General features: G+C 60.7%; 54 protein-coding genes and 1 pseudogene (1 of these 55 running past the window's edge). 26 read left to right on the forward strand and 29 right to left on the reverse strand.

The window, feature by feature from the left end; translation table 11 throughout:
- The 7 genes from ACA073_RS24875 to ACA073_RS24905 all read left to right on the forward strand — a co-directional run.
- A protein-coding gene (locus tag ACA073_RS24875) for a M16 family metallopeptidase (RefSeq protein ID WP_497400228.1) crosses the window boundary here: on the forward strand, positions 1-108 show its end. It extends 1,248 nt beyond the left edge of the window; only the last 108 of its 1,356 coding nucleotides appear in the window; the start codon falls outside the window, past its left edge; the stop codon is at positions 106-108.
- Positions 101-1,591, forward strand: a complete 1,491-nt coding sequence (locus tag ACA073_RS24880; RefSeq protein ID WP_497400230.1) for a M16 family metallopeptidase — start codon at positions 101-103, stop codon at positions 1,589-1,591. The genes ACA073_RS24875 and ACA073_RS24880 overlap by 8 nt, the downstream gene beginning before the upstream one ends.
- Positions 1,591-2,193, forward strand: a complete 603-nt coding sequence (gene rsmD, locus ACA073_RS24885) for a 16S rRNA (guanine(966)-N(2))-methyltransferase RsmD (protein WP_497400232.1) — start codon at positions 1,591-1,593, stop codon at positions 2,191-2,193. The genes ACA073_RS24880 and rsmD overlap by 1 nt, the downstream gene beginning before the upstream one ends.
- Before the next feature lie 126 nt (positions 2,194-2,319).
- Entirely contained in the window at positions 2,320-3,663 is a 1,344-nt protein-coding gene (locus ACA073_RS24890; RefSeq protein WP_497400234.1) for a M16 family metallopeptidase, read from the forward strand.
- Complete coding sequence (locus ACA073_RS24895) at positions 3,653-5,158, forward strand: M16 family metallopeptidase (protein ID WP_497400236.1); 1,506 nt, start codon at positions 3,653-3,655, stop codon at positions 5,156-5,158. Before ACA073_RS24890 ends, ACA073_RS24895 begins: the two co-directional genes overlap by 11 nt.
- Before the next feature lie 69 nt (positions 5,159-5,227).
- Complete coding sequence (locus ACA073_RS24900) at positions 5,228-6,244, forward strand: hydrolase (protein ID WP_497400238.1); 1,017 nt, start codon at positions 5,228-5,230, stop codon at positions 6,242-6,244.
- Between the two features lie 4 nt (positions 6,245-6,248).
- Complete coding sequence (locus ACA073_RS24905; protein WP_497400240.1) at positions 6,249-7,094, forward strand: AraC family transcriptional regulator; 846 nt, start codon at positions 6,249-6,251, stop codon at positions 7,092-7,094.
- Between the two features lie 100 nt (positions 7,095-7,194).
- Here ACA073_RS24905 and ACA073_RS24910 read toward each other — a convergent pair whose 3' ends face one another.
- Positions 7,195-8,049 (reverse strand): sulfurtransferase, encoded by an 855-nt coding sequence (locus ACA073_RS24910; protein ID WP_497400242.1) that lies wholly within the window; start codon positions 8,047-8,049, stop codon positions 7,195-7,197.
- A gap of 33 nt (positions 8,050-8,082) precedes the next feature.
- Entirely contained in the window at positions 8,083-8,754 is a 672-nt protein-coding gene (locus tag ACA073_RS24915; protein ID WP_461952796.1) for a TetR/AcrR family transcriptional regulator, read from the reverse strand.
- 146 nt (positions 8,755-8,900) lie between these two features.
- Here ACA073_RS24915 and ACA073_RS24920 point away from each other — a divergent pair, with 146 nt between their 5' ends.
- From ACA073_RS24920 to ACA073_RS24940, 5 genes are all read left to right on the forward strand, one after another.
- Positions 8,901-10,331: a coniferyl aldehyde dehydrogenase gene (locus tag ACA073_RS24920; protein ID WP_497400244.1), complete on the forward strand. Its 1,431-nt coding sequence runs from the start codon at positions 8,901-8,903 to the stop codon at positions 10,329-10,331.
- A 29-nt stretch (positions 10,332-10,360) separates the two neighbouring features.
- Entirely contained in the window at positions 10,361-10,906 is a 546-nt protein-coding gene (locus ACA073_RS24925; RefSeq protein ID WP_497400246.1) for a twin-arginine translocation pathway signal protein, read from the forward strand.
- Positions 10,907-11,035: 129 nt separating this feature from the next.
- Positions 11,036-12,631: a GMC family oxidoreductase gene (locus ACA073_RS24930; protein ID WP_497400247.1), complete on the forward strand. Its 1,596-nt coding sequence runs from the start codon at positions 11,036-11,038 to the stop codon at positions 12,629-12,631.
- A 115-nt stretch (positions 12,632-12,746) separates the two neighbouring features.
- On the forward strand, positions 12,747-13,226 hold the full coding sequence (gene coaD, locus ACA073_RS24935) for a pantetheine-phosphate adenylyltransferase (RefSeq protein WP_109635631.1): 480 nt from the start codon (positions 12,747-12,749) through the stop codon (positions 13,224-13,226).
- 172 nt (positions 13,227-13,398) lie between these two features.
- On the forward strand, positions 13,399-13,650 hold the full coding sequence (locus ACA073_RS24940; RefSeq protein WP_048722619.1) for a YfhL family 4Fe-4S dicluster ferredoxin: 252 nt from the start codon (positions 13,399-13,401) through the stop codon (positions 13,648-13,650).
- Between the two features lie 150 nt (positions 13,651-13,800).
- Here ACA073_RS24940 and ACA073_RS24945 read toward each other — a convergent pair whose 3' ends face one another.
- The 3 genes from ACA073_RS24945 to ACA073_RS24955 are packed head-to-tail and all read right to left on the reverse strand — an operon-like array spanning position 13,801 to position 15,836.
- Entirely contained in the window at positions 13,801-14,124 is a 324-nt protein-coding gene (locus tag ACA073_RS24945; protein WP_497400249.1) for a multidrug transporter, read from the reverse strand.
- 54 nt (positions 14,125-14,178) lie between these two features.
- Complete coding sequence (gene mutM / locus ACA073_RS24950; RefSeq protein WP_017341303.1) at positions 14,179-14,991, reverse strand: bifunctional DNA-formamidopyrimidine glycosylase/DNA-(apurinic or apyrimidinic site) lyase; 813 nt, start codon at positions 14,989-14,991, stop codon at positions 14,179-14,181.
- A 29-nt stretch (positions 14,992-15,020) separates the two neighbouring features.
- Complete coding sequence (locus tag ACA073_RS24955; RefSeq protein WP_497404220.1) at positions 15,021-15,836, reverse strand: HDOD domain-containing protein; 816 nt, start codon at positions 15,834-15,836, stop codon at positions 15,021-15,023.
- A 316-nt stretch (positions 15,837-16,152) separates the two neighbouring features.
- On the opposite strand from ACA073_RS24955, the gene ACA073_RS24960 reads away from it, so the two are divergent.
- From ACA073_RS24960 to ilvD, 5 genes and pseudogenes are all read left to right on the forward strand, one after another.
- Positions 16,153-17,349 (forward strand): class I SAM-dependent rRNA methyltransferase, encoded by a 1,197-nt coding sequence (locus ACA073_RS24960; RefSeq protein ID WP_497400250.1) that lies wholly within the window; start codon positions 16,153-16,155, stop codon positions 17,347-17,349.
- A 206-nt stretch (positions 17,350-17,555) separates the two neighbouring features.
- On the forward strand, positions 17,556-18,752 hold the full coding sequence (locus ACA073_RS24965; RefSeq protein ID WP_497400252.1) for an MFS transporter: 1,197 nt from the start codon (positions 17,556-17,558) through the stop codon (positions 18,750-18,752).
- Between the two features lie 17 nt (positions 18,753-18,769).
- Positions 18,770-18,847, forward strand: a pseudogene (locus ACA073_RS24970) (outer membrane lipoprotein carrier protein LolA); the annotation flags it as partial.
- Positions 18,848-18,938: 91 nt separating this feature from the next.
- Positions 18,939-19,397, forward strand: a complete 459-nt coding sequence (locus ACA073_RS24975) for an REP-associated tyrosine transposase (protein WP_497400254.1) — start codon at positions 18,939-18,941, stop codon at positions 19,395-19,397.
- 362 nt (positions 19,398-19,759) lie between these two features.
- On the forward strand, positions 19,760-21,601 hold the full coding sequence (gene ilvD, locus ACA073_RS24980; RefSeq protein WP_497400255.1) for a dihydroxy-acid dehydratase: 1,842 nt from the start codon (positions 19,760-19,762) through the stop codon (positions 21,599-21,601).
- A gap of 214 nt (positions 21,602-21,815) precedes the next feature.
- Here the strand turns inward: ilvD and ACA073_RS24985 are convergent, their stop codons facing one another.
- A complete protein-coding gene (locus tag ACA073_RS24985) occupies positions 21,816-22,871 on the reverse strand; it encodes an HAD family hydrolase (RefSeq protein WP_497400257.1) in 1,056 nt (351 codons plus the stop codon).
- Positions 22,872-23,113: 242 nt separating this feature from the next.
- On the opposite strand from ACA073_RS24985, the gene ACA073_RS24990 reads away from it, so the two are divergent.
- A complete protein-coding gene (locus ACA073_RS24990; RefSeq protein ID WP_497400258.1) occupies positions 23,114-24,505 on the forward strand; it encodes an L-cystine transporter in 1,392 nt (463 codons plus the stop codon).
- A 122-nt stretch (positions 24,506-24,627) separates the two neighbouring features.
- Here the strand turns inward: ACA073_RS24990 and ACA073_RS24995 are convergent, their stop codons facing one another.
- The gene (locus tag ACA073_RS24995) at positions 24,628-25,140 is read right to left on the reverse strand and encodes a dihydrofolate reductase (protein ID WP_497400259.1); all 513 of its coding nucleotides are present in this window, start codon (positions 25,138-25,140) and stop codon (positions 24,628-24,630) included.
- Positions 25,141-25,240: 100 nt separating this feature from the next.
- Here ACA073_RS24995 and ACA073_RS25000 point away from each other — a divergent pair, with 100 nt between their 5' ends.
- Together ACA073_RS25000 and ACA073_RS25005 are read left to right on the forward strand one after the other, a co-directional pair.
- Entirely contained in the window at positions 25,241-26,611 is a 1,371-nt protein-coding gene (locus tag ACA073_RS25000) for a DUF2868 domain-containing protein (protein ID WP_497400260.1), read from the forward strand.
- Positions 26,604-27,980 (forward strand): GTPase/DUF3482 domain-containing protein, encoded by a 1,377-nt coding sequence (locus tag ACA073_RS25005; RefSeq protein WP_497400261.1) that lies wholly within the window; start codon positions 26,604-26,606, stop codon positions 27,978-27,980. Before ACA073_RS25000 ends, ACA073_RS25005 begins: the two co-directional genes overlap by 8 nt.
- Before the next feature lie 127 nt (positions 27,981-28,107).
- Here ACA073_RS25005 and ACA073_RS25010 read toward each other — a convergent pair whose 3' ends face one another.
- The 8 genes from ACA073_RS25010 to ACA073_RS25045 all read right to left on the reverse strand — a co-directional run bounded on the left by ACA073_RS25010 (position 28,108) and on the right by ACA073_RS25045 (position 37,714).
- Positions 28,108-28,530, reverse strand: a complete 423-nt coding sequence (locus ACA073_RS25010; RefSeq protein ID WP_497400263.1) for a hypothetical protein — start codon at positions 28,528-28,530, stop codon at positions 28,108-28,110.
- An 85-nt stretch (positions 28,531-28,615) separates the two neighbouring features.
- The gene (locus tag ACA073_RS25015; protein ID WP_497400264.1) at positions 28,616-29,182 is read right to left on the reverse strand and encodes a phosphonate degradation HD-domain oxygenase; all 567 of its coding nucleotides are present in this window, start codon (positions 29,180-29,182) and stop codon (positions 28,616-28,618) included.
- The gene (locus ACA073_RS25020) at positions 29,182-30,315 is read right to left on the reverse strand and encodes a TIGR03364 family FAD-dependent oxidoreductase (protein ID WP_497400265.1); all 1,134 of its coding nucleotides are present in this window, start codon (positions 30,313-30,315) and stop codon (positions 29,182-29,184) included. Before ACA073_RS25020 ends, ACA073_RS25015 begins: the two co-directional genes overlap by 1 nt.
- 143 nt (positions 30,316-30,458) lie before the next feature.
- Positions 30,459-31,484, reverse strand: a complete 1,026-nt coding sequence (locus ACA073_RS25025; protein ID WP_497400267.1) for a putative 2-aminoethylphosphonate ABC transporter substrate-binding protein — start codon at positions 31,482-31,484, stop codon at positions 30,459-30,461.
- A 50-nt stretch (positions 31,485-31,534) separates the two neighbouring features.
- Positions 31,535-33,259: a putative 2-aminoethylphosphonate ABC transporter permease subunit gene (locus ACA073_RS25030; RefSeq protein WP_497400268.1), complete on the reverse strand. Its 1,725-nt coding sequence runs from the start codon at positions 33,257-33,259 to the stop codon at positions 31,535-31,537.
- A complete protein-coding gene (locus ACA073_RS25035) occupies positions 33,259-34,335 on the reverse strand; it encodes a putative 2-aminoethylphosphonate ABC transporter ATP-binding protein (protein ID WP_497400270.1) in 1,077 nt (358 codons plus the stop codon). The genes ACA073_RS25030 and ACA073_RS25035 overlap by 1 nt, the downstream gene beginning before the upstream one ends.
- A gap of 222 nt (positions 34,336-34,557) precedes the next feature.
- Complete coding sequence (locus ACA073_RS25040) at positions 34,558-35,421, reverse strand: LysR family transcriptional regulator (protein WP_497400272.1); 864 nt, start codon at positions 35,419-35,421, stop codon at positions 34,558-34,560.
- 16 nt (positions 35,422-35,437) lie between these two features.
- Positions 35,438-37,714 carry a heavy metal translocating P-type ATPase gene (locus ACA073_RS25045; RefSeq protein WP_497400274.1) on the reverse strand — a complete coding sequence of 759 codons (2,277 nt, stop codon included), beginning with the start codon at positions 37,712-37,714 and terminating at the stop codon, positions 35,438-35,440.
- Positions 37,715-37,799: 85 nt separating this feature from the next.
- Here ACA073_RS25045 and cadR point away from each other — a divergent pair, with 85 nt between their 5' ends.
- Positions 37,800-38,249, forward strand: coding sequence for a Cd(II)/Pb(II)-responsive transcriptional regulator (gene cadR / locus ACA073_RS25050; protein WP_090466519.1), 450 nt, complete (start codon positions 37,800-37,802; stop codon positions 38,247-38,249).
- A 126-nt stretch (positions 38,250-38,375) separates the two neighbouring features.
- On the opposite strand, the gene ACA073_RS25055 is transcribed toward cadR, so the two are convergent.
- The 3 genes from ACA073_RS25055 to ACA073_RS25065 all read right to left on the reverse strand — a co-directional run bounded on the left by ACA073_RS25055 (position 38,376) and on the right by ACA073_RS25065 (position 41,068).
- Positions 38,376-39,347 (reverse strand): thymidylate synthase, encoded by a 972-nt coding sequence (locus ACA073_RS25055; RefSeq protein WP_497400276.1) that lies wholly within the window; start codon positions 39,345-39,347, stop codon positions 38,376-38,378.
- A 48-nt stretch (positions 39,348-39,395) separates the two neighbouring features.
- On the reverse strand, positions 39,396-40,202 hold the full coding sequence (gene lgt / locus ACA073_RS25060; RefSeq protein WP_497400278.1) for a prolipoprotein diacylglyceryl transferase: 807 nt from the start codon (positions 40,200-40,202) through the stop codon (positions 39,396-39,398).
- 83 nt (positions 40,203-40,285) lie between these two features.
- On the reverse strand, positions 40,286-41,068 hold the full coding sequence (locus ACA073_RS25065; RefSeq protein ID WP_497400280.1) for a sulfite exporter TauE/SafE family protein: 783 nt from the start codon (positions 41,066-41,068) through the stop codon (positions 40,286-40,288).
- 131 nt (positions 41,069-41,199) lie between these two features.
- Between ACA073_RS25065 and ACA073_RS25070 the strand changes: the two genes are divergently transcribed.
- Positions 41,200-41,946: an NRDE family protein gene (locus tag ACA073_RS25070; protein ID WP_497400282.1), complete on the forward strand. Its 747-nt coding sequence runs from the start codon at positions 41,200-41,202 to the stop codon at positions 41,944-41,946.
- Positions 41,947-42,078: 132 nt separating this feature from the next.
- Here ACA073_RS25070 and ptsP read toward each other — a convergent pair whose 3' ends face one another.
- Positions 42,079-44,358, reverse strand: coding sequence for a phosphoenolpyruvate--protein phosphotransferase (ptsP, locus tag ACA073_RS25075; protein WP_497400284.1), 2,280 nt, complete (start codon positions 44,356-44,358; stop codon positions 42,079-42,081).
- Between the two features lie 22 nt (positions 44,359-44,380).
- Positions 44,381-44,860: an RNA pyrophosphohydrolase gene (locus ACA073_RS25080; protein WP_007897732.1), complete on the reverse strand. Its 480-nt coding sequence runs from the start codon at positions 44,858-44,860 to the stop codon at positions 44,381-44,383.
- Between the two features lie 143 nt (positions 44,861-45,003).
- Here ACA073_RS25080 and ACA073_RS25085 point away from each other — a divergent pair, with 143 nt between their 5' ends.
- On the forward strand, positions 45,004-45,660 hold the full coding sequence (locus ACA073_RS25085; RefSeq protein WP_497400287.1) for a histidinol-phosphatase: 657 nt from the start codon (positions 45,004-45,006) through the stop codon (positions 45,658-45,660).
- A 106-nt stretch (positions 45,661-45,766) separates the two neighbouring features.
- On the opposite strand, the gene ACA073_RS25090 is transcribed toward ACA073_RS25085, so the two are convergent.
- Entirely contained in the window at positions 45,767-46,192 is a 426-nt protein-coding gene (locus ACA073_RS25090; RefSeq protein WP_497400289.1) for a DUF2269 domain-containing protein, read from the reverse strand.
- 39 nt (positions 46,193-46,231) lie between these two features.
- Positions 46,232-47,746 carry a threonine ammonia-lyase, biosynthetic gene (gene ilvA / locus ACA073_RS25095; RefSeq protein WP_497400291.1) on the reverse strand — a complete coding sequence of 505 codons (1,515 nt, stop codon included), beginning with the start codon at positions 47,744-47,746 and terminating at the stop codon, positions 46,232-46,234.
- A 301-nt stretch (positions 47,747-48,047) separates the two neighbouring features.
- On the opposite strand from ilvA, the gene rpiA reads away from it, so the two are divergent.
- A complete protein-coding gene (gene rpiA / locus ACA073_RS25100; RefSeq protein WP_497400293.1) occupies positions 48,048-48,722 on the forward strand; it encodes a ribose-5-phosphate isomerase RpiA in 675 nt (224 codons plus the stop codon).
- 128 nt (positions 48,723-48,850) lie between these two features.
- Here rpiA and ACA073_RS25105 read toward each other — a convergent pair whose 3' ends face one another.
- The 4 genes from ACA073_RS25105 to ACA073_RS25120 form a co-directional block, all read right to left on the reverse strand.
- On the reverse strand, positions 48,851-49,768 hold the full coding sequence (locus ACA073_RS25105; RefSeq protein ID WP_497400295.1) for an SdiA-regulated domain-containing protein: 918 nt from the start codon (positions 49,766-49,768) through the stop codon (positions 48,851-48,853).
- 143 nt (positions 49,769-49,911) lie between these two features.
- Entirely contained in the window at positions 49,912-50,841 is a 930-nt protein-coding gene (locus ACA073_RS25110; RefSeq protein ID WP_497400297.1) for an SdiA-regulated domain-containing protein, read from the reverse strand.
- Between the two features lie 257 nt (positions 50,842-51,098).
- A complete protein-coding gene (locus tag ACA073_RS25115) occupies positions 51,099-51,764 on the reverse strand; it encodes a fumarylacetoacetate hydrolase family protein (protein ID WP_497400299.1) in 666 nt (221 codons plus the stop codon).
- A gap of 35 nt (positions 51,765-51,799) precedes the next feature.
- Complete coding sequence (locus ACA073_RS25120; protein ID WP_032832051.1) at positions 51,800-53,194, reverse strand: D-2-hydroxyglutarate dehydrogenase; 1,395 nt, start codon at positions 53,192-53,194, stop codon at positions 51,800-51,802.
- Between the two features lie 204 nt (positions 53,195-53,398).
- On the opposite strand from ACA073_RS25120, the gene serA reads away from it, so the two are divergent.
- Positions 53,399-54,628: a phosphoglycerate dehydrogenase gene (gene serA / locus ACA073_RS25125; protein ID WP_480418730.1), complete on the forward strand. Its 1,230-nt coding sequence runs from the start codon at positions 53,399-53,401 to the stop codon at positions 54,626-54,628.
- Between the two features lie 62 nt (positions 54,629-54,690).
- Here serA and ACA073_RS25130 read toward each other — a convergent pair whose 3' ends face one another.
- Entirely contained in the window at positions 54,691-55,116 is a 426-nt protein-coding gene (locus ACA073_RS25130; RefSeq protein WP_497400302.1) for a DUF4399 domain-containing protein, read from the reverse strand.
- Positions 55,117-55,252: 136 nt separating this feature from the next.
- Here ACA073_RS25130 and ACA073_RS25135 point away from each other — a divergent pair, with 136 nt between their 5' ends.
- Positions 55,253-55,840 carry a transporter substrate-binding domain-containing protein gene (locus ACA073_RS25135; protein ID WP_497400303.1) on the forward strand — a complete coding sequence of 196 codons (588 nt, stop codon included), beginning with the start codon at positions 55,253-55,255 and terminating at the stop codon, positions 55,838-55,840.
- A gap of 124 nt (positions 55,841-55,964) precedes the next feature.
- On the opposite strand, the gene ACA073_RS25140 is transcribed toward ACA073_RS25135, so the two are convergent.
- Positions 55,965-56,450, reverse strand: coding sequence for a 2-thiouracil desulfurase family protein (locus tag ACA073_RS25140; protein WP_497400305.1), 486 nt, complete (start codon positions 56,448-56,450; stop codon positions 55,965-55,967).
- 2 nt (positions 56,451-56,452) lie between these two features.
- The gene (locus tag ACA073_RS25145) at positions 56,453-57,085 is read right to left on the reverse strand and encodes a 2OG-Fe(II) oxygenase (protein WP_497400307.1); all 633 of its coding nucleotides are present in this window, start codon (positions 57,083-57,085) and stop codon (positions 56,453-56,455) included.
- Between the last annotated feature and the right edge of the window lie 94 nt (positions 57,086-57,179).

Consider the following 57,179-nt stretch of genomic DNA (forward strand, 5'->3'; position numbering starts at 1 on the left):
CTGGAAAGCGTAACGCCGGAAGACATCCAGAAAGCCGCCAAGCTGTATTTCACCCGCGAACGTCTCAGCGTCGCCCATGTCCTGCCACTGGAGACGACTCATGAGTGAGTGTAAAAAATCCCGTTGGGCCTTGATTGGCCTGATTGCTGTCGCATTGATCGGATCCGCGGCCTTCTATTTCCTGAAGACCGGCGAGTCCAACGCCAGCGAAGCCCTCGACAAGGCCAAATCCAGCCAGAAGCTGCAATCGCTGGCCGAGCTCGACGGCAAGGCACCGAGTCGCCGCTCGCTCAACGTGCAGACCTGGAACACCGTCGAAGGCGCCAAGGTGCTGTTCGTCGAAGCCCGCGAGTTGCCGATGTTCGACATGCGCCTGATTTTCGCCGCCGGCAGCAGCCAGGACGGTGATGCGCCAGGTTTGGCGGTACTGACCAACGCGATGCTCAATGAAGGTGTGGCCGGCAAAGATGTCGGCGCCATCGCTCAGGGTTTCGAAGGCCTGGGCGCCGACTTCGGCAACGGTGCGTTCAAGGACATGGCGCTGGCGTCGCTGCGCAGCCTCAGTGCCGCCGACAAACGCGAGCCCGCGCTGAAACTGTTCTCTGAAGTCGTCGGCAAACCGACCTTCCCCGCCGATTCGTTTGCGCGCATCAAGAACCAGATGCTTGCCGGCTTCGAATACCAGAAACAGAACCCCGGCAAACTGGCCAGCATCGAGCTGATGAATCGCTTGTACGGCGATCACCCGTACGCGCATTCCAGCGACGGCACGGCGAAAACCGTTCCAGCGATTACCGTGGCTCAACTGAAGGCTTTCCATGAGAAAGCCTACGCCGCCAGCAACGTGGTGATTGCGCTGGTGGGCGATCTTTCTCGTGCCGAGGCCGAGGCGATTGCTACGCAAGTTTCCAGCGCGCTGCCAAAAGGCCCTGCGCTGGCGAAACTGCCGCAACCGGTCGAGCCGAAAGCCAGCATCGGCCACATCGAGTTTCCGTCCAAGCAGACCAACCTGATGCTGGCGCAACTGGGCATCGACCGCGACGACCCGGATTACGCCGCCCTGTCCATGGGCAACCAGATCCTCGGCGGCGGTGGCTTCGGCACCCGTTTGATGAGCGAAGTGCGCGAGAAGCGGGGCCTGACGTATGGCGTGTATTCGGGCTTTACCCCGATGCAGGCGCGCGGCCCGTTCATGATCAATCTGCAAACCCGCGCCGAGATGAGCGAAGGCACGCTGAAACTGGTGCAAGATGTGCTCGCCGACTACCTTAAAACCGGGCCGACCGAGAAAGAACTCGACGACGCCAAGCGAGAATTGGCCGGCAGCTTCCCCCTGTCCACCGCCAGCAACGCCGACATCGTCGGTCAGCTCGGCGCGATGGGTTTCTACAACTTGCCGTTGAGTTACCTGGAGGACTTCATGCAGCAGTCCCAGAGCCTGACGGTCGAGCAAGTCAAAACCGCACTGAACAAACACTTGAGCGCGGACAAAATGGTCATCGTCAGCGCTGGCCCGACCGTGCCGCAAAAGCCGTTACCGGCCCCTACTGATAAACCTGCCGAGCAACCGCTCGGGGTTCCGGAGCATTAATGGCCACTTCCCGTCCAAAAAAACCTGTTCACAACGTGCATAACGGCGTGAACCAACTGCGCATCATCGGCGGCGAATGGCGCAGCCGTAAACTGAGCTTCCCTGACGCGCCGGGCTTGCGCCCGACCCCGGACCGGGTGCGTGAAACCCTGTTCAACTGGCTCGCGCCGTATGTGGCCGGGGCCAAGGTGCTCGACCCGTTCGCCGGCAGCGGCGCGCTGTTTCTCGAAGCCTTGTCCCGTGGCGCGGCCATGGGTCAGGCGCTGGATGCGAGCAACATCGCGGTGTCCAGCCTGAAAGAACATCTGGGCACGCTGCGTTGCACCACCGGCCAGGTTCAGACCGCCGACGCCTTACGCTATCTGGAAACCCAGCCAGCGGTCGCCTACGACCTGGTCTTCCTCGACCCGCCGTTCAACCAGAACCTGTTGCCCGCCGTGTGCACCCTGCTGGAAGAGCGCCAATGGCTGGCGGACGACGCCTGGGTCTACACCGAAAGCGAAAACGCACCGTCAACGCTCGGTTTGCCGGCGAACTGGCGCCTGCACCGCGAGCAGAAATCCGGGCGGGTTTACTACGCGCTGTGGCAGCGCAGCCTGTAACTCCGCCGGGACACGATCTGTCCAGATGAATGCCCGCTGTGCGGTAACTATCTACCGCACAGCGGCGCATCAAAATCCTCACAGTGGATTACGTAATCTCCGTAAACCACTGAGGACAACTCTCCCATGGACAAATACCGCAGCAGGATGCTGCTTTTTCTATGCCTGGCCCCGCTGGCGGCACTCGCCGCCCCATCACCCACACACGAATTTGTACTGGACAATGGCCTGAAGGTCATCGTGCAAGAGGATCACCGCGCCCCCATAGTGACCTCTCATCTCTGGTTCAAGGTCGGCTCCATCGACGAAGCCCCGGGGCAGACCGGCCTGTCGCATGCTCTGGAACACATGCTCTACAAAGGCAGCAGCAAGACCTGTCCAGGTGAAGCAGCGGCCATTCTTGAATCGTTGGGCGCTTCGGAAAATGCATTTACCAGCAAACATGTGACCGGTTACTACCAGACGTTGGCCACCCCCTACCTGGGCGTCGCGTTCGAGTTGATGGCCGATCTCATGTCGACAGCGCTCTTGCGGGCCGAGGACCTGACTCCCGAGATGGCGGTGATTCGGGAAGAGCGTCGCCTGATAGTAGACGACAGCCCTACAGAGACTGCGCTCGAACGCCTCATGACGCTGGCCTCTCCCTCCAGCAGCTACCGGACTCCCGTCATCGGCTGGATGGACGACCTGCAACGCTTGAACGCCGCCGGACTGCGCGACTGGTATGAGTCGCGCTACGCACCCGGCAATGCCACGCTGGTGATCGTCGGTGACGTCACGCTTGATCAGGTCAAGCCTCTGGCGCAACGCTATTTCGGCGCGCTCGCCAGCCGTCCCTTCCCCCCTGTACTGAAGCCGCTGGAGCTGCCGAAGCCAGGCGAACGGAAACTCACCCTCCATCAACCTGTCCACGCCCCAGAGCTGATCATGGCGTTCAATGTGCCCGGTCTGGCAACGGCAGAGGCACGTAAAACCGTACACGCCCTGCGCTTGATCGAGATGCTGCTGGCGGGCTCTGAAAGCGCCCGCCTGCAAAAGCGCCTGAGGCATCAAGAACAGCTGTTCACCCGTGTCGGCTCCACCTATGACGCCTTCACCCGTGGCGACACGCTTCTGGTATTGAGTGCCCGACTTGACGATACGCACTCCGCGAGCCTCGACGAGGCGCAAACGCGAATCTGGCAATTGCTCGACGAACTGCGAACCACACCACCCTCCGCCGATGAGCTGGAGCGCGCTCGAACTCAACTGATCGCCCGGCAAATTTATGCACGGGACTCTATTGATTACACCGCTAGCCAACTGGCCGGACTGGAGAGCATCGGTCTGTCCTGGCAATTGATGGATCAAGACGTCGCCGAATTAAAGAAAGTGACACCCGAGGACATCCGCCGGGCCGCCGAGACCTACCTGATCCGTGAACGCCTGAGCACGGCCCATGTTCTTGTGGAGAAGAAAAATGATGAATGAATCTGCGCACGGCCCTCGGGCCGCAATACTCTACCTCGCGCTGATCGGTTGCCTGCCTGCCAGTGTGATGGCAGCCGATACCCCACCCGCCGCGCCAGCCGGTTTTCCTGCGCCACGCCTGCAATCGCTGTTGGACATCGACACGAGCCAATCAACGCCACGCCCATTGACCATCAAGGGCTGGAAAACCAGAGCAGACACCAAAACGCTGTTCATACGCGCATCAGGACTGCCGATGTTCGATATTCATGTCAGCTTCGCCGCCGGCAGTGCACGCGACACGGATAAGCCCGGCCTCGCCGGGATGACATTCAGCCTGCTGAATGAAGGTGTAGAGGGCAAAACTGACCACGCCGCCATCAGCGAAACCTTCGATGGCCTGGGTGCGAAGCTCGGGATAACGCTAGATCAAGAGCGTGCCAACTTTTCCCTGCGCAGTCTGAGCGACCCGGAGAAAAGCGCGCCGGCACTGCAACTGTTTGCACAAATCCTTGGCCAGCCGTCCCTGTCAGATGAAGCGTTGGTCAGGGTCAAGAGCGAGCTTCGCGGATTGCTTCAATCACGACAGCAACAGCCAGAGGAGATTGCCTCTTTGCGTCTCCAAGAGCTTCTGGCCCCCGATACCGCGTACGCGCGTTCGATCTATGGAACCGAGACAGGTCTGGCGTCCATCACCCGACAAGTCGTTCAGGACTTTCACCGGCAAGCCTACTCGGCGCGCCAGGCACAAATCACAGTGGTGGGTGACTTGACGGTGGAACAGGCTCAGACCATCAGCCTGCAAATCGCCAACGCGCTGCCCGACACGCCCGTCAGCATGACCTCGGCCGAACCTTTCAAGCCGACCGGCACGGAGATGACCAGCCATATCGAGCGTCCGCAGGAACAAATCCACGTGCTGCTCGGACAGCCGAGCGTGTCGCGCCAGCATGAGGACTTCGTTGCGCTGTACGCAGCAACGGTGATTTTTGGCCGGGGGACGAATTCCCGTCTGATCACTGAACTGCGGCACAAGCGCGGACTGGTGTACGAAGCCAGCATTCGGACCAGAGACTGGGCGGAAGGCGGACTGACAACGATCGCGCTGCAAACCCGTCCGCAATTTGCTGACGGCACGGTGGCACTGGTGAAATCAATGCTCGGCGATTATCTGCGTGACGGCCCTACACAGGAGGAGCTCGATCATCTCAAGCGCCGATTGGCCAACATGAGCGTTATTGACAGCGCCAGTAACGAGCAGATCCTCGAACGTCTGGTCGAGATCAACCGCCATCAGCTGCCTCTCGATCTGGACTTCTTCGTACAGCAAGTGCAGCGACTGACGCTCAAGGAAATCAAAACCACATTGGGCAAGCACCTGACTGACGATCAGTGGCGAGTGGTCACCGTGGGCCCCAAGGTGGAGCAACTGCCAATTCCGCAACCCGTCATTGCGCCAGCCGACGATCCGTCCCGGCACACGTGTCGCGCTGACGCGAGCTTTGTGGCAAGTTAGGTTTTTGTTGAAAGCGGCAGCCGCACCTTCGTGCCTGCCGCTTCATGCATCACTCTTTTGAGATTTGCCGTGCGCGCATTTTTGCCTCCCACCGGACCCGACGTTCGCTTCACTCCCGCCTTCGGCCTGGGCAACCCGCACCTGCAAACCTTGTGGGGTCCGCTGTGGCGCAAAACCACCCACATCGAGCGCGAGCGCGAACGCTTGTGGCTCGAGGATGGCGACTTTCTTGACCTGGACTGGCACGGTCCGCACAGCGCCGATACGCCGCTGGTGCTGGTGTTGCACGGCCTGACCGGCTCTTCCAATTCGCCTTACGTGGCCGGCGTGCAAAAAGCGCTGGGCGCCCAAGGCTGGGCCAGCGTCGCGCTGAATTGGCGCGGCTGTTCGGGCGAACCGAATCTGTTGCCGCGCAGCTATCACTCCGGCGCCAGTGAAGACCTCGCCGAAGCCATCAAACACCTGCGGGCCAAACGGCCGCTCGCGCCGTTGTACGCGGTCGGTTATTCCCTCGGCGGCAACGTTTTGCTCAAACACTTGGGCGAGACCGGCAGCGACAGTGGCGTGCTCGGCGCGGTGGCAGTGTCGGTGCCGTTCCGGCTCGATCACTGCGCCGACCGTATCGGCCGGGGTTTTTCGAAGGTGTATCAGGCGCATTTCATGCGCGAGATGGTCGCCTACATCAAGAACAAGCAACGGCAGTTCCAGCATGACGGGCGCGAGGATGGCCTGGCGAAACTGGCCGCCCTCGGCTCGCTGGAGAACATGCGCACCTTCTGGGATTTCGATGGCCGGGTCACCGCGCCGCTGCATGGCTTCACCGATGCACAGGATTACTATCGCCGTGCCTCGAGCCGCTATTTCCTTGGCGAGATTCGCACGCCGACGCTGATCATTCAGGCCGCAGACGACCCGTTTGTGTTTCCTCACAGCCTGCCGGCAGCCGAGGAATTGTCCGCCTGCACTCAATTCGAGCTGCAAGCCCAGGGCGGGCATGTCGGCTTCGTCGATGGCACGTTCCGGCAACCGGGTTACTACCTGGAACGGCGCATCCCGCAGTGGCTGGCTGCCGTGGGTCGCGAGTAAACCGATGGATACCGATCAGGGCGAGTCGATCCGTTTCTGGCAAACGGCGCCGTTGGTCGGGGTCGAGTTGTTGTCCGCGCGCTACATCGAACACCGTTTCGCCCCCCACGTGCATGACGGTTACGTGATCGGCATGATCATGGCCGGCGCTCAGCGTTACCGTTATCGCGGCGCCGAACACCTGGCGGGCAGCGGCACGCTGGTGCTGATCAACCCGGATGAATTGCACACCGGCCACAAGGGCACGGAAGACGGTTGGCTGTACCGGGCGTTTTATCCCGACAGTGGGCAGATTCTCTCGCTGCTGGCCGAGCTGGAACTGCCGACCCACACCTTGCCGGCGTTTGGCGCCACGTTGTATCGGGACCCGGATCTGGTGAAGGGTTTCTGCCAGCTTCATCGCTTGCTTGAAACGCCTTCCACCGCCCTGCAACAGCAGACCGCCTGGCGGGAAATGATGCTGTCGTTGCTGCAACGTCACGCCGCTGTTCCCGACGCAGGCAAGCCCGGCAAAGAGCACCGCGCGGTGACGCTGGGCAAGGAACTGCTGCGGGCACAATTGGCAGCACCGCCGTCGCTGGAAGAACTGGCGGCAGCGGTGAACCTGTCGCCGTTCCACTTCGCTCGGGTATTTCGCCGCGCCACTGGCATGCCACCGCACACCTGGCTGATGCAGCAGCGCATCGCTCGTGCGCGGGCATTGTTGCAAGGCGGCTGTTTGCCGCTGGAGGTGGCCATGCAGCTGGGCTTTGCCGACCAGAGTCACCTGAATCGGCAGTTCAAGCAGGTTTATGGGGTTGGGCCGGGGGCGTATCGCAGTGCGCGACAACTGCTGACGACACAGCTCTAATGTGGGAGCGGGCTTGCTCGCGAATGCGGTGTTTCAGTCGAAACTTATGTGACTGACCGACCGCATTCGCGAGCAAGCCCGCTCCCACATTGGATTTGTGTTATTCGCCGACAGCGATGCCACGCGCAGGATCGTTGATCCACTCACTCCACGAGCCGGCATACAACGATCCCAACGGATATCCCGCGAGGCACAACGCGAACAGGTTATGACAAGCCGTCACGCCGGAACCGCAGTACGCCACCAGATCAGTCGGCGAGCGATTGCCGAGTTTCGCCGCAAACCGCTGCTTGAGCTGATCGGCCGGCAGAAAATGTCCGTCACTGCCCAGGTTATCGGTGAATGCCGCGCATTGCGCGCCGGGAATGTGCCCGGCAATCGGGTCGATCGGCTCCACTTCGCCCTTGAAACGCGGCAAGGCGCGGGCATCGAGCAAGGTCAGCGCGGGTTGGCCGAGACGTTGCTGAAGTTGTTCAGCGCTCAGGATCAGCGCATTGTCCGGCGTCCCGGAAAAGGTGCCACGTTCAACGCCGGGAGCATCGAGACTCAGGGGCAAACCCGCCGCGTGCCACGCCTTGAGCCCGCCATCGAGGATGAACACGCCGTCGCGCTTGCCCAGCCAGGCCAGCAACCACCAGGCCCGCGCCGCGTAGGCGCCGGGACCGTCGTCATACAAAACCACTTCGCTGTCGGCATTGATGCCCCAAGCCTGCAAACGCTCGATCAACTCTTCAGGTTCGGGCAACGGATGGCGCCCGGTCACGCCTTTGACCATTGTCCCGCTCAGGTCGCGCTCAAGATCGGCAAAACTCGACCCGGCGATATGCCCTTCGGCATAGCTGCGCTGGCCGTAATCCGGGTCTTCGAGGGCAAAACGACAATCCAGAATCACCAACCCCGGCTGCTCCTTTTTCAGGTCCAGTGCTTGCGGGCTGATCAGTTGCGCAATGGGCATAACAGGCTCCTGTGAGGGTGTCGATTCTGAATCCTACTGCACTTCTTCCAGAGCCTGGGCCAGCGGCACGTAAAACTCTTCAAACAGTGCGTTGACCGCATCGCGAGACTGATCCGTGACGAACCCGGCCTCCAGTACCAGCACCTGGTAAACACCGCGTTTGATCGCCTGTTCGCTCAGGTGCTTGGAGTTTTCCCGCGTGGTGCACAGGAAACGCACCCAGGACGTCAGGATGATCCAGGCGTTGAGCGTCAGGGATTCTATTTGCACCCGGTCCATCTCCAGGATGCCGGCCTCGACGAACCCTCTGTAGATCGCCGTGCCCTGGATCACGCAGCGTTGGGAAAAACGCCGGTAACGGGCAGCGAGTTCCGGATCGCTGTCGAGCAAGTGCTCAAGGTCACGGTGCAAAAACCGGTAGCGCCACATGGCCGCCAGCAACTCCTGGAGGTAGTAACGCTTGTCCTCAACCGTGGCGGCGCGCCCCTGGGGCGGGCGCAGGAAGCTGTCCACCAGGCTTTCGTACTCACTGAACAATACGGCGATGATCGCCTGCTTGTTGGGGAAGTGGTAGTACAGGTTGCCCGGGGAAATTTCCATGTGGGCAGCAATGTGGTTGGTGCTGATGCTGCGCTCGCCCTGCTGATTGAACAGCTCCAGGCTGTTCTGCACGATGCGCTCGCTGGTTTTGATCCTTGGGGCCATGGCTTGAGCTTTAATTCAGAGTGCGTTGACGGGCATCTTACGACCTATCCGCCCGTGGATAAAACAAAGCTGCGCCGGGATGTCATTTGACTTTATAGAGCACAGACTCTAAAAAGTTCTTCACAACAATAAGTCCGGAGATGACCATGACTGCTGAAATTGCCTACCTTCAGAACCTGCAGCAGCCACTGGAAGAGCTCCAAACCCTGTTCAACGCCCAGCGCGCAGCCTATGCCGCCAACCCGATGCCTCCCGCGGCGCAGCGCCAGCAATGGCTCAAAGCCCTGCGGGATTTGTTGAGCACTGAACGCCAGGCGCTGATCGATGCCATCAGTCAGGACTTCAGCCACCGCAGCGCCGATGAAACCCTGCTCGCCGAACTGATGCCGAGCCTGCACGGCATTCACTACGCCAGTCAGCACCTCAAAGGCTGGATGAAGCCTTCACGGCGCAAAGTCGGCGTTGCCTTCCAGCCCGCCTCGGCCAAAGTCATTTATCAGCCGCTGGGCGTGGTCGGAGTGATCGTTCCCTGGAACTACCCGCTGTATCTGGCCATCGGCCCTTTGGTGGGCGCCTTGTCGGCGGGCAACCGGGTGATGCTCAAACTCAGCGAGTCGACCCCCACCACTGGCTTGCTGCTCAAGGAATTGCTGGGCCGGATCTTTCCCGAAGACCTGGTGTGCGTAGTGCTCGGCGAGGCCGATATCGGCGTGGCGTTTTCCCGCCTGCGTTTCGATCATCTGCTGTTCACCGGCGCCACCAGCATCGGCAAACATGTGATGCGCGCGGCGGCGGAAAACCTGACCCCGGTGACGCTGGAACTGGGCGGCAAATCCCCGGCCATCGTTTCCCGCGATGTGCCATTGAAAGATGCCGCCGAACGCATCGCGTTCGGCAAGACGCTCAACGCCGGACAAACCTGCGTGGCCCCGGACTACGTGCTGGTGCCGGAAGACCGCGTAGGCTCTTTCATCGAAGCCTATCGTCAGGCGGTTCGCGGATTTTATCCGACACTGGCTGACAACCCGGACTACACCGCGATCATCAATGACCGACAACTGGCCCGACTCAACGGCTACATCAGCGATGCCACCAGCAAAGGCGCGCTGCTGATCCCGTTGTTCGACCAGGGCCAAGGGCGCCGCATGAGCCACAGCCTGCTGCTCAACGTCACCGACGACATGATGGTGATGCAGGACGAAATCTTTGGTCCACTGCTGCCGATCGTTCCGTACAAGGATCTGGATGAAGCGTTTGCCTACATCAACCAGCGACCTCGTCCGCTGGCGCTGTATTACTTCGGCTACGACAAGCGCGAACAAAACCGCGTCCTGCACCAGACCCATTCCGGTGGCGTGTGCCTGAACGACACGTTGCTGCATGTTGCCCAGGACGACATGCCGTTCGGCGGCATCGGCCCCTCGGGCATGGGTCATTACCACGGCCACGAAGGCTTCCTGACCTTCAGCAAAGCCAAAGGTGTGCTGATCAAACAGCGTTTCAACGCGGCGAAGCTGATTTACCCGCCGTACGGCAAATCCATTCAGAAACTGATCCAGAAGCTGTTTATCCGCTGACGATCAAAATCCTTCGGGTAATAACAATAATGAGCCCAGGCCTGTCCGATACACCCGCGCTGTCACGGCGCGGCTTGCTTAAATTCAGCCTCGGCGCGAGTGCTTTTCTGGCCACCGCCGGACTGGGTGCGAGCCTCAGCGGCTGCTCTTCGAGTATTCCGGCCAGCGGTTTCGCGATGTTGCGTAGCGGCGATCTGCTGTTTTTGCGGGCGCTGATCCCGGTGATGCTCGACGGTGCCGTGGCGGTCGAGAACCTGCCAATGGCGGTGGATGGCACCCTGAAAACCCTGGATAACGGGCTCGATCATCTGTCGCCGGAAATGCTCAAGCTGACTCGGCAACTGTTCGACGTGCTGGGGATGGCCGTGACTCGTGGGCCATTGACCGGAATCTGGGGCAGTTGGGAAAACGCCAGCGCCGTCGAGATCCGGCACTTTCTTGATCGCTGGGAAAACAGCTCGTTGAGCCTGTTGCGCATGGGGCACAGTTCGTTGCAGCAACTGGTGATGATGGCGTGGTACAGCCGTCGGGAATCGTGGGCGCATTGCGGGTATCCCGGGCCGCCTGCGGTTTGAGACCGAGTCGCCCCCTTCGCGAGCAAGCCCGCTCCCACAGGGTTTTCGCGATCCATGTGGGAGCGGGCTTGCTCGCGAAGGCGTCAGCCGCATCAACACAGAATCCAAAAATAACAAGAGAACCCGAACATGCCCGTACCCGACCCGTTCCGCGAAGGCATGGCCCGCGGCTGGAAAACCTACAACGGCTCGCAACTGACCGAAAACCTGACCCTTGAAGCGGACGTAGCGATCATCGGCAGCGGCGCGGGGGGTGGCACCACCGCTGAAATCCTCAGCGCCGCCGGCTACAAGGTGTTGCTGATCGAAGAAGGCCCGCTCAAGACCAGCAGCGACTTCAAGCTGCTCGAAGACCAGGCCTACACCAGCCTTTATCAGGAAGGCATTGGCCGCATGAGCAAGGACGGCGCGATCACCATCCTCCAGGGCCGGGCGGTGGGCGGCACTACGCTGATCAATTGGACGTCGAGCTTTCGTACCCCGGACCCGACGCTCGAACACTGGGCCAATGAGCACGACGTCAAAGGCCACAGCCCGGCCGAAATGGCACCGTGGTTCGAGAAAATGGAGCAACGTCTGGGCGTCGCACCCTGGAGGGTCCCGCCGAACGCCAACAACGACGTGATCCGCAAGGGCTGCGAGAAGCTCGGCTACACCTGGCACGTCATCCCGCGCAACGTGCGCGGTTGCTGGAATCTCGGTTATTGCGGCATGGGCTGCCCGACCAACGCCAAGCAATCGATGATGGTGACGACGATTCCGGCGACTCTGGAAAAGGGTGGCGAACTGCTTTACCTGGCCCGCGCGGAAACATTAGTGATCAAGGACGGCAAGGTCACGGGCCTGCAGTGCGTGGCGATGGACGACCGTTGCGTCGCCCCCACGGGCAGGACGATCACGGTCAAGGCGCGGCATTACGTGCTGGCCGGCGGCGGGATCAACAGCCCCGCGCTGCTGTTGCGCTCGGATGCGCCAGACCCGCACAAGCGTCTGGGCAAACGGACCTTTCTGCATCTGGTAAACATGTCCGCGGGGCTGTTCGACGAGGTGATCAACCCGTTCTACGGCGCGCCGCAGTCGATCTACTCCGACCATTTCCAATGGCAGGACGGCGCAACCGGCAAGATGGCTTACAAACTCGAAGTGCCACCGCTGCACCCGGCGCTGGCGGCCACCCTGCTCGGTGGTTACGGCAAGGAAAACGCGCAGCACATGGAAAACCTGCCCCATACACACGCCATGCTGGCGTTACTGCGGGACGGTTTTCACCCGGACAGCCCCGGCGGCAGTGTCGAACTGCGCGCTGACAACACGCCGGTGCTCGACTATCAGGTTTCAGCCTACGCTTGGGACGGTTTGCGCCGCGCGTTCCACAGCATGGCCGAGATCCAGTTCGCCGGTGGCGCCAACGCGGTCATGCCGATGCACGCCGACGCGCGTTACGTGAAAAACCTGGCCGAAGCGCGCACGCTGATCGACGGTTTGAGCCTCGAGCTGTATCGCACACGCCTGGGCAGTGCCCATGTGATGGGCGGTTGTGCCATGGGCGAAGACCCGAAAAACGCCGTGACCGACAGCCTTGGCCGGCATCATCAACTCAGCAACCTGTCGATCCACGACGGCTCGCTGTTCCCCACCAGCATTGGCGCAAACCCACAATTGTCGGTGTACGGGCTGACGGCGCAATTGGCGACTTTGCTCGCCGAACGTTTGAAAAACCCGTGAAAAGAGCGAATATTCCTATCGTCTATAGTGCTTTCTTACCCAACAGGCGACTTGGCCGACCGGGAAGGCTGCGATACCATCCGACTCCCCAACGAACTCCCGCCAGGACGACGCGATGAACCGAGTGTTGTACCCAGGAACCTTCGACCCTATTACCAAGGGCCATGGCGACTTGGTCGAACGCGCCGCGCGCCTGTTCGATCATGTGATCATCGCCGTCGCTGCCAGCCCGAAGAAAAACCCGTTGTTTCCCCTGGAACAGCGTGTGGCGCTGGCCCGCGAGGTCACTAAACATCTGCCGAACGTTGAAGTCGTCGGCTTCTCGACGCTGTTGGCGCATTTCGCCAAAGAGAAGAATGCCAACGTGTTCCTGCGTGGTTTACGCGCGGTTTCGGACTTCGAATACGAATTCCAGCTGGCCAACATGAACCGTCAGTTGGCGCCGGACGTGGAAAGCCTGTTTCTTACGCCGTCCGAGCGCTATTCGTTCATCTCCTCGACGCTGGTCCGTGAAATCGCGGCCCTGGGCGGCGATATCACCAAGTTCGTCCACCCTGCGGTGGCAGACGCCCTCACCGAACGCTTCAAGAAGTAAACCTGTAGGAGCGAGCTTGCTCGCGAAAGACGCTAACGATGACTAGGGCTGCCTGGATAAACGCAGCGCTCTCCCGTCCATCGCCAGCAAGCTGGCTCCTACAGCGCCAATGCGGCACAATTGTGCGCATTGGTTTATTGCGCCCGGGCCTTGCGCCCCGGCTGGAGTTAGCATGTCCCTGATCATCACCGACGATTGCATCAATTGCGACGTCTGCGAACCCGAGTGCCCAAACGCCGCCATTTCCCAAGGCGAAGAGATCTACGTGATCGACCCGAACCTGTGCACACAGTGTGTCGGCCACTACGACGAACCTCAGTGCCAGCAGGTCTGCCCGGTGGATTGCATTCCACTGGATGAAGCGCATCCGGAGACTGAAGAGCAACTGATGGCGAAGTATCGGGTGATTACCGGTAAGGCTTGATTCAGATATTTTTGTAGCGATCTTAAGGGCCTCTTCGCGAGCAAGCCCGCCCCCACATTCGACCGAGTTAGTTCAGAAGAATACGGTCTTAATGTGGGAGCGGGCTTGCTCGCGAAGAGGCCATCAGCCACACCGAAGACCTGACTGACTTCACTCCCGCTGCTCAAACCCCTCCCCGATACACCCCAGACACCGCACAAACGCCGCTTTCGCCGGGTCGACCACCAACGCCTGCCCTGCGTCGCCAACATTGCCGCCCAACGCGGTAAACGGCAACGACACCACAAACGCCCCCACGCCAATCACCGTTGCCACAACCAGCAAGGGTCGGGCAATCAGCAAGTCGCCGAGCATGGCGTAGGCCGGGGGGTTCTGGATGGTGTAGCGCGGATCACCGCTGCCGGTGTCTGCCGCCAGCACTGGCGTACCGACGCTCAGAAGCATAACGACGGCAAGGGTTCGAAACAGGTTCATGGCGCGGTCCTTCGACTAGGCAGTGAGAATACTGACTATAGACCGTAGGAGATATCAGCTCTGGCAGCGAGGGCAAAAGACGCTGGCGCGCTGCCCGAGTTTGACCTCTCGCAGCTCTGTTCCGCACACCTTGCACGGTTGACTACCACGGCCATACACGAACAATTCCTGCTGAAAATAACCGGGCTGACCGTCGCCGCCGATAAAGTCGCGCAACGTCGTGCCGCCGCGCTCGATGGCGGCGGCCAGAATGCGTTTGATCTCGATGGCCAGCTTCAGATAGCGCGCCCGGGAAATACTTTTGGCCTCACGACGCGGGTCGATACCGGCCGCAAACAACGCTTCAGTCGCGTAGATATTGCCGACGCCGACCACCACCGCGTTGTCCATGATGAACGGCTTGACCGCCATCGAACGCCCGCGGGACTGCTGGAACAAGCGCTCGCCATCAAACAGGTCGGTCAACGGCTCCGGCCCCAGGCGAATCAACAGTTCGTGGTTGAGCGGATCGAGGCTCCAGAGCATCGCGCCGAAACGTCGCGGGTCGGTATAACGCAGGGCCAGGCCCGACTCCAGTTCGATATCCACATGCTCATGCTTGGCGGCTGGCATGCCGACTTCTACCAGACGCAGATTGCCTGACATCCCCAAATGGCTGATCAACGTGCCCACTTCGGCATTGATCAGCAGGTACTTGGCGCGTCGTTCCACCAGCACGATGCGCTGGCCGGAGAGCCGCACATCCAGGTCTTCAGGGATCGGCCAGCGCAGGCGACGATCACGCACGATCACCCGGCTGACGCGCTGGCCTTCCAGGTGCGGTGCAATACCGCGGCGGGTGGTTTCGACTTCCGGCAGTTCAGGCATGGTGCTCTCGAATCAGGCTCTCACCACACTCAGCGGTGAGTGCCGAGGTCGCGAATCGTTTGTTTGAGGGTTTCGAAGTCGTAGTCCGAAAGCCCGACATAATCGAGCACCAACGCCGCAATGCTGTTCCATTCATGGTCCTCGTTCTGGTTGCCCAGTACCCGGTAGGACGCACAAATGTGCTCGGCCATCTTCAGGATCGCCAGCAGGTTTTTCAACTGGCTGTTGCGCGAAGACTCATCGCTGAAAATCGCCAGCGCATTGTGGTGATTGGCGATTGCGGTACTCACGTGCTCCGGCAGGCGCCAGGATTTGGCCGTGTAGTAACCGACTACCGCGTGGTTGGTATTGAACACCCGATTTTCGGTGTCCACCACCCTGCATTCAGCACTGGCGTTGGCGTAGGCCTCTTCCAGAACAGTCATGTAGTTGGGGAAGCGTTGAAGCATCAGCGGCACGCCGCAGTCGTGGAACAGACCCAAGGCATACGCTTCATCGCCGGCCTCGATACCGATGCGCTTGGCCAGGGTCAGGCACGTCATCGCCACGTCCTGAGCGGTGTCCCAGAAACGGTTCAGGGTGACGATGGTGTCATCGTTCATTTCACCCTTGATCGACTGCGCGTTGATCAGGTTGATGATCGAACGGCTGCCCAGCAGATTCACCGCACGCTGGATCGAGGCGATCTTGTTGCTCAAGCCGTAATAAGGCGAGTTGACGATCTTCAGCAATGCACCAGAGAGGCCCGGGTCCTGGGAAATCAGCTTGGCGATCACTTCCAGATCCGGATCGGGCATGTACTGCTCCATCTGCAGATCCACCATGATTTGCGGTTGGGCCGGCACGCTGATGCCTTGCAAGGACTGTTGGATCTGTTCGGTGGTCAGCTCTTGGGACATAGGTACACACTCTGGGACAGGTGGCGATTCTAACCTTTATAAAGTTGGATCCGACACAGTGGCCGGCATACTAGGCCAAAGTTTCATTGTCGGCGTTGCATTCAAAATCGCCTTCGCGGGCAAGCCTCGCTCCTACAGGATTTACGCGGTCCTTGTAGGAGCGAGGCTTGCCCGCGAAGAGGTCATAAGCGTTTCATCGCCCGCCCGGCCCGCCGCCACCCTCAACACGCTATACTCCCGCTCTTTTTTCCGGAGCGACGTCATGTCCCTGCCTAGCCTGCGCCTCAAAGCCAACGCCGACCGTCGCCTGCGAAACGGCCACTTGTGGGTCTACAGCAACGAAATCGATGTAGCCGCCACCCCGTTGCACGGCTTCAAGGCTGGCGACCAGGCGATTCTCGAAGCCGCCGGCGGCAAGCCGCTGGGCATCGTCGCCATGAGCCCGAACAACCTGATCTGCGCCCGCCTGCTGTCGCGCGACATCAAGCTGCCGCTGGACAAATCGCTGCTGGTGCATCGCCTGAACGTCGCCCTGTCCCTGCGCGATCGCCTGTTCGACAAGCCGTTCTATCGCCTGGTCTACGGCGACTCCGACCTGCTGCCAGGTCTGGTGGTCGACCGTTTCGGCGACATTCTGGTGGTGCAGATCGCTTCGGCGACCATGGAAGCCCATAAAGACGACGTGATCGCGGCGCTGACCCAAGTGCTCAAGCCAAGCGGCATTCTGTTCAAGAACGACTCCGCCGCCCGCGATGCCGAAGGCCTCAACCGCTACGTCGAAACCGTGTTCGGCCTGGTGCCGGAGTGGGTTGCCCTGGAAGAGAACGGCGTGAAATTCGAAGCGCCGGTCATCCAGGGTCAGAAAACCGGCTGGTTCTACGACCACCGCATGAACCGCGCACGCCTGGCCCCTTACGCCAAAGGCAAACGCGTACTGGATCTGTACAGCTACATTGGCGGTTGGGGCGTGCAAGCGGCCGCATTCGGTGCCAGTGAAGTGTTCTGCGTCGACGCTTCGGCCTTCGCCCTCGACGGCGTCGAGCGCAACGCCGCGCTGAACGGCTTTGCCGAAAAAATGACCTGCATCGAAGGCGACGTCTTCGAAGCCCTGAAAGAACTGAAAGCCAGCGAAGAACGTTTCGACGTGATCGTGGCCGACCCGCCAGCGTTCATCAAACGCAAGAAAGACATGAAAAACGGTGAAGGCGCCTACCGTCGCCTGAACGAGCAAGCCATGCGCCTGCTCAGCAAGGACGGCATCCTGGTCAGCGCCTCGTGCTCGATGCACCTGCCGGAAGACGATCTGCAGAACATCCTGCTGACCAGCGCCCGCCACCTGGACCGCAACATCCAGATGCTGGAACGTGGCGGTCAGGGTCCGGATCATCCGGTGCACCCGGCGATTGCTGAAACCCGTTACATCAAGAGCGTTACTTGCCGGTTGCTGCCAAACAGCTAACAACACAGAACCACTGTAGGAGCGAGCTCGCTCGCGATGGTCTCCAACGATAACGCTGGATGCCTGACACCCCGCGTAGTCTGTTCGTTTTTCGCGAGCAAGCTCGCTCCTACAACAGGTTCAGAACAGTCCCACACCTTCTGCATTGACTTCCCTGTTCATCAAGTCGACTCTCGGCCACCCCTCACGGATCGAGAGCGTTGTTGATGAACCCTTCCACGCACACCGCGAAAAAGTCGTCGCTCATCCTGCTATTGATGACGATGACGCTACTGGGTGTTTTCCCGCTGGACGTCGTACTCCCGTCCTTTCCAGCGCTCTCCGACTACTTCCGGACCTCGGCGTCCGACATTGCCCTTTCTGTCAGCCTGTTCGCCATTGGCCTTGGGCTATCCGTGGTGCTGGTCGGGCCGCTGTCGGATTTGTGGGGACGCAAGCACCTTTTGATGACCGGTATCGCCATCTCGATAGTCGGAGCAACGGGTTGCCTGGTTTCCAGCGAATACAGCTGGTTTCTGGTGTTTCGCGTCGTTCAGGCAGTGGGTTGCGGTTCCTTTGTGCTGTCGCAGGCGCTGATTCAGGATCTGTTCGTCGGCAAGGAACAGGAGCGAATCAGGATCTGGATGACGACCTGCAGCGGCGTGTTCATTTCCATATCGCCGCTGCTCGGTACCTGGCTGCAAATGCATCTGGGCTGGCAGGGCAGCTTCTATGTCTTTATCGCGCTGGCGGTCTTCGTCTGGATAAGTGCTGCCGTACTCCTCAAGAAAACCCCGTGCAGTCGTAATGCCTCGCCCGGTCGCTTTTTCAGTGCCTACTGGCGACTGTGTTCCGATCTACGTTTCATGGGCTACTGGCTGATTTCGGCCCTGGCCTTCGCCTGCCATTTTTCATTCATCGTCATGTCGCCGATCATTTTCATGGAGCGCCTGGCCCTCTCGCCCTACGAATTCGCCTGGACATTGTTGCTGTATGGCGTGGCTTATGTGTTCGGCGGGATCGTTGCCAGCGCGCTGCATCGGCGTCTGCCGGCCAATTCGCAGATAGTGATCGGCCTGGGACTGATCGCATTGTCGGGGCTGGTCATGCTGTGGCTGGCGAATCAGTTCGGGCTCACGGCTGCGGCGGTGCTGATCCCCATGCTCATTTGCACGGCCGGCACCACCATTGCCCGGCCTATCGCCAATTCCAAAGCCATGACCCTCTATCCACAGGATGCCGGCACGTCCTCCTCGGTCGGCGGCGTGATGATCTTCCTGTGCGGCGGCGTGATCAGCGTGGTGATCAATTTCGCGTCCGAAGACCTGACCACGGCGCTGGCCTTGTGTTTCCTTATCTTGAGCGCAGCGGGTCTGACTGTGAACGCGCTGATCACGCAGCGCAATCTGGCGATACACCTGTAGGAGCGAGCTTGCTCGCGATGGTCGTCAACGATAACGCTGGCAGCCTGACACCCCGCGGCGCTCTCAGGTTTTTCGCGAGCGAGCTCGCTCCTACATGTCCATGACATATCCAGAACTACTGTCACAGCGACAACCGCCAATCCCGCATCTACCGTTTCTCTTCACATCTCGGAAGAGGACAACGGAATGTCCAGCACGCCAAAAGCCCATTGCTTACGAACCGGCCGTTACTCTGAACACGGCCGTATCTACCTGCTCACTGCTGTTACTCATCAACGACAACCGGCCTTCAAAGATTGGCGCATTGGTCGGTTAGTGGTGAACGAGTTCAGAAAAGCTCAGGAAGATAGTCATGCCACTTCTTTGGCCTGGGTTGTAATGCCTGATCACTTCCACTGGTTGGTTGAGCTGCATAGCGGTGATTTGCCGAAACTGATGCAAGTCACCAAATCCCGCTGTGCACGACTCATCAATCAGGAGCGAGGCTTTTCAGGGCCTGTATGGCAAAAGGGCTACTTCGACAGGGCGTTGCGTCGCGAGGACGATCTGAAAGCGATGGCTCGATACCTCGTTGCCAATCCATTGCGAGCAGGATTGGTCGAGCACATCGGCGAATATCCGCTGTGGGACGCAGTCTGGATCTGACACACGCACCATTGTAGGAGCGAGCTCGCTCGCGAAAAACGTCAACGATAACGCGGGCAGCCTGACACCCCGCGGCGCTCTCAGGTTTTTCGCGAGCAAGCTCGCTCCTACAGTGCCGCCATCCACACGTCTCTTGGTTGCTGCCTCCATGATCGCGACCATTCCCTCCCGCCACCAGCCGTGTAGAATCGCGACATTCATCGCCAGTCATCCCCCGGCGGGTTTATGAGCTCAAGCTGAAGCGCGCGGCGATCCCGCAAAGTTATCGGCAACTTCCGGACACACGGCCATTTCTGAGTGTTCCAGACGTCAATAGAAGCTCACTTCCCTTTTGATACCTGATTAGCCGCCCGGAGTGCTTCATGCCTGATTACCGCTCGAAAACATCCACCCACGGCCGCAACATGGCCGGCGCCCGCGCACTGTGGCGCGCCACGGGGATGAAAGATGACGACTTCAAAAAGCCGATCATCGCCATTGCCAACTCCTTCACCCAGTTCGTACCGGGCCACGTCCACCTCAAGGACCTGGGCCAACTGGTCGCCCGTGAAATCGAACGTGCTGGCGGTGTCGCCAAAGAATTCAACACCATCGCCGTGGACGACGGCATCGCCATGGGCCACGACGGCATGCTCTATTCGCTGCCGAGCCGCGAGATCATTGCCGACTCCGTCGAATACATGGTCAACGCCCACTGCGCCGACGCCATCGTCTGCATCTCCAACTGCGACAAGATCACCCCCGGCATGCTGATGGCGTCCCTGCGCCTGAACATCCCGGTGATCTTCGTGTCCGGCGGTCCGATGGAAGCCGGCAAGACCAAACTCGCCAGCCACGGTCTCGACCTCGTTGACGCCATGGTGATCGCCGCCGACTCCAGCGCTTCTGACGAGAAAGTCGCCGAGTACGAGCGCAGCGCCTGCCCGACGTGCGGTTCGTGCTCCGGCATGTTCACCGCCAACTCGATGAACTGCCTGGTTGAAGCCCTGGGCCTGGCATTGCCCGGCAACGGTTCGACGCTCGCTACCCACAGCGACCGCGAGCAGCTGTTCCTGCAGGCCGGCCGCACCATCGTCGAGCTGTGCAAGCGTTACTACCACGACAACGACGAATCGGTATTGCCGCGCAACATCGCCAACTTCAAGGCGTTCGAAAACGCCATGACGCTGGACATCGCCATGGGCGGTTCCACCAACACCATCCTGCACTTGCTGGCCGCCGCCCAGGAAGCCGAGATCGATTTCGACCTGCGCGACATCGACCGTCTCTCCCGCCACGTGCCACAGCTGTGCAAAGTCGCGCCGAACATCCAGAAGTACCACATGGAAGACGTGCACCGTGCCGGCGGGATCTTCAGCATCCTCGGTTCGCTGGCCCGTGGCGGCCTGCTGCACACCGACCTGCCGACCGTCCACAGCAAGACCCTGGCCGAAGGCATCGCCAAGTGGGACATCACCCAGACCGACGACGAAGCCGTGCATCACTTCTTCAAGGCCGGCCCTGCGGGCATCCCGACGCAAACCGCGTTCAGCCAGTCGACCCGCTATGAAACCCTGGACGACGACCGTGAAAACGGCTGCATCCGCAGTGTCGAACACGCTTATTCGAAAGAAGGCGGCCTGGCCGTTCTCTACGGCAACATCGCGCTGGACGGCTGCGTGGTGAAAACCGCTGGCGTCGACGAGTCGATCCATGTCTTCGAAGGCAACGCGAAGATCTTCGAAAGCCAGGACAGCGCCGTACGCGGCATCCTCGCGGACGAAGTGAAGGCCGGCGACATCGTGATCATCCGTTACGAAGGCCCGAAAGGCGGCCCGGGCATGCAGGAAATGCTGTACCCGACGTCGTACCTGAAATCCAAAGGCCTGGGCAAAGCCTGCGCCCTGCTCACTGACGGTCGTTTCTCTGGCGGCACCTCGGGCCTGTCCATCGGCCACGCTTCGCCAGAAGCCGCGGCGGGTGGCGCGATCGGTCTGGTGCAGGACGGCGACAAAGTGCTGATCGACATTCCGAACCGCTCGATCAATCTGTTGGTCAGCGACGAAGAATTGGCCGGCCGCCGTGCCGAGCAAGACCAGAAAGGCTGGAAGCCTGTGGAAAAACGTCCACGTAAAGTGACCACCGCGTTGAAGGCTTACGCCCTGCTGGCGACCAGCGCCGACAAGGGTGCTGTGCGTAACAAGGCGATGCTTGACGGGTTGTAATGCTTAACCGTTGAACAAAAAATGCCCCGCCAAGTGCGGGGCATTTTTTTGCAGTCAACTCGGTCAAGTGTGGGAGCGGGCTTGCTCGCGAAAGCGGTGTGTCAGTCGACATCAAAGCTGAATGACACTCCGCTTTCGCGAGCAAGCCCGCTCCCACATTTGATCTTTGCCGCCTGTACGAGCGAGGCTTGCCCGCGAATGGAGCGACTCGGTCTTACTGAATCTCAGCCGGCGTCACGATCACCCAGTTCTTGTCCGCCGTCACCGGCAACCCTTCCTTGGCCTGAGCCGCTGCTTGCTTGGCCATCATGCCGTTAATTTGGGTCATGTATTTGTCCTTGCGGTTGACCCACAAGTGGATGCCGCCCTTGGCCACGTCAACATCGTGGAACAGCATGTAGCCATCGCTGCTTGGGGTGTCGCCGCCGACCAGTACCGGTTTTTTCCACTCATCGATATAGGTCAGAATCGCCGCGTGTTTACCGGCCATCCAGGTCGCCGGGGTCCAGAGGTACGGGGTCAGTTCGAGGCCGAGGTTGGCCTTCTCGTCATACTTGCCAGCGGTGATCTGCTTGCGCGCCGTGGTCAGCTCACCGGACTTCTGATCCTTGAGCAGCAGGCTCACGCCGATCACGTTCTGCGGTTTGACGTTGTAGCCGTACTTGGGATCGGCAGCGACCATGCGCACCAGCTCTTCGGAGGCGGCGGTCATCACGTAGACCTCGATGCCGTTCTCCATCAGCTTGTTGTAGAGCTCTTTCTGGCCGGTGAAGATTTTCGGCGGGTTGACGTCGAGGTTCTTGACCACGTCGCCTTCGTAATACGTGGCCGGCACCGGTTTTCCGGAAGCCATCAACTCGTCGACATAGCCCTTGAGCTCCTGGAGCGTGAAACCGGAGAACACCTGGGCGACCCATGGGTAGCAAACCATGTCGTCGACTTCGCAGAGGCGGTAGTAGTAGCTGAACAGGCTTTCCTTGTGGTCGGCGGTGTCCTTGAACGGCATCAGTTTCAGGGAGGGATCGAGTTTCTCGCGGGTGATCAGGCCCTTGTTCTCCATGAACGGCAGCAACGACTCTTCGAGGTCGTAGCGGTAACTGGTGTTGTCCATGTCGAACACCGCGTAGTTACTCTTGTTGGCGTTGGCCGCGATCATCGCGTCCAGCGCCTTGGCCTGATCGGCTGGCCAATGCTTCAAATCCGTGGCGAGGACCTGGCCGGCGAGGCCTATGCAAAGTGCTGCGAGCAGAAATTTCGGTGCGAGTTTCATCGACAGTTCTCCCTGATATCAAAGATATCGACGCTAACAAATACGTGTGACAGTGCCCGTCTGTCAGCGACGGCCAACGCACCCATCGCGCCAGCTGCATCCCTGTGAGCGACACCTGCTTATTCCAAAAACGACAGTTATCAGACTTTATTGATATTAATTCATTGGAAATCAAGCTGTTAGGCTTGCCGGTTCGCAGCTGCCCCGGAAGGTGGCTGGCATAAGTCACTCTCGGAGCCTTTATGAATCTGCCGCTGATTCTCAATTTGCTGGTGTTCCTCGCGTTACTGTTTGGCCTGGCACAAACCCGTCACACCACCTGGAGCCTGGCGAAAAAAGTCCTGCTCGCTCTGGTGTTGGGCGTCGCGTTCGGCGTCGCTTTGCACACGATTTACGGTGCCGGCAATCCGGTGCTGAAAGCCTCGATCGGCTGGTTCGATCTGGTGGGCAACGGTTACGTGCAGTTGCTGCAAATGATCGTGATCCCGCTGGTGTTCGCCTCGATCCTCAGTGCCGTGGCGCGTCTGCACAACGCTTCGTCGCTGGGCAAGATCAGCTTCCTGACCATCGGCACGCTGCTGTTCACCACGGCCATCGCCGCGTTGATCGGTATCGGTCTGACCAACCTGTTCGGCCTGACGGCTGAAGGGCTGGTTGCCGGCACGCAGGAAATGGCCCGTCTGCAAACCATCCAGACCGACTACGCAGGCAAGGTCGCTGACCTGAATGTGCCGCAGTTGCTGCTGTCGTTCATCCCGCAAAACCCGTTCGCCGACCTGGCCCGCGCCAAGCCGACGTCGATCATCAGCGTGGTGATTTTCGCGGCCTTCCTCGGCGTCGCCGCCCTGCAATTGCTGAAGGATGATGTCGAGAAAGGTCAGAAAGTAATCAACGCCATCGACACCCTGCAAGCCTGGGTGATGCGTCTGGTGCGCCTGGTGATGAAGCTGACCCCGTACGGCGTATTGGCGCTAATGACCAAAGTGGTCGCCGGTTCCAACCTGCAAGACATCATCAAGCTCGGCAGTTTTGTCGTGGTGTCCTACATCGGCCTGGGCTTGATGTTCGTGGTCCACGGCGTACTCGTGTCGGCGGCCGGGATCAACCCACTGCGCTTCTTCCGCAAGATCTGGCCGGTGCTGACGTTTGCCTTCACCAGCCGCTCCAGCGCGGCGACGATTCCGTTGAGCATCCAAGCGCAGACCAGCCGTTTGGGCATTCCGCAGTCCATCGCCAGTTTCGCCGCTTCGTTCGGCGCGACCATTGGCCAGAACGGCTGTGCCGGCCTGTACCCGGCGATGTTGGCGGTGATGGTGGCGCCGACCGTGGGCATCAACCCGCTGGACCCACTGTGGATCGCGACGCTGGTGGCGATTGTGACGCTGAGTTCGGCCGGTGTGGCGGGCGTGGGCGGTGGCGCAACGTTCGCGGCGCTGATCGTGTTGCCGGCGATGGGCTTGCCGGTGTCACTGGTGGCGTTGTTGATTTCGGTTGAGCCGCTGATTGATATGGGGCGTACGGCGTTGAACGTGAGTGGTTCGATCACGGCCGGGGCGATTACCAGCCAGATGATGCAGCAGACGGATAAAGAACTGCTGGATGCGGATGAGCATTCGGAGTTGGCTCACGCTTAAGACTTTCAGCGACTGAGCGGGCCTCTTCGCGAGCAAGCCCGCTCCCACATTAGCCCTGCGGCGTACATAGATCCTGTATCCGCTGGAGATCCAATGTGGGAGCGGGCTTGCTCGCGAAGCTTTTAGGCTTTTTCCCAGACTTCGAAGTTGTAAGCCGGTTTGTCTTCCACCGCCGGATTCTCGGTGTTGGAAACCAACTTCCACTGGCCCAAATCAAACTCCGGAAACCACGCATCCCCTTCCGGGCTCAACGCCACGCGCGTCAGATACAACCGGTCCGCCTGCGCCAGCCCTTGCGCATACAACTGCGCCCCACCAATCAGCATCAACTCATCGACGCCTTGCTCCTTCGCCCACGCCTCCGCGCGAACCACCGCAGCCTCCAGCGACGGATAAACTTCCGCGCCTTCCAGCACCAGATCCGCCTGACGGCTAACCACGATGTTCAACCGGCCCGGCAGCGGACGACCGAGGGAATCCCAGGTCTTGCGCCCCATGATGATCGGTTTGCCAAGGGTGGTGGCCTTGAAGTATTTGAAGTCCCCCGGCAAGTGCCAGGGCATGCTGTTGTCGACGCCGATCACGCGGTTTTCACCGAGGGCTGCGATCAGGCTGAGTGGGAGTGATTTAGTCATGCCGGCGAGGATACCAGAGCCTCCGCTTCTCGCAACGTAGCCCCCCCGACAAGCGCCACAGCGGTTATGCTCACAGCTCAATTAAGCGACGGGATGCCGCGTGACTGAACTGAATAACCTCTGGCTGACGGAAACCATCCGCCTGCGTGAAGAACACGCCGGCCCTCTGGATGATCTGGAAGCCAACCGACTGGCCCGCACAGCGGGTGGCGATCTGCCGACACGCATTTCGCGCCGCGCCGTGTGGCTTGCCGAGCGCGATGGGCTGGCCGAAGCCCTGAGACATTGGTTGCAAGGCGCGCGACTGGCGCTGATCGTGATGGCAGTGCTGGCCGTGGTCAGTGGCGCCGGTCTGGCATTCGCCGCGCTGGGTGACGGGCAGACACCGGTGAATGTGTTCTGGGCCCTGGGCAGTCTGCTCGGGCTGAACCTGATTCTATTGCTGAGCTGGGCCCTGGGCCTGGTGTTCGCTGGCGAGCACGGCGCAACGCTGGGACGCTTGTGGTTGTGGCTCAGCGAAAAACTCGCCCGCGACGCCAAAGCTGTGCAACTGGCGCCCGCCCTGCTGCTGTTGCTGCAACGACAGAAACTCAATCGCTGGGCGCTCGGTGTGTTGGTCAATGGCTTGTGGTTGCTGGCGATGCTCAGCGCATTGGTCATCCTGCTGATGCTGATGGCAACCCGCCGTTATGGCTTCGTCTGGGAAACCACCCTGCTCAGCGCCGACACCTTTGTCGCCATGACGCAGGCGCTGGGTGCCCTGCCCGCCTTGCTGGGGTTCAACGTGCCGACGGTGGACATGATCCGGGCCAGTGGCGATGCCGCGCTGAACATCGAAAGCGCCCGTCAGGCCTGGGCCACGTGGCTGGTCGGCGTGTTGGTGGTTTACGGCGTTGTGCCGCGCCTGCTCCTGGCGCTGTGCTGCCTGTGGCGCTGGAAGCGCGGCCGCGCAAATTTGCACCTGGACCTGAATCTGCCCGGCTACGCGCAACTGCGCGAACGCCTGATGCCCACCAGCGAACGCCTGGGCATCAGCGATGCCGCGCCCGAACATCTGCATCGGGTGGAAAGTGCCGTCAGTGAATTGCAAAGTGACGGCGCACTGCTGGTGGCCATCGAGCTGGACGATCAACGGCCATGGCCGCCGCCACTGCCGAAAACCGTGAGCGACGCGGGCGTCCTCGACAGTCGCGAATCGCGCCACAAACTCCTGGAACAGCTCAGCCGTTTCCCTCCGGCCCGCCTGGCCATCGCCTGCGATCCACGACGTTCACCGGATCGCGGCAGCCTTGCGTTGATCGCCGAACTGGCACGCAGCGCCAGCGCCACCCGCGTCTGGTTGCTGCAAGCGCCGCCCGGCGAAGCACTGGACGCCGAGCGCCTCGGCGACTGGCACGTGGCGCTGCAACAGTTGGAGCTGCCCTTCGCCGACTGCGCGCCGCTGAACTGGCTGGAGACCGGTCATGACTAATCCGTGGAAAGCGCCGTTGAAGCTCGCCGTGGTCGGCCACACCAACGTCGGCAAAACCTCGCTGCTGCGCACGTTGACCCGTGATGTCGGTTTCGGCGAAGTCTCCCATCGCCCCAGCACCACACGGCACGTCGAAGGCGCGCGGTTGTCGGTGGACGGCGAACCGTTGCTCGACCTGTTCGACACCCCCGGCCTGGAAGACGCCATCGCCCTGCTCGACTACCTCGAACGCCTGGAGCGTCCCGGCGAACGCCTCGACGGCCCGGCGCGGCTCGCACGTTTTCTTGAAGGCAGCGAAGCCCGGCAGCGTTTCGAGCAAGAAGCCAAAGTGCTGCGGCAACTGCTCACCTGCGATGCCGGCCTCTATGTGATCGACGCCCGCGAACCGGTGTTGGCCAAGTATCGCGACGAACTGGAAGTGCTGGCCAGCTGCGGCAAACCGCTGCTGCCGGTGCTGAATTTCGTCAGCAGCGCCAACCACCGCGAGCCGGACTGGCGCGAAGCGCTGGCACGGTTGGGCTTGCACGCCCTGGTGCGTTTCGACAGCGTGGCACCGCCAGAGGATGGCGAGCGTCGGCTCTATGAAAGCCTCGCGTTGCTGCTGGAAAACTCCCGCGAACAACTGGAGCGTCTGATCGCCGATCAGCAAGCCCAACGTCTGGCCCGACAGCAAAGTGCGGCGCGCTTGATTGCTGAATTGTTGATCGATTGCGCGGCGTGCCGGCGCAGCGTGGTCAGCGACGCCGAGCAAGAACAGCAAGCCATCAGCGAACTGCGCCAAGCGGTTCGACAGCGTGAACAACGCTGCGTCGAAGCCCTGCTCAAGCTCTACGCCTTCCGCCCACAGGACGCGGCGGCCAGTGATCTGCCGCTGCTCGATGGCCGTTGGGACGACGATCTGTTCAACCCGGAAACCCTCAAGCAACTGGGCGTGCGGGTCGGCGGTGGCATCGCGGCCGGCGCGGCGGCCGGGGCTGGCGTGGATCTGCTGGTCGGCGGCCTGACCCTCGGCGCGGCGGCACTGGCCGGCGCGATTGCCGGCGGCGCCCTGCAAACCGCGCGCAGTTATGGCAGCCGGTTGCTGGGCAAGATCAAGGGTCAGCGCGAACTGACGGTCGATGACAGCGTGTTGCGGTTGTTGGCGTTGCGTCAGCGGCAGTTGCTGCAAGCGCTGAATGCGCGCGGGCATGCGGCGATGGACAGCATCCAGGTCGCCACGCCGCAGGACAAGACCTGGCGCGAAGGCAAACTGCCCGAGGCGCTGAACAAGGCTCGGGCGCATCCGCAGTGGTCGTCGCTGAATCCGCAGGCGAAGTTGAGTCAGGCGGAACGGCAGGAGCAGGTTGAGGTGTTGGCGCGGCAGCTTTGAATTTGCGGTATCAGTTCTGGCCCCTTCGCGAGCAAGCCCGCTCCCACATTGGATTCGCGGCGAGCACAGATCCAGTGTGGGAGCGGGCTTGCTCGCGAAGGCAGCGCCTCGGTCTCTTAGGTGATCGCTACCAACCCAGCTTCAAAAATTGCTTCACCAACGCCGCAACACGACTTCGATCCGTACGATCCGCCCGCCCGTCATTGTCCACATCCGAACTCAAAATCACTTCCAGCCCACCATCATTATCAAGATCGTGAGCCGCTGCTTTATAGGCAATAACCGACCCTTCATGAAAATGCAGCCGCACCGTTTCCGCCGTACCGTCAGCCGAGGGATTCTGCGAGAAGATACGTAAGTGCCGCTCCTCACCCTCACCAGGGTTGAACCATGCGCATTTCAAATAGGTGTTGCCGAAAGATTTGAGCCGCTGCCGATCCGCCTCCGTCGCCTTGCGCTGCAACTGGTCACTTTCATAAAACTCAAAATGAAGCGTATCCGCCGCACCCTTCCCGCTTCGATCCTGTGCAATCACTTTCAAATAACGCATCCGTGCGCTTCCCTGGGAAAAGCCCAGACTGACCCGTCGCCGCCAGTTAAACCATCCACCGTTTCGCTATTGCCTGTGAGACAACTCAACGCGCCTCGCCGGACAAGACGTTCGCAGCCTTGCGCTTCAACACGTCGAGATCAATCACCGGCACCCGCATCTCCTTGGCCAACTCATCCCACTGCCGCATGCGCAGACTGACGGCGCACAACGGATCCTGCTCGAAGGCTTCTGCCTCGTCAGCGGTCATCACGCCGCCCTGATATTCCAGGGTCCGGCGGCTGGCTTCGCTCAAACGCTCGTAGTACCCGGACTCTTTGAGTGTCAGATAACGCTTGGCTTGCACGTGGTATTCCACCAGCCGCGCCATGCGTTCGCTGAAGCCTGCGCGGCGCAGATAATCGGCACCCAGGCGTTCGTGACTGACCACGCCGAAACCGCCCATGTTCTCGGCGCTCTCGGCGCAGATGTGCCCGATGTCGTGGAAGAACGCGGCAAGCACCACTTCGTCATCGAAGCCTTCCGCCATGGCCAGTTGTGCGGCCTGGGACATGTGCTCGATTTGCGACACCGGCTCGCCGATGTAATCACTGTCGCCAAAACGTTCGTACAGCGCGAATACCTCGTCGATCACTTGCGCAGTGCGGTCCATCAAAGCTCTCCCAATACCGTCGCGACATTACGTTCGGCCATGGCCGGCCCGACACTCATGCCGACGCCGGTGTGCATCAGTGCCACGCTCACGCCCGGCATCGGCCGCAGGAATGAAAACGGTCCTGGCCCCCGGGAACCATAGACTCCCTGCCAGCGCTCGACCACTTGCACCTTGCAGCCCAACGTCTGCTCGGCCAGTTCGATCATCCAGTCGTCCACTTGCTCGGCATTGAATGGCGAGGGGTCGCTGCCATAGTGATGGGAGTCGCCGATGATCAGTTCGCCGTACGGCGTCGGACTGATCAGCAGGTGAATGCCGTTTTCGTGCAGGTGCGGTTCTTCACGCAGGATGTGCGCCTGCACCGCCGCCGCTTCCGGCAGATCGGCAAACGCGCCGTAATGCACGCAACTCAAACCAGTGAGCAGCGCGTGTTGCAGGTTGAGGTTGATCTGCGGTCGGGCGCGAAGCATTTGCAGGCGGCAGATTTGCGGGTCAAGCGCGGCGATCGGCTCGGCCAGCAAGGTCTGATAATCGTGGCCGGAACAGACGATGATCTGCTCGGCGCTGAAGGTGCCGGCGGTGCTGTGCAAGCGGCCGGGCTCGATGTCGCGCACGAGGGTGGAGAAGTGAAACTCGACGTTCATTTCACGGCGCAGGAAATCGATCAACGCCGGGATTGCTTCGCGGGAATACAGTTGTTGATCGTCCATGCCGTGCAGCGCGGCACGGTGATGGCTGAACTGGCCACCGTACACATCGCGTAATGCAGCGCCGCGCAGCAGGTCGACGCGGTAACCGTGTTCCACGGCTCGTCCGGCGCAAAAAGCTTCCAGCAGATGCTCTTCGGCTTCGGTGCGGGCGAACAGGTATGAGCCGTTGCGCTTGAGTTGCAGGCCGGCGAGTTGCGCCCATTGTCCCCAGATGTCGCGGCTGGCCTTGGCCAGTTCCAGCATCGGGCCTGGCGGCTGGCCGGTGACGAGGGCCTGGCCGAAGTTGCGCACCGAGGCGCCTAGCGGGGTTTCGCTGCGTTCGAAGACGGTGACTTTGAGACCGCGTCTGGCGGCGGCGTAGGCGTGGGACAGGCCGAGGATGCCGGCGCCTACGATCAGCATGTCGTTGTGTTGTGTCATTAAGAGATGTCCTGAATTCGAAGCCGCCTTCGCGAGCAAGCCCGCTCCCACAGGGATTTAGGGTGGACACAGGTTCTGTGATCACCACAGAACCTGTGGGAGCGGGCTTGCTCGCGAAGAGGCCCTGTCAGCCAATAGAGATCTTACTTGGCAACCACTTTCTCGGACTTGCCGTCATAACGCTTACGCCACTCGGTCAGGATCTCGTCGCGATTCTTCGACGCCCAGGCAAAGTCGTTCTTGATCAAACGCTGCTCGTAATCCGCCGGCAATTCGGTCTGCGGCTTGGCAATCCCCGGTTGAGCAAGCACCGCGAAGTTCTCTTTATAAAGCTCCATCGCCGCCGGACTCGCCGAGAAGTCAGCCAGTTTCTTCGCGGCCTCTTCGTGCGGCGTGCCTTTGATCACGGCAGTCGCTTCGATCTCCCAGCCCAAACCTTCTTTCGGCAGGATGATGTCCAGCGGCGCGCCCTGGCGTTTCAACTGAACGGCCGGGTATTCAAAGGAAATGCCGATCGGGAATTCACCCGCAGCCGCCAGTTTGCAAGGCTTGGAACCGGAGTGAACGTACTGGCCGATGTTCTGGTGCAGGTCGTCCATGTACTGCCAGCCCTGCTTCTCGCCGAAGGTTTGCAGCCAGGCGCTGACGTCGAGGAAACCGGTGCCGGACGAGGCCGGGTTAGGCATCACGATTTTGCCTTTGTACTCAGGCTTGGTCAGGTCCTGCCAGCTCACGGGTTTGGTCAAACCCTGCTTCTCGGCTTCCACGGTGTTGAAGCAAATGGTCGCAGCCCAGACGTCCATGCCGACCCAGGCTGGCGGGTTGGCGGCGTCGCGGTAGTTGCCACCGATCTTGCCCAGGTCCTTCGGCGCGTAGCTTTGCAGCATGCCTTGCTGATCGAGAATCGCCAGGCTCGAAGCGGCCAGGCCCCAGACAGCATCAGCCTGTGGACGGGCTTTTTCAGCCAGCAGTTTGGCGGTGATGATGCCGGTGGAATCGCGTACCCACTTGATCTCGACGTCCGGGTTGGCTTTTTCGAACGCTTCTTTGTAGGTCTTCAGTTGTTCGGCTTCGAGGGCGGTGTACACCGTCAACTCGGTTGGCGCCGCGAAGGCGTTCAGGCTGAAAGCAGTGAGGACAGCAGCGGCCAGGGCCAGGGGCTTGAACATGATCTTTTCCTGTTTTGAGTTGAGAGGCTTTCGGTTTGAGGAGCAGCGAATCAATGACCGGGCGCGGTCTGCCGCCAGGCCTGGGAACGGCGCAGCAAACCGCGCGAGGCCCAGGCCAGCAGCAGGGACACGCCGGCTGAGGTGAACAGAATCAGGGTCGACATGGCCGCCGCGCCGCCGACGTTGCCGGCGTCGTCCATGTTCAGCACCGCCACCGCCGCGAGGAGGGTGTCGGGGCTGTAGAGGAAGATTGCCGCCGAGACGGTGGTCATGGCCGAGACGAACAGGTAGCGCACGATGTCCAGCAGCGCCGGCAGGCAGATCGGCACGGTGACCCGCAGGTAATGCCGGTACAGCGGCGCCTTGAGCGACAGCGCGGCCGCTTCGAACTCGGCGTCGAGTTGACGCAGCGCGGTGGTCGCGGTCATTTGCGCGGTGGTCAGATAGTGAGCAATGGTGCAGACCACCAACAGGGTCATGGTCCCGTAGAGCACATGCAGCGGGTTGCCGGTGAGGTTGAAGAAGAAAACGTAACCCAACCCCAACACCAGACCCGGCACCGCCATCGGTACGAAACTGAGCATGCGCAAAGTCAGATTCAGCCCGCGCTGGCCCTTGGTTTTTTCCATCAGGTACGCGCCGGTGAAGATCAGCACGCTGCCGATCAGCGCCGTGCACAAAGCCATCTTCACGCTGTTGCCGTAGGCCAGCCAGCCGCCGCCCGCCGTGTCGTTGAACTGGTAATGGTTGAGCGACAACGACAGGTTGTACGGCCAGAACTTCACCAGCGAGGAGAACACCGCCATGCCGAACACCAGCAGCAACACCGCGCAGATCAGCAGCACAATGGCGAGGTAGCAGCCGTCGCGCAGCTTCGACGGCGCCGGTTGAAAGACCTGCGCCCGACCGCTCATGGAGTCGCCATGACGCCGACGCAACCAGGCATCGACACCGAAGCTGAACAGTGCCGGCAGCAGCAGGACCATGCCGATCAACGCACCACGACCGAACTGTTGCTGCCCGACCACGGCTTTGTAAGCTTCCAGCGCCAGCACTTGATAGTCGCCGCCGACCACCACGGGCACGCCGAAGTCGGTGATGGTCAGGGTGAAGACGAGGCAGAACGCTGCGAACACCGCCTGACGGGTTGCCGGCCAGGTGATGCTGCGGAAGGCTTTGGCCGGACTGGCGCCCATGCTGGAGGCGGCATCGAACAGGCGCGCATCCGCCAGAGACAGCGCCGACAGCAAAATCATCAAGGCGTGTGGGAAGGTGTAGATGACCTCACCCAGCACAATGCCCCAGAAGCCGTAGATGTTGTCCGAGAGCAAACCGCGCAACATGCCTTGGTTACCAAACAGGTATACCAACGCAATACCCGGCAGCATCGACGGCGCCATCAACGGCAACAGCGACATGCCACGCCAGATACCTTTGCCCGGAATCAACGTGCGTTGCAGGGCGTAGGCAAACAGGTAAGCCAGCGGTACGACAATCGCCGCCACGCTGAGGGAAACCTTCAGGCTGTTGCCGAGCAACCAGTGGAAATTCTCACTGGTGACCAGTTCACGTGCAGCCACCAGACCACCGCCCTGCCCGGCCTCCGAACTGAAGCCACGCCAGAAGATCGCCAGCAACGGCATCAACACCGCGATACCGAGCAACACCAGCAACAGGACTTTGCCGCCGACCACGAACACCCGGTCGCCAATCTCGGCACGGGAGGTCTGCCGAACCTGCTTGTGCGGTATCGGCAGCGCGATGTTCGCGCTCATCAGGCAAACACCTGCAGGCTGCGCGGCGGCAAGGCCACCATGATCTGCCGGGCGCCGAGGCGCGGCATGGCTTCCGGCGAGAGTTCTGCCAGCAACGCGTGGCCCGGCAGTTGATCGAGTTCGAAACTCATGCGGCAACGGTTGCCGAGGAAGGTGATTTCGCGAACCTTGGCCGGGAACAGGTTTTCCTCATGCACCAGCGGGTTGACGTTGATCGCCTCGGGCCGGCAGAACAACCGGCCAGACGCGGTTTTTACACTGCCGTCCGCCAGGCGCATGTTCATCCCGCCGACCTGGGCGTGGCTGTCGCTGTTGCGGTGGAACGGCAGCCAGTTGCCCTGACCGACAAACTCCGCCACAAACGGCGTGGCCGGGCGGTCGTAGATTTCCTGCGGCGTAGCGTACTGCTCGACCTTGCCGTTGTTCATCACGGCGATGCGGTCGGCCATCAGCATGGCTTCGTCCTGATTGTGGGTGACCATCAGGGTGGTGATGCCGAGGCTGCGTTGAAGTTGGCGCAGTTCGGTGCACAGGTGCTCGCGGACCCGAGCGTCGAGGGCCGACATCGGTTCGTCCAGCAGCAACAAGGACGGCGCCGGCGCCAGGGCGCGGGCCAGGGCGACACGTTGCTGCTGGCCGCCGGACAATTGGCCAGGGTACTTTTTCTCACTGCCGGTCAGGCCGACCAGTTCCAGCATCTGACCGACGCGCTTGCGCACTTCATCGCGACCGCTGCCGGTGAGGCCGTAGGCAATGTTCGCTTCGACGGTAAGATTGGGGAACAACGCGTAGGACTGAAACAGAATGCCGTAGTCACGGGCCTGCGGTGCCAGGTGGGAAACGTCGCGATTGCCGAGGTACAACTCGCCGCTGTCCTGTTTTTCCAGACCGGCGATGCAGCGCAGCAAGGTGGTTTTGCCACAACCCGACGGACCCAGCAGGCACACCAGTTCACCGGCCGCCACGTCGAGGGAAACGTTATCCAGCGCGGTGAAGGCGCCGAAGCGTTTCTGCACGCCGCGCACCTTCATCGGAGCGCCGGGGTTGGTCATGGCAGTTGCGATCGAGTTGTTCATGGACGGGCCTCATCAAGCAGATGGGGCCATCCTAGGGATGTAATGCGTCCGTCATGTGGCAGTAAGGCCAAAACGGCTGATAGTGGTATTCGGGGATTTTGGTTGGAGTTATTGGTTGTCTGGTCTGGCGCCTTCGCGAGCAAGCCCGCTCCCACAGGGGGAATGCGGTCAACTGTGGGAGCGGGCTTGCTCGCGAAGGGGCCAGACCAGTCACCCCAACTCTTAAGCCGGCGCCATTTCCTGCGCCAACCCAAGAAAAGCCGCCGGCAACCGAGCGTTCTTTCTCTCTTTCAGGCAATACAGATACTCGGGAATCTGCGGTGCATTCTCGATGGTCAGCACCCGAAGTTGCGGATCATGCGGCACTTCCTGCCGGGCAATGATGCTGATCCCGATGTTGCGCAGCACCGCCTCGCGAATCGATTCCCGGCTGCCAATCTCCAGCAACGGTCCGAAACTCACCCCGGCGCTGACCAGCAATTCCTCGGTCAGACGCCGAGTGGTCGAGCCTGACTCGCGCATCAACAACGTATGCCCGGCCAACGCGCTGAGCGGCACATGATCGTGCGCCGCCAACGGATGATGACGATGCACCGCCAACACCAGCGGATCGCTGCCGAGCACCCGGCGAATCAGTCGCGCGTCGTCGAGCAGTTGCGAGGAAGCGGCGACATCGACCCGGTAATCCTCCAAGGCTTCCAGCACCTGCTGCGAGTTGCCGATTTCCACCGACACTTCTACCTGCGGCAAACGCTCGCGAAAGGTCTTCACCAGATCGAGGATGTAATACGGCGCTGTAGCGGCGATTCGCAGCGTGCCGTGGACCTGGCCGCTGTTGCGCAGGAAAAACTCGATGTCGGCTTCCTGCTGCAGCAGCGCCTTGACCATCGGCAGCAACCGCGCGCCTTCGTCGCTGACGCTGAGGCGGCGGCCGCCACGGTAGAACAGTTCAACCGAGTACTGGTTTTCCAGATTGCGGATTTGCGTGGTCACGGTGGGCTGGCTCAGGCCAAGCTTTTTCGCCGCCAGGGTAATGCTGCCCAGGCGGGCCACCATGTAAAACGCCTTCAGCTCGGCACTCAGCACACCCGTTCCTCATCAATTATTTGCGTAACAGGCGCAACCCGTTGAACACCACCAACAGGCTCACACCCATGTCGGCGAACACCGCCATCCACATGGTGGCGATTCCGGCGAAGGTTACCCCAAGAAAGATAGCCTTGATGACCAAAGCGAGCGCGATGTTCTGCTTGAGGATGCTCGACGTTTGCCGCGACAGGCGAATGAACGCGGGGATCTTGCGCAGATCGTCGTCCATCAGGGCGACATCCGCGGTCTCGATGGCGGTATCGGTGCCGGCGGCGGCCATCGCAAAACCGATTTCTGCCCGCGCCAGTGCCGGCGCATCGTTTATCCCGTCACCGACCATGCCGACGCTATGGCCCCGCGCATAAAGCGCTTCGATGGCTTGCAGTTTGTCGGTCGGCAGCAGATCGCCTTTGGCCTCGTCGATGCCGACCTGCGCGGCGATCGCCTGGGCGGTGTGGACGTTGTCGCCGGTGAGCATCAGGGTTTTGATCCCCAGATCGTGCAGTTGCTGGATTGCCTCGCGGCTGGATTCCTTGACCGTATCGGCCACGGCGAACAGCGCCAATGGGCCGGATTTGTCGAGCAACAGCACCACGGACTTGCCCTGTTTCTCCAGCGCAAACAGCTTTTCTTCCAGCGCCGGCGAACACAGGTTCAGCTCTTCCACCAAGCGGTGGTTGCCCAAGTGGTAGGTCTGACCGTCGATCTCACCGCGCACACCGCGACCGGCGAGGGCTTCGAAGTTATCCACAACGAGCGGCGCAAAGGGTTTATCCACAGCGGCGTTGGCGATGGCCAACGACACCGGGTGGTCCGAACGTCCGGCCAGCGCTGCCGCAATCGCCGGCGCTGAGGCATCGGCCGTGGGATCAAGCGACAGATAATCAGTCTGCACCGGCTTGCCGTGGGTGATCGTGCCGGTCTTGTCCAACGCCACGTAGTCGAGTTTGTAACCACCTTCCAGATAAACGCCGCCCTTGACCAGAATCCCTTTGCGCGCGGCCGCCGCGAGGCCGCTGACGATGGTCACCGGGGTGGAAATCACCAGTGCGCAGGGGCACGCGACCACCAACAACACCAGTGCGCGATAGATCCAGTCGAACCAAAGCGCGCCCATGAACAACGGCGGAATCACCGCTACCGCGAGGGCGAAGATAAACACGGCGGGGGTGTAGATTTTCGAAAACTGGTCAACGAAGCGCTGGGTCGGCGCCCGTGCGCCTTGCGCCTGTTCGACGGCGTGGATGATCCGCGCCAAGGTCGAATGGTTGGCGGCGGCGGTTACCGTGTATTCAAGAGAACCGGCCTGATTGATGGTCCCGGCGAAAACCTTATCACCGACAGTTTTCTCCACCGGCAGGCTTTCGCCAGTGATCGGCGCCTGATCGATGGTCGAACTGCCCGACACGACTTCACCGTCCAGGCCGATACGCTCGCCGGGGCGGACGCGCACTCGCTCGCCCAGCTCGATGGATTTCACGTCCTGCAAGATCCAGCTGCCGTCGGCCTGCAACACCGTGGCCTGCTCCGGGGTCATCTGCATCAAGCCGCTGATGGCGTGGCGTGCGCGGTCCAGGGACTTGGCTTCGATCAACTCGGCCACGGTGAACAGGAACATCACCATCGCCGCTTCCGGCCACTGCCCGATCAGGATCGCACCGGTCACCGCGATGCTCATCAGCGCGTTGATGTTCAGGTTGAGGTTTTTCAGGGCGATCCAGCCCTTCTTATAAGTGCTGAGGCCGCCGCTGAGGATCGAGATCAGCGCGATAACCGCTATGACCCAATTAGGCGCAGCGTTGGTGAAGTGAATAACTTCGGCGGCCAGCGCGCCCACGCCGGACAGCGCCAATGGCCACCACGGCTTTTTCTCTGGCGCGGGAGCTGGCGCTTCGACGCCCTGCTCCAGCGGCTCGGCCTGCATGCCGAGGGACTTGATCGCGTCGATGATCGGCGCGGTGCCCGGCAGGTCGTGGGTCACGCCCAACACGCGGTTGATCAGGTTGAATTCCAGCTGCTGCACACCCGCGAGCTTGCCGAGTTTGTTCTGGATCAGCGTCTGCTCGGTCGGGCAGTCCATCGCGTCGATACGGAAACTGCTCAACCGCGCATTGGCGGTTGGTGCTTCGCTGAGCTTGATCAGCGACGGCGCCGCCGCTTTGGAAGAACAGCAGGAATCCCCGTGACCGCCATGCTCATGGCTGTCATGGTTATGCGGGGGCACTGGCAGCAGCTTATGACTGTGATCGTGACCCGCCTCGGGTGTGTGGGTGTGTTCGGAATCGCTCATTGGTTGCGTCCATGAAGGTGCCTGTTGCCAAGTAAAGACCCTGTAGCCACTATAGGGTCAAGCACCCATTCAGGAGATGGCCGTCATGAAGATCGGAGAACTGGCGAAACTCACCGACTGCGCCGTGGAAACCATCCGCTATTACGAACGAGAAAATCTGCTGCCGGAACCAGCCCGCAGCGACGGCAACTACCGCGTCTATACCCAAGCCCACGCCGAACGCCTGACCTTCATCCGCAACTGCCGCACCCTCGATATGACGCTCGAGGAAATCCGCAGCCTGCTGGCTCTGCGTGATAGTCCGCAGGATCAGTGTGAAAGCGTGAATGCGCTGATCGATGAACACATCCATCATGTGAAAGCGCGGATCGACGGGTTGCTGGCGTTACAGGCGCAACTGCTCGACCTGCGCCAACGCTGTGGCGAAGGACCGGATATTGATCAGTGCGGGATTTTGCAGCGGTTGGAAGTGAGCGGCGGCGTTGTGGCGACGGAGGTTGAGCATTCTCATGTGGGCCGTAGTCACGGCCACTAAGAACACCGCATAACCTAATGTGGGAGCGGGCTTGCTCGCGAAAGCGGTGTGTCAGACAACATTTCTGTCGACTGACACACCGCTTTCGCGAGCAAGCCCGCTCCCACAGGGGTTGGGTGCTGAGGCTTAAACCGCCATCGGCGCGGTCATCGGCGCGTGGTGCTGATAACCCTCAAGCGAAAAATCACCCGGTTCAATCAACTCCAGCCATTCCGGCTGATAAACACCGGTCTTGGCAAACTCCGGCACACGATCGCTGATCACCAGTTTCGGCATCGGGAACGGCTCGCGCTTGAGCTGTTCATTCAGCATGTCCAGGTGGTTTTCGTAGACGTGCGCATCACCGATGAAATAGGTGAACCAGCGCGGCGTATAACCGGTCAGGCGACCGATCAGGCTCAGCAGCGCGGCGCCTTCGGTGAGGTTGAACGGCGTGCCCAGGCCCAGGTCGTTGGAGCGGATGTAGAGGGTCAGGGAAATCTCTTTGGTCTCGACATTCGGGTGGAACTGGTACAGCAAGTGGCACGGCGGCAGGGCCATTTCATCGAGCTGGGCGACGTTCCAGCCGTGGAACAGGATGCGGCGGCTGCCCGGGTCCTTGATGATGGTGTCGACACACTGGCGAATTTGGTCGATCGCCTTGTACAGAACCACGTAGGCCTGACCGTCTTCTTCGCCTTCGGCGATCTGGCGGTAGCCTTGCTTCAGGGTCTGCTCGATGGCGGCGGTGTTGCTGACCGGGATCTGCTTGTACGCCGGCCATTTGCGCCATTGCACGCCGTAGATCTCGCCGAGGTCGTCTTCGCCCTGACGGAACGGGTTGGCCAGCCATTGCGCGTTTTCGTTGGCGTTCTGGTCCCAGACCTTGCAGCCCAGCGCACGGAATTCGGCGGCGTTGTTCACCCCACGCAGGAAACCGCACATCTCGCCGATGGCCGATTTGAAGGCCATCTTGCGGGTGGTGATCGCCGGGAAACCTTCCTGCAGGTCATAACGCAGCATCGCGCCGGGAAAACTGATGGTGTTCACGCCAGTGCGATTGGCCTGTTTGGTGCCGTTCTTGATGACGTGGGCGACCAGTTCGAGATATTGCTTCATGAGTTACCTGTGTCCTTGAACCCGGGACCAAAGCCCCGGGGTTCGAATTTATACGGCTGCCGCTGGAGTTGCCGGGGCGCGGTGATACGCCAGCCAGATCAGGAACAGACCGCCGACGATCATCGGCACGCAGAGCACTTGGCCCATGGTCAGCCAGTTCCAGGCCAGATAGCCCAGTTGCGCGTCCGGTACGCGGACGAATTCGACGATGAAACGGAAGATGCCATAGAACAGCGCGAACATCCCGGACACCGCCATGGTTGGCCGCGGCTTGCGCGAGAACAGCCACAAGATCAGGAACAGCGCCACGCCTTCCAGCGCGAACTGATACAGCTGCGACGGGTGACGCGCCAGTTGCGCCGGATCGGTCGGGAAGACCATCGCCCATGGCACGTCAGTCGCTTTGCCCCACAATTCGGCGTTGATGAAGTTGCCGATACGCCCGGCACCCAGGCCGATCGGCACCATCGGCGCGACGAAGTCCATCAGCTGGAAAAACGACTTGTTGTTCTTTTTACCGAACCACAACGCCGCCAGCATCACGCCGATGAAGCCGCCGTGGAACGACATGCCACCCTTCCACACCTCGAAAATCAGCGTCGGGTTGGCCAAGTAAGCGTGCAGATCGTAGAACAGCACATAGCCCAGACGACCGCCGACGATAACGCCCATCGACATCCAGAAGACCATGTCGGAGAGTTTCTCTTTGCTCCAGGTCGGGTCGAAACGGTTGAGCCGGCGCGACGCCAGCAGCCACGCACCGCCGATACCGATCAGGTACATCAGACCGTACCAGTGGATTTTCAGCGGACCGATGGCCAGGGCCACCGGGTCAATCTGCGGGTAAGGCAGCATTGCGACTCCTCGTTAGAGTTGAAACTTTCAAAATTCCCGGGCGACGCTGCCACCTCAGGATTAAGCCAGGATTGTGCTGTGCATCAGATCAGAAAATTCAAACCCACGCAGAACAGCAAAGCGGCGAACAGTCTTTTCAGCAACTTCGGCGACAGCCTGTGGGCCAGTCGCGCACCGAGGCGGGCGAAAACCATGCTGGTCAGGGCGATCCCCAGCAGCGCCGGCAAATAAATAAAACCGAGACTATGGGCCGGCAGCAACGGATCGTGCCAGCCCAGAATCATGAAACTTAATGCACTGGCCAAAGCGATCGGCAAACCGCAGGCCGACGAGGTCGCCACGGCTTGCTGCATCGGCACGCTGCGCCACGTCAGGAACGGCACGGTCAGCGAACCGCCGCCAATCCCGAAAATCGCCGAGGCCCAGCCAATCACACTGCCGGCCAGGGTCAGACCGACTTTCCCCGGCACCGTTCGGCTGGCCTTGGGTTTCACGTCCAGCATAAGCTGCCCGGCGATGACCAGGGCAAATACGCCGATGATCTTCTGCAGATTGGGACCGGAGATCGCTTCGGCGGTCAGCGCACCGAAACCGGCACCGAGCAGAATGCCGCCGGTCATCCAGGCAAAAACCGGCCAACGCACGGCGCCGCGGCGATGGTGCTCGCGCACCGCGTTGACCGAGGTGAAAATGATCGTCGCCAGAGAAGTGCCGACCGCCAGGTGAGTCAGGATCGACGCATCGAAGCCCTGCAGGGAGAAACTGAACACCAGCACCGGGACGATGATGAGCCCGCCGCCCACGCCGAACAGCCCGGCCAGCGTTCCGGCACAGGCGCCGAGCGCCAGATAGAGCAGAAATTCCACGCTGTTCCCCCACCCAACCCCAAAAACGAGCGGCATGGTAACGGATGCATGGCCTCGGGCTCCACTGGATGGCGATGGATACCCGTACGATGACTGCGTAGAGTGGGCAAAAAACACACAAGGACTACCTTATGTGCCTGATTGTTTTTGCCTGGCGACCGGGTCACGCCCAACCGTTGATCGTGGCGGCCAACCGCGACGAATTCTATGCCCGGCCCAGCCTGCCCCTGGCGCAGTGGCCCGAAGCACCGCAGGTCTACGCCGGTCGCGACCTGGAGGCCGGCGGCACCTGGCTCGGTGTCGGTGCCAACGGGCGGTTCGCGGCGCTGACCAATATCCGCGATCCCCACCAACCGCCCGCCCGAAAATCCCGGGGTGAGCTGGTCGCGCGATTTCTCAATGGCGAAATGCCGATTGATGATTACTTGGGCGATGTTGTCGGACGTTCGCTGGAATATGCCGGGTTTAACCTGCTGATCGGCAATCCTAATGAGTTGTGGCATTACAGCGCACGGGCGTCGGAGGCGGTGATGTTGCAGCCGGGGGTTTACGGGTTATCGAATGCGGGACTGGATACACCGTGGCCGAAGTTGCTCAAGGCGCGGGCGGCGTTGGAGGCCGTTCTGGAGGATCCGCAGCCTGAGGTGTTGTTGACGTTGCTGAGTGATGCGCAGACAGCTCCGTTTGCGGAGTTGCCGGACACCGGGGTGGGTTTGGCGACCGAGACGTTGTTATCGAGTGTGTTTATTGCCAGCCAGAGTTACGGGACCCGGGCGAGTACGGCGTTGATTGTTCATGCGGATGGGACGCGGCATCTGGTTGAGCGGAGTTTTGGGCCGTATGGCGGGCATCTTGGGGAAGTGGAGATCAAGGTGTAGATCGTTGTCGTTCGGGCGGACGTCTTCGCGAGCAAGCCCGCTCCCACATTTGATCTGCGTCGTACACAAATTCTGTGTTCACTGAAGATCCAGTGTGGGAGCGGGCTTGCTCGCGAAGAGGGCGCCGCAGATTTAGTGGGGTTTGATCGCCGCCGGATTAATCATCCGCGCCAACCCAAGGTTCTTCAGCGCCAATTGCAGCGAGCTGTGGATAACTTGCGGGTTGTCGATGGTCATCAGTTCGGCGAGCAAATCCTTGGCCTTGCTCAGGTTGATCTGCCGCAACATCCACTTCACCTTCGGCAGGTTGGTGGCGTTCATCGACAGGCTGTCGAAACCCATCGCCATCAACAGCACCGCCGCCGCCGGGTCACCGGCCATTTCGCCGCAGATACTCACCGGCTTGCCTTCGGCATGGGCGTCACGCACGACGTTCTGCAACGCTTGCAATACCGCCGGGTGCAGGTAGTCGTAGAGGTCGGCCACTCGCGGGTTGTTCCGGTCCACGGCCAACAGGTACTGGGTCAGGTCGTTGGAGCCGACCGACAGGAAGTCCACTTGCCGCGCCAGCTCCTTGGTCTGATACACCGCTGCCGGAATCTCGATCATCACGCCAATCGGCGGCATCGGCACGTCGGTGCCTTCGTCGCGGACTTCGCCCCAGGCCCGGTGAATCAGGTGCAGGGCTTCTTCCAGTTCATGGGTGCCGGAGATCATCGGCAGCAGAATCCGCAGGTTGTTCAGGCCTTCGCTGGCCTTGAGCATCGCGCGGGTCTGCACCAGGAAGATTTCCGGGTGGTCGAGGGTGACGCGAATGCCGCGCCAGCCGAGGAACGGGTTGTCTTCCTTGATCGGGAAGTACGACAGCGACTTGTCACCGCCGATGTCCAGGCTGCGCATGGTGACCGGTTGCGGGTGGAACGCGGCGAGTTGCTCGCGGTAGATCGCCAACTGCTCCTTTTCGCTCGGGAACCTCTGGTTGATCATGAACGGCACTTCGGTGCGGTACAGACCGACGCCCTCGGCGCCGCGCTTCTGTGCCCGCGCCACGTCCGCCAGCAGGCCGGTGTTGACCCACAGCGGCATGCGGTGGCCATCGAGGGTCACGCACGGCAAGTCGCGCAGCGCATCCAGCCCGAGGGCCAGTTGTTTCTCTTCCTCGACCACTTCGGCGAACTGCTTGCGCAGCACGTCACTCGGGTTGGTGTAGACCTCACCGTGGTAGCCGTCGACGATCATCTGGATGCCGTCGACCTTGGAATACGGCAGGTCGACCAGGCCCATCACCGTCGGGATGCCCATGGCCCGCGCGAGGATCGCCACGTGGGAGTTGCCGGAACCGAGTACCGACACCAGACCGGCCAGCTTGCCTTCCGGCACTTCGCCGAGCATCGCCGGCGTCAGTTCTTCGCTGATCAGAATGGTGTTGTCGGGATAAACCAGGGTCTGTTGACGCTCCTCCTGCAGATAAGCCAGCAAGCGCCGACCGAGGTCTTTGACGTCCGAGGCGCGCTCACGCAGGTAGGCGTCGTCCATCAATTCGAAACGGTTGACGTGATCGGTGACCACCTGACGCAGCGCGCCCTGGGCCCACTGACCGGTCTTGATCACGGTGGTTACTTCGCTGCCCAGCGCCTCGTCGGCGAGCATCATCAGGTAGACGTCGAACAAGGCCCGCTCTTCGGGACGCAACTGCGTGGCCAGCTTGGCCGACAACGCACGCATGTCGGCGCGCACGCCTTCGATGGCAGTCTTGAACAGCCCGAGTTCGGCCTCGATGTCGGCGATGGTCTTGTCCGGCACCACGTCCAGATCGGCCGGTGGCAACATGACCACCGCCGTACCGACCGCCGCACCCGGCGAGCCCGGCACGCCAACGAACTTGGCTTCCTGAATCCCTTTGCCCTGACGGCCCAGACCGCGGATCGAACCGGTGGCCTCGGCGTGGGCGATAACGCCGGCGAGCTGCGCGCTCATGGTCACGAGGAAGGCTTCTTCGCCCTCATCGAACTGACGACGTTCTTTTTGCTGAATGACCAACACGCCGACGACGCGGCGGTGGTGAATGATCGGTGCGCCGAGGAAGGAGGCGTAGCGTTCTTCACCGGTCTCGGCGAAGTAGCGGTAGCGCGGGTGATCCGCGGCGTTTTCGAGGTTCAGGGGTTCTTCACGCGTGCCGACCAGGCCGACCAGACCTTCGTTGGGCGCCATGCTGACCTTGCCGATCGAGCGCTTGTTCAAGCCCTCGGTCGCCATCAGCACGAAGCGGTTGGTCTCGGGGTCAAGCAGGTAGACCGAGCAGACCTGGCTGCCCATGGCCTCTTTGACGCGCAACACAATAATCCCCAACGCCGCCTTGAGATCCTTGGCGGAGTTTACTTCCTGGACGATCTTGCGCAGCGTATTGAGCATGGCTCGGGGTCGAACTCCGTCGTCAGTCGCGCGCTAAAAGGCGCGGGGCAAGCTCTTTGAGAGCGCGTCGATACACCTCGCGCTTGAATGTCACCACCTGGCCCAACGGATACCAATAACTGACCCAGCGCCAGCCATCGAATTCCGGTTTACCGGTCAAATCCATCCGCACCCGCTGCTCGTTGGAGATCAGGCGCAGGAGAAACCATTTCTGTTTCTGGCCGATGCACAGCGGTTGGCTGTGGGTACGGACCAGACGTTGCGGCAAACGATAGCGCAACCAGCCCCGGGTGCAGGCGAGAATTTCAACATCTTCGCGCTCAAGACCCACTTCTTCATTCAACTCGCGGTACAAGGCGTCTTCCGGCGTCTCCTGGGGGTTGATACCACCCTGTGGAAACTGCCAGGCATCTTGATTGATACGGCGAGCCCATAGCACCTGTCCGGCATCATTCGTGAGAATGATCCCGACATTGGGGCGGAAACCATCGGGGTCGATCACGGCAACAACCTCGCAAACGCATGTCGCCGCATTGTTCCACAAAGGTTGTGAAGGCAGCAACGAGCCGGCCTACCTTATGTGCACTCTTGTGAAAAGTCCGTATTCTGGACGCCTTTCTACAGACTTTTCAGCGAGTAACTGCAATGCGCCTGGCTTTATTCGACTTGGACAACACCCTTCTGGGCGGCGACAGTGACCACGCCTGGGGCGATTACCTGTGCGAACGCGGCTTCCTCGACGCCGTCGCCTACAAAACACGCAACGATGAGTTCTATCAGGATTACCTGGCCGGCAAGCTGGATAACGCCGCCTACCTGAACTTTTGCCTGGAAGTCCTCGGCCGCACCGAAATGGCCACGCTGGATCAATGGCATCTGGACTACATGCGCGACTGCATCGAGCCGATCGTGCTGCCCAAGGCCATGGCACTGTTGGCCAAGCACCGTGAAGCGGGTGACAAGCTGGTCATCATTACCGCGACGAACCGTTTTGTGACCGGGCCGATTGCCCAGCGCCTGGGCGTCGAAACCCTGATCGCCACCGAGTGCGAGATGGTTGATGGCCGTTACACCGGGCGCAGCACCGACATCCCGTGCTTCCGTGAAGGCAAGGTGACGCGGCTGAATCGCTGGCTGGAAGAGACCGGGCATTCGCTGGAAGACAGTTACTTCTACAGCGACTCGATGAATGATTTCCCATTGCTGGAGCAGGTGGCGAATCCGGTCGCGGTTGATCCGGATCCTAACTTGCGCGCCGAAGCTGAGAAGCGTGGGTGGCCGGTGATTTCGTTGCGCGATTGAAATCGCCGTTCTGTAGGAGCGAGCTTGCTCGCGAAAAACTCAAGGTCGCTGCGGGGAGTCAGGTGCCCCGCGTTTTCGTTAACGACCATCGCGAGCAAGCTCGCTCCTACACTGGCTTCGCGCCCATCAACCCCGCAATCGCGACAAAACAGACGAAGCTGAACAATGCGAGGGCGAAGGTGAACTTGCCGCTCCCTCCCGGCGCTTTGCGCAACTTGTTAAGCCGCACCAACAACCAGAACCACGCCAACGCCGCCACGGTGTAAAGCACGCTGGATGCCAGCAACCACGTCTGCCCCAAAGGCCAACCCACCAGATGCACCATCCACCAGCCGGTGAACGGCATGCTCAGTAACGCCAGGCCCATCAACAGCCAAATGAACACGCGAGGCCGTTGCAACGTTCGGCTGCCCGCCGTTGCGTCGCCGTTACGCCGCGTCCGCCAGACCCAGATCCCCAGGCCCAGCGCACACACCAGCAGCACCACCGTCGCCACCATGTGCGCCACTTTCAGGGCGGTTAACGTTTCCATTGTTCGATTTCCTTATGACTTGCCCATCAGCGTAGCCGCTCAGCCAAGAAACAGTTTATAGGCCGGGTTGTCGCTTTCATCCCAGTACGGGTAGCCGATTTCTTCCAGCGCCGCCGGCACCAGATGACGTTCCTCGTGAGGCACTTGCAGCCCCGCGACCACACGGCCATCCGCCGCGCCGTGGTTGCGGTAGTGGAACATCGAAATGTTCCAGCGCCCGCCGAGCTTGCTGAGGAAGTTGAACAGCGCGCCCGGCCGCTCCGGAAATTCAAAGCGCAGCACTACTTCATCGACCACGTGGGCCGCGCGACCACCGACCATATGGCGGATGTGCAGCTTGGCCAGTTCGTTGTCGGTCAGGTCCAGCACCGGAAAACCCTGCTCGGTCAGGCTGGCGATCAGAGCACTGCGCGGGTCGGTTTCCGGATGCGTCTGCACGCCAACGAAGATGTGTGCTTCGCTGCCGGTGTTGTAGCGGTAATTGAATTCGGTGATCTGGCGCTTGCCGATGGCTTCGCAGAACGCCTTGAAGCTGCCCGGTTTCTCGGGGATGGTCACGGCGATGATGGCTTCGCGGCCCTCGCCCAGCTCGGCGCGTTCGGCGACGTGGCGCAGGCGGTCGAAGTTGACGTTGGCGCCGGAATCGATAGCGACGAAGGTATGGCCAGTAACGGCGTGCTGCTCGACGTACTTCTTGATCCCGGCCACGCCCAAGGCGCCGGCAGGTTCAGTGATCGAGCGGGTATCGTCGTAGATATCCTTGATGGCCGCGCAAATCTCGTCGGTGCTGACCGTGATCACCTCATCGACATAGTCTTTGCAGATGTCGAAGGTGTGCTGACCGATCTGAGCGACCGCGACGCCGTCGGCGAAGAGGCCCACGGTCGGCAGCACCACGCGCTCGCCGGCGGCCATGGCCGCTTGCAGGCAATTGGAATCGTCCGGCTCGACGCCGATGATCTTGATTTCCGGGCGCAGGTATTTCACGTACGCCGCGATACCGGCGATCAGCCCGCCACCGCCCACCGGAACGAAGATCGCATCCAGGCGCCCAGGGTGCTGGCGCAGAATCTCCATGGCCACCGTGCCCTGCCCGGCAATGGTGTGGGGATCGTCGTACGGGTGAATGTAGACGTAGCCTTTTTCGTCGACCAGTTTCAGCGAATAGGCCAGGGCTTCCGGGAACGAATCCCCGTGCAGCACCACTTTGCCGCCGCGTGAACGCACGCCTTCGACTTTGATCTCGGGAGTGGTCTTGGGCATGACGATGGTGGCTTTCACGCCCAGCACTTTCGCCGCCAGAGCCAGGCCCTGCGCATGATTGCCCGCCGAAGCCGTCACCACGCCGCGAGCGCGTTCTTCATCGCTCAGTTGCGTGAGCTTGTTGTAGGCACCGCGAATCTTGAACGAGAACACCGGTTGCAAGTCTTCACGCTTGAGCAAAATACTGTTGCCCAGCCGCTCGGAGAGCTGGCGGGCAGTCTGCAACGGGGTTTCTACGGCAACGTCATAAACGCGCGAGGTGAGGATCTTTTTGACGTACTGTTCGAGCATCGGAAAGCATCACTGAGCGGGTTGGGCAGGGCCATGGAGTCTAACCCGGCTTTCGCCTGAGCGACCACACTAAACAGGTGGTTTTACCCTCTCCGGAAGGATCATGGACCTGTAGGAGCGAGGCTTGCCCGCGAAGAGGCCGGTACATCCAGAATAAATGTTGGCAGTAAGAACGCTTTCGCGGGCAAGCCTCGCTCCTACAGGTATCGGTCGTGGCCCGCCAATCGGGCAATGACCTTCCCTGCCCCGGGGCCTATAATGCCGGCCTTCCGTTCTCCCCTTGCCCGCTTTCGGAGCCCGCATGACCCAGGATCAACTCAAACAGGCAGTGGCCCAGGCCGCCGTCGACTTCATCCTCCCGAAACTCGACGACAAGAGCATTGTCGGGGTCGGCACCGGCTCCACCGCCAACTGCTTCATCGACGCTTTGGCCCAGCATAAAGGCGCATTCGACGGCGCCGTCGCCAGCTCCGAAGCCACCGCCGCGCGCCTCAAGGGCCATGGCATTCCGGTGTATGAGCTGAACACCGTCAGCGATCTGGAGTTCTACGTCGACGGCGCCGACGAAAGCGACGAACACCTGAACCTGATCAAGGGTGGCGGCGCAGCCCTGACCCGCGAGAAGATCGTCGCGGCCGTGGCCAAGACCTTCATCTGCATCGCCGACGCCAGCAAACTGGTGCCGGTCCTCGGCGCATTCCCGCTGCCGGTGGAAGTGATCCCGATGGCCCGCAGCCACGTGGCCCGCGAACTGGTGAAGCTCGGCGGCGACCCGGTTTACCGTGAAGGCGTGCTGACCGACAACGGCAACATCATTCTGGATGTGTTCAACATGCAGATCACCAACCCGGTGGAGCTGGAGACGCAGATCAATGCGATCGTCGGCGTCGTGACCAACGGTTTGTTCGCAGCGCGTCCTGCGGATTTGCTGTTGCTGGGGACCAGCGAAGGCGTGAAAACCCTGCGCGCCCAATAAGCCCAGGAACACTGCAAAACCTGTGGGAGCGGGCTTGCTCGCGAAGGCGGTGTGTCAGCAGATACGTCATCAACTGACACACCGCCTTCGCGAGCAAGCCCGCTCCCACATTTGTTTTGCGGTGTTGGTCAGGGTTGCGCTGGTTTTTTGAAGACGTAGAACAAGTTCGGCTCGCTCACCAGGTACATCGTACCGTCGTCATCCATGGCGATCCCTTCCGCTTGCGGCACCGTCTTCTGCAACCCCTGACGCCCCTGACTCAGAGACATGGTGCTCATCGGTCGCCCGTCCACCTCCAGCTCCAGAATCAGTCGCGACTCGTCGGACAGCGCCAGCAAATGGCCGCTGCGCTCGTCGTATAGCAGGCTCGACAGGTCTCGAACAAACAGCCCGGCATCGCGCTTGGGGTTGTTGACCACGTGCACCGAGTAGGATTTCTCGGAGTTGTAATGAGGAAAACCCCGCACTTCGTAGATCAGCATCGGGTCGCGCTCCTTGGCGACAAACAGGCGCTTGCCCACTGAGTCGTAGGCCAGGCCTTCAAAGCCCTTGTTGCCGCTCATGTGCACGCCCAGCGTCATCTGCTCGGCTTCCGCCGCGTCCAGGAATGTGGTGTCCTTTTCCAGATGAATCTTGATCAGCCGTTGCTGGCGCTCGTCAGTGATCACGTATGTGTCGGCACTGATGAACTCCACCGCCTCTGGATCACCGAAGCCGACCAGCGCGACACGCCGAATGATCCGGCCTTCCAGCGACAGCTCGATCAGTTCGGAGTTTTTGTTGGTGACGGTGAACAGGCTCTTGCGCACCGGATCGAAGGTCAGCGCCGATACATCGTCATCCAGCCCTTCAATGACCCGGCCCTCGACCGTGACCTGATAGTGACCCAGGCCGATAGACTGTTCGCTCTCCGGCTGCCAAAGCGTATGCAGATTGAACCAGGCGCGCTCGAACAGCCGCAGGTATTGCCCGACCGCAACCACCACGATCAGCACAATCACCAAAAGAATCAGCATCAGGGTTTTTGGGCGGGCAAGTCGGCGCATTCAGGCAAGCTCGGAATCAGGACGGGCGGATGGAATACCACGGCAGTCTGAATTGAAGCTTAAAGGCCGTTGGGCTGGTCCTACAACTGAGCGTCACGCTTCCTACAAAATCGCGGATCAAAATCGCGGATCAAGGTCGCGAATCAGTGCTGCTTTTCGAAACGATAGAACAGGTTAGGTTCGCTCACCATATAGAGCGTGCCCGCATCGTCCATGGTCACGCCTTCGGCACGGGGAATGGTCTTTTTCAAACCATTGAAGCCGCCCAGCAAGGTCATGAAACTGACCTGCTCGCCCTTCTCGTCCAGCTCCAGCAACAAATGGGAGTCGGCGGACAATGCCAGCGTGTGCCGGGTGCGCGGGTCAATGGCCAGGGCCGACAGGTTGCGGATGTCCAGTTCGTCATTGGCGAGCTTCTGCTTGTCGCCGGAGAGCGTCTGACCGTCGGCGCTTTTCCAGGTGAACAGCGCCGGTGGACGTTCTTCTCCCAGCAGCATTTGCTGGTTGCGCGCATCCCAGACGACCGCTTCGAACGCTTTGTTCTGGTCTTTCGACGGACCGAGGTCGTACTTCGGGAAATTGGCGATGTTCAGCTCGCGGGTATCTGCGTCGACCTTGACGATGGTCAGCGAGTGCTCGCGCTCATCGACGATGGCCAGCAGACCGTTGCCCATGACCGTCACGGCTTCCGGGTTGCTCCAGCCCACCAGCGGCATTTTGCGCAGCACATCGCCCTGCAGGGTCAGCTCGACCAGGAACGGGTTCTTGCCCATGACCGAGAACAGGGTTTTGGTTTGAGGGTTGTAGGCCAGGTCGGACGCTTCGTCCTTTTCCATCCCCGGCAATGGCTTGGCATCGATCACCGCGCGGTAGTCCGGGAGCCAGATACTTTCCTGGCGTTCGGCCGGGCTTTCGAAGCGCTCGAGCACCCAGAGCACACCGCGGTCATCCCAATGCATCGCGAACGCGAGGCCATACGCGGCGCCCACGGCCAGTAACAGCCAGGCATACCAACGCATGAAAAAGCGTGGGCGACGGGCAGTTTTAAGCGTGGGCAGCGGTTGGATGGCCATCGAGGGATGTATTCCAGAAATTCAGGCTAAGGGTAATAGCACAATTGGGACCGGCTCAGACGCCAGAAACCCCGGAATTATCCAGACAAGATGTGAAAAAAACGGGAAATGGCGGGATTGCCCTTCTTCGGCCGATCGCAAAACCCAATGTGGGAGCGGGCTTGCTCGCGAATGCGGTGTGTCAGTCGACATTAATGTTGTCTGACACACCGCATTCGCGAGCAAGCCCGCTCCCACAGGGTTTTGCGGTGTTTCGGTTAGCGGACGCTGCTGGTGAAGCTGCTCGCGCCCGGCAATTCAATGACCAGTTCATCACCGACATTCAACGGACCAACGCCAACCGGCGTGCCCGTGAGGATCACATCACCGGCTTGCAGCGAGAAGCAGCCGGCCATGTGCTGGATCATCGGCACGATCGGGTTGAGCATCGCGCTGCTGTTGCCATCCTGGCGCACTTCGCCGTTGATGGTCAGGCGAATGCCGATGTCGGTCAGGTCAGCAAAGGTGCTGCCGGAGACGAACGGAGCAATCACCGCCGCACCGTCGAAGGACTTGGCGATTTCCCATGGCAGGCCTTTGGACTTCAGCTCGGCCTGCTTGTCACGCAAGGTCAGGTCCAGGGCCGGAGCAAAACCGGAAATGGCATCGAGCACTTCTTCACGGCTCGGCCGGGTCGACAAAGGCTTGCCAATCAGCACCGCGATTTCCGCCTCGTAATGCACCGAACCGCGCTCGGTCGGAATGCTGAAACCGCCTTCCAGCGGCACGACGCAACTGCCGGGCTTGATGAACAGCAGGGGCTCCGTTGGCACCGGGTTGTCCAGTTCCTTGGCGTGTTCGGCGTAGTTACGGCCGATGCACACCACTTTCCCCAACGGGAAGTGGATACGCGTGCCGTCGACATACTGGTGCTGATAGCTCATTACCGACTCCTGGTTCGTAGCTCTTAATTCAAAAGTCAAACAGCGAAAATCTTGCCCGGGTTCATGATGCCGTTCGGGTCGAACACCGCTTTGACGGCTTTCATGTATTCGATCTCAACCGGCGAACGGCTGTAGGTCAAATAATCACGCTTGGTCATGCCCACGCCGTGCTCGGCGGAAATCGAACCGTTGTACTTCTCGACGGTTTCGAACACCCACTTGTTCACGGTCGCGCACTTGGCGAAGAATTCATCCTTGCTCAGGTTATCCGGCTTGAGAATGTTCAAGTGCAGGTTGCCATCGCCAATGTGGCCGAACCAGACGATTTCGAAATCCGGGTAGTGTTCGCCGACGATCGCGTCGATTTCCTTCAGGAACGCCGGGACTTTCGACACGGTGACCGAAATGTCGTTCTTGTACGGCGTCCAGTGGGAGATGGTTTCGGAGATGTACTCGCGCAGCTTCCACAGGTTCTGCAGCTGGGTTTCGCTCTGGCTCATTACGCCGTCCAGCACCCAGCCCTGCTCGACGCAGTGCTCGAAGGTTTCCAGGGCATGGTTGGCCACTTCTTCGGTGGTCGCTTCGAATTCCAGCAGCGCGTAGAACGGGCAGTCGGTTTCAAACGGCGCCGGCACGTCACCTCGACCCATGACCTTGGCCAGGGCTTTATCGGAGAAGAATTCGAACGCGGTCAGGTCAAGTTTGCTCTGGAACGCGTGCAACACCGGCATGATCGAGTCGAAATCGGTGGTGCCGAGGACCATCGCGGTGAGGTTCTTCGGGGCACGGTCCAGACGCATGGTCGCTTCAACCACAAAACCGAGGGTGCCTTCAGCGCCGATGAACAGCTGACGCATGTCGTAGCCGGTGGCGTTCTTGATCAGGTCACGGTTCAGTTCCAGCACGTCGCCCTTGCCGGTGACCACTTTCATGCCGGCGACCCAGTTACGGGTCATGCCGTAGCGAATCACCTTGATCCCGCCGGCATTGGTGCCGATATTGCCGCCAATCTGGCTTGAACCTGCGGAAGCGAAGTCCACCGGGTAGTACAGGCCTTTTTCTTCGGCGACGTTCTGCAAATGCTCGGTCACGACGCCCGGCTGACAAACGGCAGTGCGGTCGGTGAGGTTCACATCGAGGATCTGGTTCATGTAGTCGAAGGACACAACGACTTCGCCATTGGCGGCCACCGCAGCGGCGGACAACCCGGTACGCCCGCCGGACGGCACCAGCGCCACCTTGTGTTTATTGGCCCAAAGGACGATGGCCTGGACCTGTTCGGTGGTCTTCGGGAACACGATGGCCGTCGGGGCCGGGGCGAAATGCTTGGTCCAATCCTTACCGTAAGCATTCAGGGAGTCGGCATCGGTCAGCACCTTGCCAGGCTCAACCAGGGTCTTCAGCTCATCAATCAGGGCAGGATTGGTCATCGACAGAACTCTCGAACAATTCATGGTCATCCTGAGAACGCTTCACGTCGCAGGAATGAGTGTTTAGCGGGGCGCCTATGCTAGCATACCGACCCCGCAGGGTAGTGCCGAAAGGCTATTCTGCGGTGACGGCTTTCCTGCCGTCCGGGTCAGCGTCTGCTGGCTATCTCCTGCCATTTTTCTCCGGGATACAGGTTTACGCAGATGAGCAAGACTTCTCTCGATAAGAGCAAGATCAAGTTCCTTCTTCTCGAAGGCGTCCACCAATCGGCTGTCGACGTCCTCAAGTCGGCGGGCTACACCAGCATCGAGTACCTCACCGGTTCTCTGCCGGAAGCCCAGCTGAAGGAAAAGATCGCTGATGCTCACTTCATCGGCATTCGCTCCCGCACTCAACTGACCGAAGAGATCTTCGATCACGCGAAGAAGCTCGTGGCTGTAGGGTGTTTCTGCATCGGCACCAACCAGGTTGACCTGAACGCTGCCCGCGAACGCGGCATCGCGGTGTTCAACGCTCCGTACTCCAACACTCGCTCCGTTGCCGAGCTGGTGCTGGCCGAAGCGATCCTGTTGCTGCGCGGCATCCCTGAGAAGAACGCTTCCTGCCACCGTGGCGGCTGGATCAAGAGCGCAGCCAACTCCTTCGAAATCCGTGGCAAGAAGCTGGGTATCGTCGGTTACGGCTCGATCGGTACGCAACTGTCGGTTCTGGCTGAAGGCCTGGGCATGCAGGTGTACTTCTACGACACCGTGACCAAGCTGCCACTGGGCAACGCGACCCAGGTCGGCAACCTGCACGAGCTGCTGGGCATGTCCGACATCGTCACCCTGCACGTTCCGGAAACCGCTGCCACCCAGTGGATGATCGGCGAGAAGGAAATCCGCGCCATCAAGAAGGGCGGCATCCTGATCAACGCCGCTCGCGGCACCGTGGTCGAACTGGACGCCCTGGCGGACGCGATCAAGGACAAGCACCTGATCGGCGCGGCCATCGACGTATTCCCGGTGGAGCCACGCTCCAACGACGAAGAGTTCGAAAGCCCGCTGCGTGGCCTGGACAACGTGATCCTGACCCCGCACATCGGTGGTTCCACCGCCGAGGCGCAAGCCAACATCGGTCTGGAAGTGGCGGAAAAACTGGTCAAGTACAGCGACAACGGTACTTCGGTATCGTCCGTGAACTTCCCGGAAGTGGCCCTGCCGGCTCACCCTGGCAAGCACCGCCTGCTGCACATCCACGAGAACATTCCGGGTGTGATGAGCGAGATCAACAAGGTCTTCGCCGAAAACGGCATCAACATCTCCGGTCAGTTCCTGCAGACCAACGAGAAAGTCGGCTACGTGGTGATCGACGTCGACGCCGAGTACTCGGACCTGGCGCAAGAGAAGCTGCAGCACATCAACGGCACCATTCGTTGCCGCGTGTTGTTCTGATAGCGACTTGAACGACAAAAAAGGAGACCTTCGGGTCTCCTTTTTCATGGGCGCTACTAACGTTACTTGACGTTGACGGTGATCTTCTTCGACACGATCGGCGGATCGAATGGCATGTGGCTCTTGTCGCCAAGCTCCAACTGCAACGTGTGCTTGCCGGGCGTCAGCTTTACTTCAGCCTGGGTCTGCGCCTTGCCGAAGTGCAGGTGGTTGGCATCGTTCGGAATCGTCGTACCGGCCGCCGGCAGTTCGTCGACATCAATCAGCAGGTGATGGTGGCCCGTGTTCTTGGTGAGATCGCCCGCAGGCGCCAGCGCAATGTTCTCGACAGCGAACTTGACGACGACAGTCTGCGGGACCGTCGCACCGTCTTTTGGAGAAACGATGGACACTTCAGCACCTTTGGGTGCCGGCGTAGCCGCACTGGCCAGCACCGAAACGCCCATCAGCAGGCCAGCCAACGCAGCACGAGACATAAAGGTATTCATTCTCTTCTCCAGTTTTTTCATAAAATCCGCGCGGCCATGACAACTTCACGGCCATTCGTTGTCGAAGGCTCACGACAACCATAGCAAAGCGAGCCTGAACCAGCGCATCGCGATAAATGTATTCAAAGGAGTGACCATGCGCTTTTTGCCTGGCCTGATCTGCCTGCTACCCCTTTTGAGCCCTTTGGCTCATGCCGAACTGATTGACGATGTGAACGACCGTGGCGAATTGCGCATTGCCCTTGAGGCTAATACACCGCCCTTCAATTTCAAGAACGACGGCCAACTCAGTGGCTTCGAAGTCGAGTTGGGTCAACTGCTGGCCAATGAGCTGGATGTGCGGGCCGACTTCGTCGTCACCGATTCCGGCGATCTGTTGACCGGCGTCGAAAGCGGCAAGTACGACGTCGCCATCAACCACATAGCAGTGACCCCGGAACTCAAGGATCGTTTCGACTTCAGCGAACCTTACATTCAGGCCGATGCGCAATTGATCGCGCAGAAAGAAGAACAGCCGCGCTCAATCCTGCTGGTGCAATCGCTGACGGAAGAAAAGCCGAAAGACGCCCCGGCTGTGAGCCTGGCGATTCCGTTTCAGAAGGGTAATCCGGCGTTCCATGCCAGCCTGGAAAAGGCGTTGCAGCGGATCAAGGCGGATGGGCGGATGGAGGCGCTGGAGAAAAAATGGTTCGCGACGGAGACGAGCGTGGCGCCGAAACCCTAGGACACTGGAGATCCAATGTGGGAGCGGGCTTGCTCGCGAAAGCGGTGTGTCAGTCGACATCAACTTTGACTGGCACACCGCTTTCGCGAGCAAGCCCGCTCTCACATTGGTTTTGTGTTGGAAGTTAGTCCTGCGCAGCCACCGCTATTGCCGCTTCAGCCAACTCCAGCTCACTGAAAACTTGCACACCATGGCGTTTGAGCAACGCAGCAGTAACGCCTTCACCGCTGACCTTCACCCCGCTGAACGTCCCGTCATAAGTCAGCAGATTCCCGCAAGACGGGCTGTTGGCCTTGAGCACGGCGATGCGGATGTCGTGTTTCTGCACCAGCTCCAGCGCCTGCCAGGCGCCGCTCAGAAACTGCGCACTGACATCCTCGCCTTCGGTGGTGATCACCGCCGCCCGACCCTCCAGCACGTCACCACCCTGCCCGCCTGGAATCTCAGCCGCCGCACGTGGCGTCGGCAACCCGCCGGCGACCTCCGGGCACAGCGGCACGACGCGACCTTCGTCGAGCCACTGCTGAAGCTGATCGAACGGCCCGCTGCCCCCACCGTCGTATCGCACGCGGTGGCCAAGCAGACAGCGACTTACCAGGATCTTCTGCATGATCAGAACGGCTCGTTGCCACGGCGCCGGAACCAGCCGGTCAATGACAGGCGATCGCGGGTCGCGGGCAGGACTTCGTGGGGGACCTCGCCCGACAGGAACACCACCAGGCATCCGCCGGTAGGCACCACATCGTATTCGACGCCATCCTTCAGGTACATGCGCAACTGACCGCCGTGCTGCGGCAACCAGCCGTCGTTGAGGTAGACCACCGCCGAGACCATGCGTCGGTCGTCGTCGCGGAAGCGGTCGACATGCTTGAGGTAGAAAGCACCGGGCGGGTACATCGCAAAGTGGCTTTCGAAATCTTCCAGGCCCAGATACAAGCCGCGATTCATGGCCTCGCGCAGGCTGTCCATCAACTGCAGATAGCTGTCGCAAGCCAAGGCCTGGCCGGGCTCGATCCACTGGATTTTGTCGCCGCGAATCCCCTCGCGAATTTCCGATGTCGGCCCACGGCCCACGGCGGCCGGGGCCAGTTCACCCTCGGCCGCACGTTTACGGCACTCAGCCGCCAGTTCTTGGGTCAGACCCAAAGGCAGGAAAATATTCTGCTGCGACCAGCCGCGTTCAGCCAGGTCGTCGACGATACGTAACAGCAGCGGGTGATCAGAGGATATTTGCATGGCGCGCATAGTATGCCTGTGCCCGGAAATCCGACAGAGCCGTGCAGCGGCTTGATACGAATTCTCGACAAGTCTGTATGCCGCACGGAGAATAGTCGCCTGC

The organism is Pseudomonas sp. LBUM1670, assembly GCF_059695695.1.

Coding starts and splice junctions, on each gene's coding strand:
- ACA073_RS24880 (WP_497400230.1), top strand. CDS start 101: ATGAGTGAGTGTAAAAAATCCCGTTGGGCCTTGATTGGCCTGATTGCT.
- rsmD (WP_497400232.1), top strand. CDS start 1,591: ATGGCCACTTCCCGTCCAAAAAAACCTGTTCACAACGTGCATAACGGC.
- ACA073_RS24890 (WP_497400234.1), top strand. CDS start 2,320: ATGGACAAATACCGCAGCAGGATGCTGCTTTTTCTATGCCTGGCCCCG.
- ACA073_RS24895 (WP_497400236.1), top strand. CDS start 3,653: ATGATGAATGAATCTGCGCACGGCCCTCGGGCCGCAATACTCTACCTC.
- ACA073_RS24905 (WP_497400240.1), top strand. CDS start 6,249: ATGGATACCGATCAGGGCGAGTCGATCCGTTTCTGGCAAACGGCGCCG.
- ACA073_RS24910 (WP_497400242.1), bottom strand. CDS start 8,049: ATGCCCATTGCGCAACTGATCAGCCCGCAAGCACTGGACCTGAAAAAG.
- ACA073_RS24915 (WP_461952796.1), bottom strand. CDS start 8,754: ATGGCCCCAAGGATCAAAACCAGCGAGCGCATCGTGCAGAACAGCCTG.
- ACA073_RS24920 (WP_497400244.1), top strand. CDS start 8,901: ATGACTGCTGAAATTGCCTACCTTCAGAACCTGCAGCAGCCACTGGAA.
- ACA073_RS24925 (WP_497400246.1), top strand. CDS start 10,361: ATGAGCCCAGGCCTGTCCGATACACCCGCGCTGTCACGGCGCGGCTTG.
- ACA073_RS24930 (WP_497400247.1), top strand. CDS start 11,036: ATGCCCGTACCCGACCCGTTCCGCGAAGGCATGGCCCGCGGCTGGAAA.
- coaD (WP_109635631.1), top strand. CDS start 12,747: ATGAACCGAGTGTTGTACCCAGGAACCTTCGACCCTATTACCAAGGGC.
- ACA073_RS24940 (WP_048722619.1), top strand. CDS start 13,399: ATGTCCCTGATCATCACCGACGATTGCATCAATTGCGACGTCTGCGAA.
- ACA073_RS24945 (WP_497400249.1), bottom strand. CDS start 14,124: ATGAACCTGTTTCGAACCCTTGCCGTCGTTATGCTTCTGAGCGTCGGT.
- mutM (WP_017341303.1), bottom strand. CDS start 14,991: ATGCCTGAACTGCCGGAAGTCGAAACCACCCGCCGCGGTATTGCACCG.
- ACA073_RS24960 (WP_497400250.1), top strand. CDS start 16,153: ATGTCCCTGCCTAGCCTGCGCCTCAAAGCCAACGCCGACCGTCGCCTG.
- ACA073_RS24965 (WP_497400252.1), top strand. CDS start 17,556: ATGAACCCTTCCACGCACACCGCGAAAAAGTCGTCGCTCATCCTGCTA.
- ACA073_RS24975 (WP_497400254.1), top strand. CDS start 18,939: ATGTCCAGCACGCCAAAAGCCCATTGCTTACGAACCGGCCGTTACTCT.
- ilvD (WP_497400255.1), top strand. CDS start 19,760: ATGCCTGATTACCGCTCGAAAACATCCACCCACGGCCGCAACATGGCC.
- ACA073_RS24985 (WP_497400257.1), bottom strand. CDS start 22,871: ATGAAACTCGCACCGAAATTTCTGCTCGCAGCACTTTGCATAGGCCTC.
- ACA073_RS24990 (WP_497400258.1), top strand. CDS start 23,114: ATGAATCTGCCGCTGATTCTCAATTTGCTGGTGTTCCTCGCGTTACTG.
- ACA073_RS24995 (WP_497400259.1), bottom strand. CDS start 25,140: ATGACTAAATCACTCCCACTCAGCCTGATCGCAGCCCTCGGTGAAAAC.
- ACA073_RS25005 (WP_497400261.1), top strand. CDS start 26,604: ATGACTAATCCGTGGAAAGCGCCGTTGAAGCTCGCCGTGGTCGGCCAC.
- ACA073_RS25010 (WP_497400263.1), bottom strand. CDS start 28,530: ATGCGTTATTTGAAAGTGATTGCACAGGATCGAAGCGGGAAGGGTGCG.
- ACA073_RS25015 (WP_497400264.1), bottom strand. CDS start 29,182: ATGGACCGCACTGCGCAAGTGATCGACGAGGTATTCGCGCTGTACGAA.
- ACA073_RS25020 (WP_497400265.1), bottom strand. CDS start 30,315: ATGACACAACACAACGACATGCTGATCGTAGGCGCCGGCATCCTCGGC.
- ACA073_RS25025 (WP_497400267.1), bottom strand. CDS start 31,484: ATGTTCAAGCCCCTGGCCCTGGCCGCTGCTGTCCTCACTGCTTTCAGC.
- ACA073_RS25030 (WP_497400268.1), bottom strand. CDS start 33,259: ATGAGCGCGAACATCGCGCTGCCGATACCGCACAAGCAGGTTCGGCAG.
- ACA073_RS25035 (WP_497400270.1), bottom strand. CDS start 34,335: ATGAACAACTCGATCGCAACTGCCATGACCAACCCCGGCGCTCCGATG.
- ACA073_RS25045 (WP_497400274.1), bottom strand. CDS start 37,714: ATGAGCGATTCCGAACACACCCACACACCCGAGGCGGGTCACGATCAC.
- cadR (WP_090466519.1), top strand. CDS start 37,800: ATGAAGATCGGAGAACTGGCGAAACTCACCGACTGCGCCGTGGAAACC.
- ACA073_RS25055 (WP_497400276.1), bottom strand. CDS start 39,347: ATGAAGCAATATCTCGAACTGGTCGCCCACGTCATCAAGAACGGCACC.
- lgt (WP_497400278.1), bottom strand. CDS start 40,202: ATGCTGCCTTACCCGCAGATTGACCCGGTGGCCCTGGCCATCGGTCCG.
- ACA073_RS25070 (WP_497400282.1), top strand. CDS start 41,200: ATGTGCCTGATTGTTTTTGCCTGGCGACCGGGTCACGCCCAACCGTTG.
- ptsP (WP_497400284.1), bottom strand. CDS start 44,358: ATGCTCAATACGCTGCGCAAGATCGTCCAGGAAGTAAACTCCGCCAAG.
- ACA073_RS25085 (WP_497400287.1), top strand. CDS start 45,004: ATGCGCCTGGCTTTATTCGACTTGGACAACACCCTTCTGGGCGGCGAC.
- ACA073_RS25090 (WP_497400289.1), bottom strand. CDS start 46,192: ATGGAAACGTTAACCGCCCTGAAAGTGGCGCACATGGTGGCGACGGTG.
- ilvA (WP_497400291.1), bottom strand. CDS start 47,746: ATGCTCGAACAGTACGTCAAAAAGATCCTCACCTCGCGCGTTTATGAC.
- rpiA (WP_497400293.1), top strand. CDS start 48,048: ATGACCCAGGATCAACTCAAACAGGCAGTGGCCCAGGCCGCCGTCGAC.
- ACA073_RS25105 (WP_497400295.1), bottom strand. CDS start 49,768: ATGCGCCGACTTGCCCGCCCAAAAACCCTGATGCTGATTCTTTTGGTG.
- ACA073_RS25110 (WP_497400297.1), bottom strand. CDS start 50,841: ATGGCCATCCAACCGCTGCCCACGCTTAAAACTGCCCGTCGCCCACGC.
- ACA073_RS25115 (WP_497400299.1), bottom strand. CDS start 51,764: ATGAGCTATCAGCACCAGTATGTCGACGGCACGCGTATCCACTTCCCG.
- ACA073_RS25120 (WP_032832051.1), bottom strand. CDS start 53,194: ATGACCAATCCTGCCCTGATTGATGAGCTGAAGACCCTGGTTGAGCCT.
- serA (WP_480418730.1), top strand. CDS start 53,399: ATGAGCAAGACTTCTCTCGATAAGAGCAAGATCAAGTTCCTTCTTCTC.
- ACA073_RS25130 (WP_497400302.1), bottom strand. CDS start 55,116: ATGAATACCTTTATGTCTCGTGCTGCGTTGGCTGGCCTGCTGATGGGC.
- ACA073_RS25135 (WP_497400303.1), top strand. CDS start 55,253: ATGCGCTTTTTGCCTGGCCTGATCTGCCTGCTACCCCTTTTGAGCCCT.
- ACA073_RS25140 (WP_497400305.1), bottom strand. CDS start 56,450: ATGCAGAAGATCCTGGTAAGTCGCTGTCTGCTTGGCCACCGCGTGCGA.
- ACA073_RS25145 (WP_497400307.1), bottom strand. CDS start 57,085: ATGCGCGCCATGCAAATATCCTCTGATCACCCGCTGCTGTTACGTATC.